Source organism: Streptomyces sp. NPDC017979 (genome assembly GCF_044328175.1).
In the GTDB taxonomy this organism is placed as follows: domain Bacteria; phylum Actinomycetota; class Actinomycetes; order Streptomycetales; family Streptomycetaceae; genus Streptomyces.
On the sequence record NZ_JBIRGU010000004.1, the window covers coordinates 136,920 to 194,127 of the forward strand.

Consider the following 57,208-nt stretch of genomic DNA (forward strand, 5'->3'; position numbering starts at 1 on the left):
TGCGCCGTCCGCCCCTCGCCCCGTTTCGTGGGCGGAACCGCGGCTCCCCCCGCCCCTTGGGGGGGGGTCCCCCCCGGGCCCCCCCCCCCCCCCCGGGGGGCGGGGGGGGGGCACCGCCGCGACAAGCCACAGACGGCCGGTAGAAGCCAATGCTGCCCGCAGCGCTACGGCGGGGTTGTCAGGGGTGCTGGGGGTCCCTAGCACCCCTGGGGCCGAGGGGGCGGAACTGCGCGACAAGCCACAGACGGCCGGTGGCAACCAACGCACCCGCAGGGAAACCGCGGCCGTGTTCGACCGTCAGGGCGAGGTCGCGGCGGGAACTGTCTGGTCGGGCACGGCCGGTGACGCCTCATCGGACGGCGTGCGGTAGGCCCGCAGGGGCTTGTTGGCGGCGGCCACCAAGGCGACGGCGAGCGCGGCGGACAGTCCACCGGTCACCAGGGCGAAGGGGGCGGAGGTGACCGACGCCAGCAGGCCGCCGCGGAAGTTGCCCAGCTCGGGGCCCGCGACGCCGATGACGTGTTCCGCCGAGGAAACCCGCCCCCGGTAGGCGTCGGGGGTCTCCAACTGGACCAGCGCGCCGCGGGTGATCACCGAGACCGTGTCCGCGGCGCCGGCGACGGCGAGGCAGCCGAGCGCCAGCCACAGCGGTGCGGCGAGACCGAAGCCGGCGAGCGCCAGGCCCCAGACGCCGGCCGCGGTCAATTGGACCGCGCCGGCGCGGTGCCAGCGGGTGACCGTGCCGGAGAACAGCCCGGCCGTGATGCCGCCGACCGCGACGGCCGTCAGGAACAGGCCGAGGGTCTGCGGATCGCCGTCGAAGCGGACTTCGTTGACGAGGGGGAAGAGCGCGATCGGCATGGCGAGCAGGGTCGCGGACAGATCGGTCGCCAGCGATCCCCACAGCGTCGGTTTGGTGCGCAGGATTCGCCAGCCGCCGCGCTCCGGCCGCCGCCGGCTGTGCGCTTCGTCGCCGCCGGCTCCTTCCGGGCGCATGGCCGGCAGCCGGAGCAGCGAGAGCACCGCGAGCGCGACGGCCCCGGCCTGTGCGGCGTAGGCGGCGGAGAAGCCCCAGTGGGCGATGATCACCCCGGCCAGTGCCGGCCCGACGAGCATGGCCGCCTGGAAGGAGACGTTCGACAGCGCGATTCCGGCGGCGACTTGATCGGCCGGCAACAGCCGGACGGGGAAGGTGCGCCGGGCCGCCGCGCCGAGCCCGCTGCACGTGCTGCTCAGGGCGACGAGGGCGAACAGCACCAGGACGTTGCGGTTGTCCGTCGCCGCCTGTGCGCAGAGCCCGGCGGCGACCAGCAATTGGCCGACGGTGGTCGCCCGGACCACCGCACGGCGGTCGACGGCGTCCGCCAGCGCGCCGCCGACCAGCCCGAACACCATCATCGGCACTCCGACGGCGAGCCCGATGGCACCGGTGCCCACCGGGCTGCCGGTCAGCTCCCAAACCTGCGCCAGCACCGCCACGGTGGTGATCTGCGCGCCGAGTTGCGAGGCCGAGGTCCCGATCCACAGGTCACGGAAGGGGCGGCTGCCGCGCAGCGGGCGGAGGTCGAGGAGCCGTATCCGCCTGCTCACTTCGGCTCTTCGAGGTGGTCGAGGATCCGCTGCTGCATGGGCCGGCGCTCCAGTGCGCTGCGCAACTCTTCGACGACCCCGGTCAGTGCGTGCGGGACCTCGGCGTCGAGTTCGGCGACGGTCGCGTGGGTGGCCCGCCACTCGGCCTCCAGGAACGGCACGAGCGCCCGCCCCCGTTCGGTCAGGTCGATCAGGCGCGTACGGGCGTCACCCGGCCCCGGCTCGGAGGTGACCAGCCCTTCCTTGCGCATCGCGGCGACGGTCTGGCTGACCGCGGAGTGCGAACGGTCCAGGGAGCCGGCGAGTGCGCGGATGGTCAGCGGCCCGGTGTGCGCGAGCCGGATGAGCGGATACGCGAACCGCGGACGCACCCCTTCGATGCCGCGGGCGCGATAGATCTGCTCGATCTCGGCGTCCAGGTGGGCGAGCAGTTGGTGCAGGGACTGCCAGGGGTCGGGCAGAACGGTGGGATCGGAAGATGTCACAGCGCTAATATAACAGCGCTGCGAGATCTATCGGGCGACCAGTGCGATCGCGCCGCCCCGCTGCGACGGACCCGCTACGGACGGTAGGGTGATGGGCCCGTTCGTCGCTCGGGGGGCGTGACCAAGGGGGTCCGGTGGAGGCGGAGTTGATGGCGCTCGCGGCCGCAGGTGCAACCGCGCTCGTCCAGCAGATGGTGGCGGAATCGTGGGTGCAGGCCCGCGACCGCCTCGTGTCGTTCTTCTCGCGCGGGGGCGCCGAGGGGGACGAGGAAGGACAGACGCAAGACGCGGGGACCGCGCAGGGCGCCGACCTGATCGAGGGCGAGTTGGAGACCTCGCGCGGAGCGCTCTCCCTGGCCGTGCAGGCCGGTGACGAGCAAACCGCGGTCGACGTCGAGGCCCAGTGGCGCGACCGGCTGCGGCACGCGCTCGCGGCCGACCCGACCGCGGCGGCAGAACTGCGCGCGGTGCTCGCCGAGTTCGCGCCCGAGGCGGCCCGCGGGCCCGGGCAAGAGGTGCACAACACCATCAGCGGGGGCGTGCAGCACGGCCCGGTGGTACAGGTCGCCGGCGACCTCGGGTCGCTGACCTTCGGGGCGCCTCCCGCCCAGCGGCGGGACTGACCTGCGCGGGCGGCCGGGCGGGAGCGTTCCCACCCGGCCGCTCGACGGCACTCCTCACGGGCCGCAGCAGGCGTCCCGCCGCATCAGCCGCCCCACCTCCCGCCAGTGCTCCTCGTCCTCGCCCGCCGCGCCCCGGCGCACGTCCGCCCAGGAGGCGACGAGGTCCGGGACGGCGTAGGGGGTGCCGCCGCGGACCACCGCGGCCGTGCGCACCAGGGAGTCGAAGTCGGTGAACGGATCGCCGTCCACCACGGTCAGGTCGGCGACCTTGCCCCGCTGCACGGTGCCGAGGTCCGCCTCCGCCCCCAACAGGCGGGCGGGCAGCACGGTGACGGTGCGCAGGGCCTCCGCCGGGGAGAGCCCGCCGCGGTGCAGGGCCCGCAGCCCCAGGTGCAGGGCGAGGCCGACCAGGGCGATCGGCGCGTCCGTGCCGAGGGCGACCAGTCCGCCGTCGGCGAGCACCTGCCGGTAGACGCCGATCTCCCGGTCGAGCGCGCCGAGTTGGTCGGCCGTCGGCGGCGCGGCCGCCGCCTTGCGCGCCGTCGCGACGTCCCAGGGCGGCATGACCGCGGTCACCCGGGGGTCGTCCGCGAGCGCCGGGTCGGCACCCAGCAGGGGCGTGGCGGTGAAGGGCGTGGCGACGAGCGAGAGGCGCCCGCCGCGTCCGCCGTAGATCGAGAACACGTCGTCGTAGGCGCGCCCGGTCGCGGTCACCGCGCGTCCGACCTCGCCGCGTTGGGTGGCCTGGAGGTGCGTGGTCAGATCGTGCCCGAGTTGGATTCCGGGGCTGAGCAGATGGCTGCCGGTGCGCACTCCGAGCCGTTCCTGGGCGAAGCGCGCGGCCTCCTCCATGATCCAGCCCGGGGCCCGTACGTAGGTCTTGACGAGGTCCCAGTCGAGGGCGGCGCCGCGCTCCAGGGTCCGGCGCAGCGCCTCGGGGGTGCGGTGGGCGCGGCCCATGCTGTAGGCGACGCGGGTGCCGTCGAGGAGTTCGCCGGTGGTCAGCAACCGGGGGCCGGCGAGCTGCCCGGACGCCACGGCCTCCCGCAGCCGTGCCTGCTCGTGGGCGACGCCGCCGAAGGAGACCGCGGTGGTGATGCCGTACGCGAGTTGGGCCGCGCCTTGGCGTGCGCCGTAGCTCGTCCAGGGGTGGGTGTGGGCGTCCCACAGCCCGGGCAGGACGGTCCGTCCGGAGGCGTCGATCGGGTCGAAGCCGGTGCGGCGGCCGGCCCGGTGCGGTTCGACCGCGGCGATGCGCCCGCCTCGTACGAGCACGTCGACGTCCTCCCGCACGGTGTCGCCGGTGCCGTCCCACAGTTGCCCGGCGTGGACGACCGTGTCGGTGAGGGCGGCCCGGCGCCGGTCCAGCGGCAGGCGCACGGTCCGTGCGGCGCCGCCGTCGACGCCGATCAGCCGCAGTCGGCTGCCGGAGAGGTAGAGCAGGGTGGTGGAGTCCCCGGACCAGGACGGGTTGTCGGCGGGTTCGGTGGTCAGGGTGCGCAGCGGGCCTCGCGGGGTGCCGTCGGGCGTCACCGGCAGCAGGGCGAGCGCGGATTCGACGACGACGGCCATCCACCGGCCGTCGGGGGACCAGACGGGGCCGGAGTCGTACCGGTCGGAGACCGAGGTGTGGGGTGCGACGGCGTGCAGCCGGTGCGTGCCGTCCGCGGTGTCGACGACCCGGACGAGGTTGTACCCCTCGCGGAAGCGGAGGTTCAGCCGGTTGCGGTCGCAGAGCGCGATGTGGCGTCCGTCGGGTGACCAACTGGGCCGGCCGGGCAGCCCGCCGCCGCCCAGGGGGTCGGCGACGACGCGTTCGGCGCCGGTCGCGAGGTCCCGCACCAGCAGCCGGCCGGTGGTGTCGAGGCAGGCGAGGCGCGTCCCGTCGGGCGAGAGGGCCGGGAAGAGCCGGCCGCCGGTGGCGAGGGCGCGTTCGGCGCCGGTGGCCAGGTCGCGCCGGTAGATCCCGAGGAGTCCGTCGCGGTCGTCGGCGTACAGCAGGGAGCGGCCGTCGCGCGCCCACACCGGCCCCAGGAGGTAGCGGCCGGCGGGCGATTGACGGAGCTTCGTCGGCGGGCCGCCCGAGGTGCGGCCGAGCCAGAGCGCGCCCAGCGCGGCGAAGGCGACCTGCCGGCCGTCGGGCGAGAGCGCCGGCAGGTGGATCCCGCGCACCGGTCGCGTCCTCGCCTCGCCCAGGTCGTACTTCTTGGTCCGGTACGCGGGCCGGGCGACGGGCAGCACGCCCGCGAACGGGATGGTCCGCGGGCGCTCGGGCTCCGTCGGCCGCAGGAAGGTGAACTGGCCGTCCACGGTGAGCAGCAGCTCCCCCGCGGCCGTCCAGCGCGGGGGTACGGGCGCGACGTCCCCGGCCACCGCGACCGGCCGCCCCGCGACCACGAGGGTGCACGAGCCCGCGGGCTGCGGCGTGGTGCGCAGATAGGCCAGGCGCGGGCCGTCGGTGCCGCGGCCCGGGGCGAGCGTCGGGGCGACGATCTGCCCGGCCGTGGTCTCGGTGTGCTCGACGACGACGGGACCGGGCGCGTCGGCGGGGACCGAGGCGACGGTGCGCGCGTCCAGGGTGACGCCGGTGGCCGTGGTGGCGCCCCGGGCCCGGACGAACCAGATCCGCCGCCCGTCCGGCGACCAGGTGGGGTCGAAGTCCTCCCAGGCGCCGCCTTGGTGCGGCCCGTCCTGGCCGGGCAGTCCGGTGAGCCGGGTGACCCTTCCGCTGCGCAGGTCCAGGACGTGGATGCGGTACGGGCTGCCGGTGACCGGGTCGCCGCCGCGCTCGGACGCGAAGGCGATGCGGGTGCCGTCGGGCGACCAGGCCGGGCCCCGGTCGTCGAAGGGCCCTTCGGTGCGGCGGGTGAGTCCCGAGCCGTCGGTCCGTACGGTCCACAGGTGGAAGCCGCCGCCCCGGTACGCGGCGAAGGCGACCGACCGGCCGTCCGGGGAGTGCACGGGGCGGTTGGGCTCCAGCCCGGCCGGTGTCAGCGGCACGGCCTTGCCGCCGTCGGGCGGCACCGACCACAGCACGCTCTGCACTTCGGCGATCAGCCCTCCCCCGGTGGGCGACGGGCTCGCGGAGCCGTTGGTGGCGGCGGTGAGCACCAGCCGCCGCGTCCTGGCGGGTCGGACTTCGGCGGCGCTGGCGGAGGCGGGGATCGCCGCGACGGCGGAACCGGCGGCGAGCGCGGCGCCGACGGTGCCCGCGCCGGCGAGCAGTCCGCGGCGGGACAGGGCGTTGCTGCCGGTGTCGTGTTCCATGCGCATGGTCACTCTCCTCGTCAGAGGTGAACCCGGTCAGTGGCGGACCCGGCCGGGGTGGAGCGCTCCCGGGCCGACGGGCGTCACCGCGACCCGGATCCGAGACAGCATGGCTCGTCCCCAGCGGCCACAGCAGCACCATGGGCGCGTCATTCACCCACCGTTCATGGACGCGCCGACTGCCGCGGTCAGGCCGGGCTCGCCCTGGTGCCTCTGGACGGAGCCGCCGTTTCCCTGCGGGGTGCGCTGGTCCCTGCGGCCCGGTGGACGGCTGGCCGCAGGGACCAACGCACCCGCGGGAAACCGCGCCACCGCCCCGCAAACGCAGCGGCCGCAGACCTACGGGACACCCCTTGGCGGGGATCGGCGCGCCGACCGCCGTCCTCCGGCAGCACGTGGTGGGCCCGGGCCCACAGCGGGAGGGCGAACCAGCACAGCACGCCTTCCCTCACCCGGCAGAACGGGCGCCCGGCGTTCGGCGGTCGACCTTTACGATGGTCCGGTGATCAGGGGGCCGTTCCCGCCGCGCGGTCGTACGCACCGGGTCGAGGCGGGCAGGGCCGGAAAGAGGGGGACGGGTGGAGATCGGGCTCGCGCAGACCATCAAGGCGCTCCGGGGCGAGTTGGCGCAGGCCGTGGCGGACGGCGAAGGACAGCCGATCCGGTTTCGGGTGCAGTCGGTGCGGTTGGACGTCCAGGTGGCGGTGACCACGTCGAAGGAGGCGCAGGGCGGGGTGAAGTTCTGGGTGCTGTCCGCCGGTGCCGGCGCGAGCGAGGACGCCTCCACCGCGCACACGGTGTCGTTGGAGCTGACCGCCGAGACCTCCGACGGCACTCCGGTACTGACGGGGTCGGCGCACGGGGCCGTCCTGGAGGACTGACGCCGTGGCTGAGTCGGCCCACGAGGGGCGCCGCCCGTCGAGCACCCGTTCCGGCCCGCAGCCGGGTCCTTCGCCGTGTCCGAGCTGAGTTCCGACTACGGGGAACGGGCCCTGGAGCGGGTGGCGATGGTCGTCCGTCGCGACGTCGACGGCGCTCCCCGGTTCAGCGCGTCCGGCTGGCTCCTGGCCCCGCGCCTGGTGGTCTGCGCCGGTCACGGCTTCCCCGCGCCCCCCGACGGCGAGGGCCCCGGCGCCCGCTACGAGGTGCGGCTGCCGGGGCTCCCCGGCGAACGGCTGCCCGTCGCCGCCGTGGTGCGGCACCGGGAGCCGGACGTGGACCTGGCGCTGCTGGTCCTCGGCGCGGACGGGCCCGCCGTCGCCCCCGCGCGGTGGGGCGTCCTCCCGGACGCCGTGGGCGCGGTGCCGTTCGTCGCCGTCGGCTTCCCCGACCACGCCGCGCGCCGGCAGGTGCCGACCACGCGTCAGCTGACCGGGGAGATCCTGCTCGGCTCCTTCCTCGGGAGCGAGGAGATGGAGCTGTCGCTCAGCAGCCCCGCCCCGCGCCAGGCGGACGGCTCCCCGTGGCAGGGCGTGTCGGGCGCGGGCGTCGTCGCACCCGACGGCGTCCTCGTCGGCGTGTGCACGAGTCATCACGTGCCGTCCGGGGCGGCCAGTTTGACCGCGACCGGCTTCGCCCGGCTCGACCGCGACCCCGACCTCGCCCGGCTGCTCGCCGAGCACGCGGTGGCACGGGTGCCGCTGGACCACCTGCCGGCGTCGGCGCACACACCCGTACCCGTCGGCCGCGGTCGGATACGCACCCACGCCGACGTCGTGCGCGGTCTGCTGGGGCGACGCAGCTACCTCGACCAGGAGCGGCTGCCGTTCGTCCACCCGGGAGCGGACCACGCGTCCCACCCGGACCGGCTGTTCGCCCGGCTGGGGATCCCCGGCGCGCGCGGCGCGCTCCTGATCGGACCGGCCGGCTCGGGCAAGACGCGGACCTGCTTCGAGGTGGCGCAGCGGGCGGTGCGCGCCGGGTGGCACGTGCTGCACGTGCAGTCCGACAGCGCGGTGACCGTCGACGACGTGGCGGCCGCCGCGCTCGCCGGGGGCCACCGCCGGGTCCTGCTGGTGATGGACTACCTGGACGCCTGCCCGCAGGTGGACCTGCGGGCCCTCGCCGACGAGCTGCTTCCGCAGGCGCAGCGGCGCGGCGTGGAGTTGGCGTGCCTGGCGTCGGTGCGTCCCGGGTCCCTGCGCACGGTGCAGCGCCGCGGCAGCTCCCTCGTCTTCGACGAGGTGTTCGTACGGGAGGACTGGGCGCACCAGTCCGCGGTCATCGCCCAGGTGGTGCGGTGCGCGGCGCCCGAGACGGTGCGCCGTTGGGGCGACGCGGCCCTGACCCGGCTCTGCGGGCGGCGGCCGGTGACGGCGCTGCTGATCGCGCGGGCGATCGAGGAACAGGGCCTGGCCCGTCGCTCCCCGGCGACGGCGGCCGGGGTGCGGCCCGGTGAGCTGCTGGACTGGCTGCGCGAGGGCATCCGGCGCGATGCGCTCACCACGGACGCCGACCCGGGCGGCTCCCCCTTGTCCTTCGCCGCCCCGGACGTGGGGCAGCTCGCCTTCACCGTCGCCGTCGCGGCGAGCCCCCAGCCGCGGCGGACGGTGGAGCGCACCGTGGACGACTTCCTCGCGGTCCTCACCGGCTCCGCCGTCGGCCCGTCCGTGCCGTTCGACGGGCGACGGGTCGTCGACACGTTGCTGTCCCTCGGGTGGTTGGACGAGGTCGGCGACCGGGTGATCGCCGTGCACGACATCGTCACCGACGAACTCCTCCTGCACTCGCTGATGCCCCCGCCCGGGTGGAGCACGGACACCGCCACCGCCGGGGCGCTGTTCACCGCGCTGGCCCGGCACGCGCACACGTTCTCCGTGTTCACGGGCCATCTGCGGCGGATCGGGGCCGATCTGACGGCCCATGGCCCCGGCCACCGCAGCGCCGCCTTGGAGCGCTTCTGCGGGGAGTGGTTGACGGCCCGGGCGGAGCAGCTCGGGCAGTTGCTGGCGGACACGGGCGAGGACGGCGGTCAGGCGCTGCTCGCGATGGTGACGAGCGGGCCGTGGCGGGGGTTCGGCCCCGCCACGTGGGACGCGCTCGTCGCGCCCTGGCTCGCCCGCGCCGAGGCCGACCACACGGCGCGGCCGTTCCTGACCGCGGCGCTGCACAGCATGGACGCCCCTCCCCCGCGGCTGGTCGAAGCGGCGGTCGGCTGGCTGGTGCGCCGGGGCGGACAGACCGACACCGAGCACCTGCTGCTGGCCCTGTTGGAGCGCCCCGACCTCTCCGCACGCACGGCGGACCTGGTGGTCGAAGCCGCGCTCGACTGGGTCCTGGCCCGGCCCTCTTGGCGCCACACCCCACTCCTGTGGAAGCGGCTGCTCGGCGCGGAGCACCCCGAGGAGCGGTGGGAGCGGGTCGCCGCCGGCGTGGTGGCGTGGCTCACCCCGTACCGCTCCGTCAAGGTCGCGTCGGTGGCCCGCGCCTTCTTGCAGCGCCCGGGCGTCGAGCCGGCGACGCGTCGGGCGTTCGTGGCGCGGGTGCTCGGCTGGCTGCGCGCCGACGTGCGCGCGGACCCGAACATCGGGCCGACGCTGAGCGTGCTGCTGGAGATCGGCGACGCACCGGGCGCGGACCGCGCGGTGCTGGTCCGCCGGGCGCTGGACTGGTTGGAGGAGAGCTGGACGCACTCCAGCAGGGGGCGGGTGCTGCGGGCGCTGCTGGCCCTGGAGGACTGTCCGCGGGAGTTGCGTCCACGGCTGCTCGCCTTCGCCCGGCAGTGGGTGGCCGAGACGCCCGAGGAGTCCCAGACGCTCGCCCGGGTGCTGCACACGCTGCTGACCGAGGAGGACGCCCCTGAGGTCGCCGGCACCCTCCTGGCGCACCTCGACGCCTCGCCCGAAGCGCCGGCGACCCCGGCCGTCCTCCTGCGGCTGCTCGTCAACCACGCGCAACTCGACGGTGAGCAGGTGCACTCCGCCGTCGGGCACGCGCTCGTCTGGCTCGCCGACCATCCGGAGCACGAGTCGTTCGGTGCGCTCTTCGCCCCCTTGCTGAGCGTGCCCGACCTGCCGCCGGAACAGTACCGGCAGGTGGTCGACCTCGGGTGCGCGGCGCTGCCGGCCCGTGCGGAGGACCACGCGCTGATGGCCGTACTGCTCAGCCTCACCTCGGGGTTGACGTCCCGTCAGGTGCAGTCGGTCGCCGAGGTCAGCCTGGGTTGGCTCGCCCGCCACGAGGGCAAGCCGCAGCGCTCGGTGCTCGCCTCCTTCCTCACCCGCACCGACCTCCCCGTCGACCAGGCGCGCATCGGCCTCGACATCGCCCTGGACCGGCTGGCCACCGACCGGTCCACCAAGTCCGACTCCCTCTTCGCCGGGGTGCTCCGCCATCCGGCGCTCGACGCCCGGTGCCGGGACCGGGCGGTGGACTACGCCCTGGCCTGGCTCGACGCGCACGGCGCGCTGCGCAAGGCGTACCGCGTCGTCCGGGAACTGCTCGCCCTGCCGGACCTCGATCCGCCCCGACGCGAGCCCGCCGAACGCCTGGCGGCGGACTGGCTGGCCCGGCACGGGGAACCACCGCCGCACTGGGAGGCCCCGACGCCGCCGCGGCAGCGGGGCACGGACGCTAAAGGATGGTCACGACCGCGCTGTTGACCTGCGGGAAGCTTCCGCTCGGCGGGTTGTAGCCGGCGGGGAAGTAGACCGTTCCGACGGCGCCGGTCTGGTACTGGCCGGCGCTGTACGGGTACTCCGTGGTCGCGCCGCCGATGGTGTTGCCGTACGTGGAGCGGGTCCGAACGCTGACCAAACTGTTGTACCGGTACAGGCCGACGGTGACGCTGATCTGCTGCACGGCCCCGGTGCAGCTCACGCTGGCGATGCCCTGCACGCCACCGCCGTAGGGGCCGCCCCAGTAGCGGAAGGGGTTGCTCGCGGTGAGGGTGCAGTTGATGTTGAGCTGGGCCTGCGCCGGGGTGCGCACGATGCTGGTCCGGGCCGCGCCGGTGCCCGTCCGATAGCTGGTGACGCCCTTGGGGAGGGTGAACGTGTGCTGGGCGGCGACGCTGGGAGCCAGCCCTGCGGAGCTGCCGGAGGCGGCCGGTGCGGCTTGTGCGGTGCCGCCCGCTGCGAGGGTGCCCGCGGCCATCGTGCCGACGGCGAAGACCGCGGCGGCGGAGCGGGACAGGGACGTTCTTCGGTTCACGGCCATGGATCTCTCCTTCACGCGAAAGGACATGGGTGGATTCGCCATTGCTTCGATTCACCACTGCGGCGCGAGAAAAGGGGCTTTGGCGCAGTGGGACGGGAACGCGACCTTCCCCTTGGTCGCACCGAAGGAGCGAAACCCCTGATGACTTCTGTTAATTGGGCCGGAATTACGCAGTCGGCCCGACCTGCGCACACCGCATGCCCTGTAGGAAAGCGGCGGACTCAGTTCCGGTCACCCACCGGGAATTGTCGTGTTTCCCTGTGGCGCGATTCATGTTCCGGCCTTGCGGCCCCCAGCGTCAACCCGGACTTGGCGAATGTCCAGAACGCGGCACGGCAAGGGCTTTCCGGGAAATCCGGTGGGCATCAGGAGTCCCATCCGTACGCGGACATGTGGATGTGCCAGGTCCGTTTCCCGCGGGCCGCGGCCCTTTTCCACGGGCGGACGGGCGCATATGCCGTACGGGACTGCCGCGGCCCCGCAGCCGGCCCGAACCGGGGGCGGCGCGCGGGGCCGTACGGATTTCGGACACCGGCCACGGAAGAGGGCGCGTGGCTGTTGTTCCAGCAGCGCCCGGGCCTAAGAGGTGTCCCGTAATCCCGGGCGGGCGTTCAAACATGATCACTGCACCACTCCGAGGGGCACGGCCACGACCTCGGCCTCCAACCTGTCGGCACGCCTGCACCCTCCGGACGCTGGAACCTCGATGCCGCCGAAACAGTTGGCCGACAGCTTCCCGCCTCGGTCATCATGACCCCATGGGAAACAGAGCCAACGTCATCGTGGTCCGCGAGAACGGCACGCATGAGCTGTACCGGACCGGCTGGGCGGTCGGAATCGACCTCGACCTGCTGGAAGGGCCGACGCCGGTTCTCGCCATGCTTCCCGACCTCCGCCAGGACGGCTGGTGGCTGGACGACGCCATGGCCCAGGGTGGAATCCTGCTCGACCTCGGCCGGAAGGTGCTCCTGTTCTTCGCCTGGGAGGGGCCCAGCACCGAGCTCCGCCACCGCGCGGCCATGTTCGAGCTGATCCGAGCCGCGTGGCCGGGCTGGGAGATCCGCTGGCTGTACGACGGTCCGGCCGAACTGCGTGAGTACGTCGGGCTGGACCCGGACCACGTCCGCTGCCACGATGCGGACGCTTCCTTGGCCCCGTTCCTCGCCCCCGACGACGAGGACTTGGCCGGGCCCGACCCGGGCGGTGTGGTGATCACGGTCAGCACCGGCCGCTGCCACGTCGCCTCTGACGCCTTCGACCACCCCGTCCGCGAGGGCACCGCCCTGCTCGCCCGCCTGGCGGACGCCCCCGAGCACGGACGCTGCCACCTGCACGTCAACGCCGGCATCCATCTCGACCCGGAACGCCGCCGTCTGGGCTGGTGGTCCCTCTACTCCTCGCCACGGGCGTACCAGGTGCCGGAGTTGTGGCCGGGCTGGACGGTGGAGTTCTGGCAGGACGAATGGGAACGGCACGTCGAAGCCAGCGGCCACTTCTCTCCGGCGGCGTTCGACGCCGCAGCGGAAGCCAGGGCCGCGGTGCTCACCGAGGCCGGGGAACGCCTGTCCCTGCGGGCCCTCAACCGCGACCAGATCACCCGTCTACGGTCCGCACCGGCGCGGTCCCAGGCGGGATGACCGCAACCGGGCTGATCACGGCCGGCCGGCACCACACGTTCGAGCTCAGGAGCCGCCCTGTCCGGTTGCGATGCGGACGCGGGGTGCGACCTCGACGATGAAGCGGGTGGCCTGCTCTTCGGGGTCGGCGTCGACGGGCCAGAAGAGGAACGAGTCGAAGCCGAGGTCGGCGCGGTAGCGGAGCAGCGTCTCCACCCAGAAGTCGGGCGGGCCGGTCAGCCGACGGCCCTCGGCGGCGGGGGCGCTGCCGTCGGTGATGGTGCCCATCACGTTGTAGACGCGCCGCACCTCGCGCGGGTCGCGGCCCGCGGCCACGGCAGCGGCGTCGATCTCGCGCTGCATGGCGGCGATCGTCTCCGGCGGTGCGAAGCCGTTGGAGGGCAGCCAGCCGTCGCCCAGCCGGCCGGTGATCCGCAGCATCCGGGGGCGGTACGCGCCGACCAGGAGCGGCACGGGCCGCTCGGCGAAGGGGCCGGGGCGGGCGCCGCGCACGTGGTGGTGCTCGCCGTCGAACCGGACGGCGTCCGTGCCGGGCCCGTTCATGGCGCGCATCACCCGAAGGGCCTCCTCGAAGGCGGTGACGGCCTGCCCCGGGGTGCGCTCGGGGCCGCCGTACGCGGCGGTCGCCGGCGGCGCGGCCCCGGCGCCCACCCCGAGGGCGACCCGGCCGCCGGTGAGGATGCTCAGCGAATGGGCCGCCTTGATCAGGGGCGCGGGGGCCCTCAGGACGGTGTTGGCGACGTTCGGCATCAACGTCAGGCGTTCGGTCCGGGCCGCGAGGGCGGTGATTAGGGTCCAGGCGTCCAGGAACTCCGGGTGGTACAGGTGGTCCTGGACGCCGACGAAGTCCACCCCGCCCTCGTCGGCGAGGTGTGCGAGCCGGTGGGCCGCGGCGGCGTCGGCCGCGGACGGGTCGATGTTCAGGCCGACGGAGCCGGCGGGGATGACGTCGCTGCTCAAGGTGTGCTCCTCGCTGTCGTTGCCGGCGAGCGCTCAGGGCTGCGGGCCGGCGTCGGAAAGGGCTACCCGATTCGTGCGGCGCTCTCCCGGATCCGGGGACACGGATCCGGGGACACGGATCCGGACGCACCCTGGGTCGTGTCCGCGGTGCCCCGCCCGCCAGCCGTGCCCGTGACTGCGCTCGGGGCGGCCGGCGCGCGTGAGTCGCGCCCCCCCTCGTGCCGCTTGGACGAAGCCGCCGTGCCCCTGCGGGAGCCTCGGCCCCCACTGGCCGGTGGTGGGCCGTTCGCGCAGTTCCGCCGCCTCGTAGGGGGATCTCAGCGCCCCTGAACCCCCGTTCGTCAGCGGGGCGGGGGCTGCTCAGGCTCGCAGATAGGCGAGGACGGCGAGCACCCTGCGGTGGGTCTCGTCGGCCGGGGGCAGGTCCAGCTTGGTGAAGATGCTGCCGATGTGCTTGCCGATCGCTGCTTCGGAGACCACCAGTTCCTTGGCGATCGCACCGTTCGACCGGCCCTCCGCGATCAGCGCCAGCACCTCCCGCTCGCGCGGGCTCAGCCGCTCCAGCGGGTCCCGGCGGCGGCACAGGAGTTGGCGGACCACCTCGGGGTCGACCACCGTCCCGCCGTCCGCCACCTCGTGCAACGCGTGGACGAACTCCTCCACCTGGCCGACCCGGTCCTTCAGGAGGTAGCCGACGCCGGTGCCGTCGCCGGAGTCCAGCAGTTCGGCGGCGTAGGTCCGCTGGACGTACTGGCTGAGGACGAGGACCGGCAGCGCGGGCCGCTCCTCGCGCAGCCGGACCGCCGCGTGCAGCCCTTCGTACTGGAACCCGGGCGGCATCCGCACGTCCGTCACGACGACGTCGGGGGCGTGCTCGGCGACCGCGGTGAGCAGCGCCTGCGCGTCCCCGACGGCGGCGACGACCTCGTTGCCGCAGCGGTGCAGCAGGCCGATGAGGCCCTCCCGCAGCAGCACGCCGTCCTCCGCCAGGACTACCCGCAACGGTCGGCCGCTTCGGTCAACGCGCACGGGAACTCCACACGTAGCAAGGTCGGTCCACCCGGTGGAGAGGACAGGGAGAGTCTGCCATCCAGCACCGACACCCGGTCCGCGAGGCCGGTGAGCCCGCTGCCCGCGGCGGCGTCGGCGCCGCCCCGGCCGTCGTCGCCCACCTGGAGGAAGAGCCGACCGTCGCGGTGGCCGCCGCGGACCCGCGCCCGGTCGGCCCCGCTGTGCTTGGCGACGTTCGCCAACGCCTCGCAGACGACGAAGTACGCGGCGGACTCGACCGCCTGGGGCGGCCGGCCCGGCAGGTCGAGGTCGACGTCGACGGGGACCGGGGAGCGTTCCGCGGCGTCGGTGACGGCGGCTTCGAGTCCGTAGTCCGCAAGGATCTTGGGATGGACGCCGCGGATCAGTTCGCGCAGTTCGGCGAGGGCCCTGCCGGCCTCCTCGTGCGCCTTGGCGAGTTGGTCGGCGAGCGGTCCCGGCGGTGCGTCGAGCCGGGCCAGGCCCAGCGTCATCGTCAGCCCCACCAGGCGTTGTTGGGCACCGTCGTGCAGATCGCGCTCGATGCGGCGCCGCTCCGCCTCGAAGGCGTCGACCAACCGGACGCGGGAGCGGGCCAGTTCGACCACCTTGGCGTCCAGTTCGCCTTCGCGGGGGGGCTATCAGCAGCCGGGCCAGCCCGGCGCGGGCCCCCGCCGCGACGCCCAGCGCGTACGCCCCGACGGCCAGCAGGAACACCCCGATGGCGGCGGCGGCGAACGCGCCCGGCCAGGTGGTGACCACCCACTGCTTGAGCACCTTGGTCTCCCGTCCGTCGCCGACGGTGGCCAGCAGCAGCGGGGTGGCGACGACGGACAGCGGGACGAAGAGGGCGGCGGTGAGCAGCAGGGCGTCGATCGGCCACAGCACCACGGCGAACAGCAGCGCGTGCCCGAACTCCCGCCACGTCGCCCGCTCCCGCAGCCGGGTGCTGAGCCAGGCCCACAGCCCCGGCAGGGCCGGCTGCCGGTGCTGATCGACCACCGGGGCGCGGTCGACCAGCCGCAGTCGCAGCCGCTCCGCCGCCGCCACGGGGACGCCGCTCAGCGCGACCACGGCCAACAGGGGCAGCCCCACCACGGTCAGTGCGAGCACCCCGCAGACCGCCGCCAGCGTCACGAGCGCCAGCAGCGTCAAGGCGCCGGTGACCGCTCCGGTGGCCAGGTACCCGACGGAGCGCCAAGGCCACCCGGACAGCAGGAAGCCGGGTCGGGCCAGTGCCTGCCACACGTTCCCAGGGTGCATGGAAAACACCGTAGGCGGCGGCACCGGCCGGCTGCCATCGGGCCAGGGCCCGCCGTGGGGTATGGCTGGCCATACCCCCGGATCTCGGTCCTGCCGCACTGCGTCGCCCCGCCCCGTTGGAGTTTCGTGGACGCCCTGCACCGACCGCGGCCCTGGCCCGCGGTCCCAGACCCGAGTGGGGACCCATGAGCGACGACGTGATCCAACTGCGCTGCATCACCCGGAGGTACGGCACTGCCGACACGTCCGTGACCGCCCTCGACCAGGTGTCGCTGGACTTCCCCCGGGGTTCGTTCAACGCCGTGATGGGCCCGTCCGGTTCGGGCAAGTCGACTCTGTTGCAGTGCGCCGCGGGGCTGGACCGGCCCACGTCGGGCTCGGTCACAATCGCCGGCACCGAGCTGACCGGCTTGAGCGAACGGCGGCTCACCCTGCTGCGCCGCGAACGCATCGGCTTCGTCTTCCAGGCGTTCAACCTCCTGCCGGCGCTGACGGCCGAGCAGAACGTGGCGCTGCCGCTGCGGCTGGCGGGCCGCCGCCCGCAGAAGGCCCGGGTGCGTGCGGTGCTGGCGCAGGTCGGCCTCGGCGACCGGGCACGGCACCGGCCGACGGAGCTGTCCGGCGGGCAACAGCAGCGCGTCGCCCTGGCGCGGGCCCTGATGACCCGGCCCGACGTGCTGTTCGCGGACGAGCCGACGGGTGCGCTCGACTCGCGGACCGGCCGCGAGGTCCTGGCGTTGCTGCGCGGCGCGGTCGACGACGAGGGGCGCACCGTCGTCATGGTCACCCACGACCCGGTCGCCGCGTCCTACGCCGACCGCGTCGTCTTCCTCGTCGACGGCCGCGTGCACGGCGAACTCGTCGGCGCCGGCGCCGAGGACGTCGCGGGCGGGCTGGCCGCGCTGGAGGCCGTGCCGTGCTGAGCTGCGCCCTGCACACCCTGCGCGCCCGCTGGGTCACCTTCGTCGGCAGCTTCGTCGCCCTCGGTCTGGGGGTGGCGCTGATCGCCGTCATGGGGCTGGTCCTGGCGTCCTCGCTGGACGCGCCCGCGCGGGGCCCGGAGCGGTTCGCCGCGGCGCCGGTCGTCGTCAAGGGCCAGGACGTTCTTGAGGTGTCCACCCCGCTCGGGACCCGTAGTCACGCGTTGGCGCAGCCGCGCGCCGTGCCGGGCGCGGTGGTCGCCCGGCTGCGGAGCCTGGGGGTCGTCGTCGAGGACCGGTCCTTCGCCGTGCGGGCCGTGGGCGGCCCCGCCGGCCTGGTGGGCCACCCCTGGGCGACGGCCTCGTTCGCCCCGTACGCGCTCGACGCGGGCCGGGCGCCGCGCGCCGCGGACGAGGTCGTCGTCAGCGGCGGCTGGGCCCACCCGGGGACCTCGGTGGCGACGGACCGCGGCACGGTGCGCGTCGTGGGAACCGTCGCCGGGCTCGGCTTCGAGGACGCGGTGTTCTACACCGACGCCCGCGCGGCCGAGTTGTCGCCGCCCAGCCGTCAGCTCGTGGTGGACGCCGACCCGGCGGCGGTGCGCGCGGCGGTGGGCGACGCTCCGGGCGTGCGGGTGTTGACCGGGGACGCGCGGCGGTACGCCGACGCCGACCCGGACCGGGACGCCGAGGCGCTGACCGCGATGAACGCGATGTTCGGCACGGCCGGTGGCGTCAGCGGCTTCGTGTCGGTGTTCGTGGTCGCTTCGACGTTCGCGTTCGCGGTGGCCCAACGGCGCCGCGAGTTCGGTCTGTTGCGGGCGGTCGGGGCGACTCCGGGCCAGGTCCGCGGGCTGGTCGTCGTCGAAGCGCTGGCGGTCGGCGTGCTGGCGTCCGCCGCGGGCTGTGCGCTGGGCTCGGTGGCGGCGCCGGAGCTCGCCGCGTGGGCGGTGGCGCAGGACCTGGCGCCCGGCTGGTTCACCCTCGGCGCACACCGCTGGCCGTACTCCTTGGCTTTCGGCACCGGCCTGGTGGTGGCGCTCGGCGGGGTGGTGGCCGCGTCCTGGCGGGCGGGGCGGACCGGTCCCGTACAGGCGCTGCGGGAGGCGTCGGTGGACTCCGGGCCGATGACGCGGGCCCGCTGGTTCGTGGGCGGGGCCTTGCTGCTGGCCGCCGCGGTGACGCTGGCCCTGGCCCTGGTGGCGGACCCGGGCGAGTTGCTGCACCGCAAGACGTACGTGAGTCGGCCCATGCTGCTGATCACCGGGGTCGCGCTGCTCGCGCCGGCGCTGGTGCGGCCGTTGACCCGGCTGTTGGCGTGGGCGCCGGCGCGGCTGCCGGGCGCCGTCGGGATGCTCGTCCGGGAGAACGCCGCCGCCGGGCTGCGGCGCACCGCGGCCGTCGCGGCTCCGGTGCTGGTCACGGTCGCCCTGGCGGGCTCGCTGCTGGGGGCGACGGCCACCTTGGACGAGGCGCGGGCGACCGAGGTGCGGGCGCGGACGGCGGCGGACCTCGTGGTGGACGCCCCGGGCGGCGGCTTCGACGAAGCGACGCTGGAGCGGCTGCGTGCGGTCCCCGGCGCCGCGGTGTGCGCCAGCGCGTCGAGCGCCGTGTACGTCCTGGAGGAGGGCACGGCGCTCGTCAGGTCCGACGTCCGGGCCGCCGACCCCGCACTGCTGGCGGCGACGTCCCGACTGCCGCTCACCGCTGGGTCGTTGGCCGATCTCGACGACGGGTCGATCGTCGTCAACGAGGAGTGGGAACAGCACGCCGTGGGCGAGCGGGTGGACGTGTGGCTCGGCGACGGCACCAGGAGGTCCCTGCGGATCGCCGCGGTCATGCCCGTGGGCACCGGCGACAACGGCGCCTACGTCACCCCGCGCAACGCCCCCGCGGCGCCCGTCGACCGAGTGGACGTACGCCTGTCGCAAGGCGCCGACGCCGCCGCGGTGGCCACCGCGCTGCGGGCGGCGGCGGGCCCGTCGGGCGGCCGGGTCCACACCGCGGAGCAGTGGGTGCGGACGACGTACCCCGAGAGCGATCGGACGACCCGGACGGGATTCTTCCTCGTCCTCGGGATCGCCCTGCTGTACACGGGTGTCTCGCTGGCCAACACCACGGTGATGGCGACCTCCGACCGGGTCCGCGACCTGACCGTGCTGCGGCTGGCCGGGGCCACCCGGTGGCAGGTGCTGCGCCTGGTGGGCGCCGAAGCGTTGTTGGTGGTGGCGGTCGGCGCGGTGCTCGGGGCGCTGGTCGCCGGGGTGAACCTGCTGGGCATGTGGGGCGCGCTGGGCCTGCTGTCGGTGTGGACGTCGATCCGGCTCCCGTGGGCAACGATGAGCGCGGTGGTGGCCGTCTGCGCGGCCCTCGCGGCAGTGTCGGCGCTCGCCCCCGCGTGGCTCCTGCTGCGCCGCGCGGCGGCGCGGTCGACGGGCGTGCGCGAGCCCTAGCGATGGGCGGTGGTGCGCTGCGCCGGCTGGGCGTCGGTCGGACCGCGCCCGGTGATCAGCAGCAACTCCCGCTGCTCTGGGAGGACTTGAAACAGCTCGCCGCGTTCGCCGGGGAGTGGGGGTGCGGGGCTCTGCGAGGTCGCTTTCACGGGTGGAACCGTAGGCGCCGCATGGGTCGGAAGGTGTCCTGATTCCTGCGTCGGGCGATCCGGGCCCGGCCCCCTCGCACCGGGTGGCGGCCTTGATCCCTTCGGGTGTCGTTGCCCGGCGTGTACGGGTGGCCGCGGCTGCGCGGGCCCCGCACCACCGGAGACTCGGCGCCATGGCTGCGGAACTGGCGGTGAGGGGCTCGTGATCGTGACGGCGGTCTCGATGCCGGAGGTGAGCAGTGCGCACGTGACCCTCGCGGAGGCCCGCCGCAGGCTCGACGAAGCACGCTTCCTGCTCGTCGACGTCGCGTTGGCGCAGGAGGGCACGCCGGCGAGCGCGGCGGAGCCCGAGCCGGAGTCCCTGGCCGACGCGCTCGGGCTGGGTACGGATGAGATGTCCTGGTTCGGCCGCGTGGACGAGCCGGTCCGGGCCGATCTGGTGGGCGGTCTGCTCTGCCTGGCCGTGCCGGTGGTCCACGACGAGCGAGTGGTCCACGTCCACGCGCTGGCCAACGACCGCTTCCTGGTGACCGCGCACCGGGGCCCTGCGTTCCTGGCCGAGCGCATCATGGGGCATCTGACCCGGGAGCATCCCCATGACTCCGTGGTCGTCTTCTTCCTGATGCTTCAGGAGGCCCTGGCGACCTTCCGGCAGGCGGCTGTCGCGGCCCTGTTGGAGGTGGAGGAGTTGGAGGACGAGATGTTCCAGCAGCGCCGCCCCGAGCAGGTGTACCGGCTGGCGCAGCTGCGCCGGCGCGCCGCCCTGCTGCACCACTCGCTGCTGCCCTACGTCCACGTGGTGGACGAGGTGATCACCCGCAGGCTGATGGGGCCCGACTTCCCGCGGGAGCGCCAACGGCTCGCCCGCGAGTTCCAACAGGCGGCCCGTCTCGTGCTGACGACCATCGAGAGCCTCCAGGACGCCGCGCGGCGCGCGTTCGCCAGTTACTCGTCCCTCGTCGCGGGCGAGCAGAACGGGGTGATCAACCGGCTGGCCATCGTGTCGGTGATCTTCCTGCCGCTGTCGTTCCTGTCCGGGTTCTTCGGGATGAACTTCACCTTCCTCACGGACAAGTTGGAGACCAGGGACGACTTCTGGTTCCTCGCCGTGGGCCTGCAGACCGCCGTGCTGTTCGGCTCGCTCTACGTGCTGCACCGCACCCGGGTCTGGCGCCGGCTGCGGGACGAGGACTGACGCCCCCCGCGCCGGAACGGCGGCGCCGCCCGCGCTGCGTACCCTTGGGGTCGTGCGCCCACCCTCCCTTCACCGCGTTGCCGTCCTCGTCCTCGAAGGAGCGAAACCCCTGGACGTCGGCATCCCCGCGCAGGTGTTCACGACCCGCGCGAGCATGCCGTACGAGGTGCGGGTGTGCGGCGCGGTCCCCGGGCGCGTCGCCGGCGGGGACGGCCTTTCCTACGACGTCGCGCACGGTCTGGAGGCGGTGGCCTGGGCGGACCTCGTGTTCGTGCCCGGCTACCGGTTCCCGGACCGGGAGGATCCGCCGCCCGCGGTCGTGGCGGCGCTGATCGCGGCGCACGACCGGGGCGCCCGGCTGGCCGCCATCTCGACCGGGGCGTTCGCGCTGGCCGCCACCGGGCTGCTCGACGGGCGGCGCGCCACGACGCACTGGCACTACACCCGGGCGCTCGCCGAGAAGTACCCGCGCATCAGGGTCGACGGGAACGTCCTCTTCGTCGACGAGGGCAGCGTGCTGACCTCCGCCGGCGCCGCCTCGGGCATCGACCTGTGCCTGCACGTGCTCCGTCGCGACCTGGGGGTGGCCGCGTCGAACCACGCGGCGCGCCGGCTGGTCGCCGCGCCCTACCGCAGCGGCGGTCAGGCCCAGTACGTGCCGCGCAGCGTGCCGGAGCCGCAGGGCGAGCGGTTCGCGGCCACCCGCGAGTGGGCGCTGCACCGGCTCGGCGAACCGCTCGGGCTCGACGTGCTCGCCCGGCACGCGGCGGTGTCGGCGCGCACCTTCTCGCGGCGCTTCGTGAAGGAGACCGGTTACACGCCGATGCAGTGGGTGATGCGGGCCCGCGTGGACCGGGCGCGGGAGTTGCTGGAGCGCTCGGAGTTGGGCGTCGAGCAGATCGCGGCCGAGGTCGGCCTCGGCACGGGCGCCAATCTGCGGCTGCACTTCCAGCGCGTCCTCGGTACGACGCCGAGCGAGTACCGGCGCACCTTCGCCGGCGGCGAGTAGGGCGGCGGCGGGCCGCGGGCGGGGTGTCGCGATCCTTGCGGATCGTGGCGATCATGCCGCTGTCCGGTATCCGGGCGGCGCGCGAGGCTGGGGTGGAACCGAAGGGACACCGACATGACTCGCATCGCCATCAACGGATTCGGCCGCATCGGACGCAATGTGCTGCGCGCCCTGCTGGAACGGGACAGCGCGCTGGAGGTCGTCGCCGTCAACGACCTGACCGAGCCGACCGCCCTCGCCCGGCTGCTCGCCTTCGACTCCACGTCGGGCCGGCTGGGCCGGCCGGTCTCCGTCGACGGCGACGTCCTCGTGGTCGACGGCCGGCGCATCAAGGTGCTCGCGGAGCGCGAGCCGGCGAAGCTGCCGTGGGGCGAACTCGGCGTGGACATCGTGCTGGAGGCCACCGGTCGCTTCACCGCGGCGACGGCCGCCCGCGCCCACCTCGACGCGGGTGCGGGGAAGGTGCTCGTCGGGGCCCCGTCGGACGGCGCGGACGTCACCCTCGCGTACGGCGTGAACACCGACGCGTACGACCCGGCCGCGCACCGGATCGTCTCCAACGCCTCCTGCACGACCAACGCGCTCGCCCCGCTCGCCGCGGTCCTCGACGAACTCGCCGGCATCGAGCACGGGTTCATGACCACGGTGCACGCCTACACCCAGGAGCAGAACCTCCAGGACGGGCCGCACCGCGACCCGCGCCGGGCGCGCGCCGCCGGGGTCAACATCGTGCCGACGACGACGGGCGCGGCCAAGGCGATCGGACACGTCCTGCCGAACCTCGACGGCAAGCTGTCGGGCGACTCGATCCGGGTCCCGGTGCCGGTCGGTTCGATCGTCGAGCTGAACACGACGGTCGCCCGAGACGTGACGCGCGACGAGGTGCTCGCGGCGTACCGCACGGCGGCGCAGGGTCCGCTCGCCGGGGTCCTGGAGTACTCGGAGGACCCGCTGGTGTCGTCCGACATCGTCGGCAACCCGGCCTCCTCAATCTTCGACTCGGCCCTGACCCGGGTCGAGGGCCGGCACGTCAAGGTGGTCGCCTGGTACGACAACGAGTGGGGCTTCTCCAACCGGGTGATCGACACCCTGGACCTGCTCGCCCGCGGCTGAGCCGGACCGCTCGCACCGTCGCGGACGCCTCCGGGGAAAGCGGTCGGCGTACGGCCGAGAAGTGGGCCGTACGCCGCCGCGCCGGGCGGTAAGTTCTTCCCGGGCCGCTCGGGGCGGCGTGCGGGAGGGAGCCGGCGATGGTGGAGTGGCGTTGGGTGGGTCGAGAGGTGCGACCGGTCCCCGAGCCGTGGGCGACGCCCCTCGTGTGGGCCGCCGCGTACGGCGGCGCGTTCGCCCTCGTCGCCCTCCTCGACGCGCTCGGCGTGCTCGACCGGACGGGCCTGGCCCTGGTGGCGCTCTCGCTGATGGCGGCGCTGCTGGGCATGCGCGGCAAATTTCTCGCCGCCCCCGGGACCGCGCTGTTGTGCTGGTCCTGTCTGAACGTGCTCGGCACCGAGCCGACGGGCGAGATCTCCTGGGCCGGGAACCGGGATCCCGGCTGGATGCTGTGCCTGCTGGCCGCGACCGTCGTGGGCACGGTCGCCGGGCGCGTGCTGCACGCCCGGGCCGCGTACCGCCGCATCACGCCCTACGGCGGCTCCGGCTGACCCGGGGCGGTCGCGGCTGCTCCGCCTGCTCCGCTCAGGCCGCCTCGTCGGGCCGCAGGGCGTCGAGGATCAGGTCGAGGCCGAAGTCGAACTCGTCGGCGTGGTCGTAGCCGGGCTTGAGCGCGTGTTCGGTGGCGAGTTCCGTGAGGTGGGGATAGGCGTCGGCGGGCAGTTCCCGCACGATCGCGTCCGCCGCCTCCTCCAACTCCCCCGGGGCGCCGAACGGCAGGCTCAGCTCCTGGACCACGAAGCCGTACACGTAGGCGTCGATCAGCGAGACCGCGTGCGCGGTCATCGCGACGGAGAAGCCTCCCCCGCGCAGCGTGCCGATGACGGCGTCGTGGTGGCGCAGGGTCGCGGGGCCGGGGCGGCTGCGGGAGTCCATCAGGGCGACGGCCCACGGGTGCCGTAGGAGCACGGCGCGCGCGGAGACCGTGCGGTGGCGCACGGCGCGCTTCCAGTCCGTGTCCCGCGGCGGCAGCTCGATCTCGGCGAAGACCGCGTCCACCATGCCGTCGAGCACGTCCTCCCGGCCGCCGACGTGGTGGTACAGCGACATCGCCTCGACGCCCAGCGGTTCGGCGATCGCCCGCATGCTGAGCGCTGCGAGGCCCTTCTCGTCGGCCACCGCCATCGCCGTGCGGATCACGCCGTCCCGGCTGAGCGGCGTGCGCGCGGACGCGCGGCGCCGCCCCTTGCCTGCCTGGGGCATCCGTCCCCCTCCGTCGTTCCCGTTGACTGCCTTACAGCATAAGGCTACCTTGCCTTACACCATAAGGCTGAGGGTGGACGCCCTCGGGAAGGGGCTGCGCCATGAGCAGGGACCGCGGGAAGAAGGTCTGCGTCGTCGGGGCTTCGGGGAAGCTCGGGCAGTACATGGTCCGGCACGCGCTGGAACGCGGCTACGAGGTCGTCGGGGTGTGCCGGGAGCGGAGCGTGCCGAAGCTCGCCGCGTTCGAGGACCGGATCACGGTGGTGCCGGGGCCCACGAACGACCCGGAGGTCATCCGGCGCGCGGTGGACGGCTGCGACGGCGTGCTGACGGTGCTGGTGCCCTGGGGCGTGCAGCAGTACTCGTCGGGGACGGCGCAGGCCGTACTGGACCACGCCGCACCCGACGCCCGCCTGGTCTTCTCCTGCGGCTGGCACATCACGCGCGACGGCAAGGACCACTACTCGCGCACGTTCACCGCGGCGCTGCGGGTCTCGGCCGTGCTGGGCAAGCTGGTGCGGGCCGTGGAGATCGACGACCAGGTGGAGGCGTGCCGTCGGGTGTTCGCCAGCGACACCCGCTGGACCGTGGTGCGCGGCAGCACGCTGGAGGAGGGCGAGAGCCAGGGGCTGCCGGTGTGGAGCCGACACGTGGGCGATGCGGTGCTGGCCAGCAATCTGACGCGCCGGGTGGACTACGCGCTGTTCATGGTGGCAGCGCTCACTGACGACGCCCTCGTCCAGGAGGCCCCGGCCATCGTCGGCCGCCTCACCCCGAGCGCGCTGGCCCACGCGTCTTAGGACGCACCCGTGGAGTCCCGCGCGACCCCGCCGTACGACGAGCGGCATCGCGGGCACCTGTGGCCCGGTGGCGGGCTCGTCGCGCAGGGAAACGGCGGCTCCGTCCGGCCGCACGAGAACACCCGCGGGGCTTCACGGGGCGGACAGCTTGTGGACCGCGGTGTCGTCGGGCGCCAGCAGTCGACCGTCGGCCGAGCGGACTTCGAGGGCGCGCAGGGGTCGCCCCTGCGCACGGTCGACCAACTGCGAGTGGGGCTCGCCGGGGTCGAAGAAGTGCTCCTCGCCCCACTGCCGCAGCGCGACGACGACGGGGAAGAGCGCCTCGCCCTTCGGGGTGAGCGCGTACTCGCGGTAGGCGCTGCCGTCCGACGCGGGGACGGACTCCAGAACACCGCCCGCGACCAGCGTGCGCAGACGCGCGGCGAGGATGTTCTTCGCCACCCCGAGGCTGCGTTGGAACTCCCCGAAGCGCCGACTGCCGTCGAAGGCGTCCCGGACGATCAGCAGCGACCACCAGTCGCCGATCGCGTCGACCGAGCGGGCGACGGGACATTCACTGTCGTCGAAGCGCGTCCTGGTCACCACGGCGCCCCTCACTTCCCCTTTGGTTGCAACATGCCACCGACAAGGTTACCGTCACCACCGGTAGCAAGTTGAAACTAGATGGACGGGGGCGGCCGATGGCAGGCGAGTGCGGGGTCGTGGCGCGGCGACCCGAGAGCGAAGGGGGCGGGGCCGGGCCGGACACCGCCTTCGCCCTGTCCCGAGGCGTCGTCGTGCTGTTCGCGGTCGCCTGCGCCGCCGCGGTGGCCAACGTGTACTTCTCCCAGCCGCTGCTGGTGACCATGGGCGACGACCTCGCCATGAGCCCGGCCCTCGTCGGCAGCGTCGTCACCCTCACGCACGTCGGATACGGGCTGGGGCTTTTCTTCCTCGTACCGCTGGGCGACGTGGTCGACCGCAGACGACTCGTCGTGGTGCAACTGCTGCTCCTGGTGGCGGCGCTGACCGTGGTCGCCGCCGCGCCCACCGCGGCGGTCCTGCTCGCGGGCATGGCCGCGACGGGGCTCCTCGCCGTCGTCACGCAGACCCTGGTGGCCTTCGCGGCGTCGCTGGCGGCGCCCGCCGAACGCGGCCGGGCCGTCGGTCTCGTCACCAGCGGCGTGGTCGTCGGCATCCTGCTCGCCCGCACCGCGTCCGGCCTGATCGCCGACCTCTCGGGCTGGCGCACGGTCTACCTCGCATCGGCTGCGCTGACCGCGCTGCTCGCCCTGGTCCTGCACCGGGTGCTGCCGCGCCCGAGCGGGACGCCGTCGGCGCCGCTGCGCTACGGACGACTCCTGCGCTCCACGGTCACCTTGTTCGCCCAGGAACGACTGCTGCGGCTGCGGGCGCTGTACGGGCTGCTGGTCTTCGCCTCGTTCAGCACCCTGTGGAGCAGCGTCGCCCTCCCGCTCAGCGAGGCGCCGCACTCCCTGTCGCACAGCGCGATCGGGGCGCTGGGGTTGGTCGGCGTCGTCGGCGCGCTGGCCGCGACCGCCGCGGGCCGGCTGAACGACCGCGGGCACTCCCACCGGACCACCGGCGTCGCGCTGGCGCTGCTCGCCGTCTCGTGGCTGCCGCTGGCCTTCACCCGCAGTTCGCTCTGGCCGCTGTTCGTCGGGGTGGTGCTGCTGGACCTCGCCGTGCAGGCGGTGCACGTCACCAACCAGGCCCTGATCTACGCGCTGCACCCGGCCGCCGGCAGCCGGCTGATCGGCGGCTACATGGTCTGCTACGCGATCGGCAGCGCCACCGGCGCCATCGCCGCGACCGCCCTCTACACGGCGGCCGGCTGGGGCGCGGTGTGCGTGCTGGGCGCCGCCTTCAGCGGCATCGGGCTGGCGCTGTGGGCGTTCGTCGGGGCGGAAGCGGGGCCGGGTCCGGCTACTCGGGGAGTTCGGCGCGCACCCGACGGGACGGAGTGAAGGAGTAGAGGTCGAGGACGGCGGGCGGGTCGGCGAGACCGGGCCCGCCGTCCTCGATCCACGCCTTGATGTCCCCGGTGGCGTCGGCGTCGTTGACGAGGCCGAGCCACACCGGCCGACCGCCGGCCCTGCGCCCCTCGGCGGACGGCTGGACGACGATCACGTTGGCCTGGTCGCAGGCGTCGATGCAGTCGGTCACCCGAACGGTGGCCCGACCCGCCAACTCGGTGCGCAGCTCGCGCAGTTGGGCGGCGTGGTCGACCCCGGCTATCTTCGGGCTGCCGCAGCAGCAGCCCCGACACACGGTGACGGTGGGCCGCACGGCCCCCGGCGCGGGTGCGGCACGGCGCGAGCGCTTGCTCACTCGGTCTCCTCGGCAGGCTGGTCGGGCACCGCGGCCTCAGGGCACGGGCTGATGGTCCGACGATGATCGTATGACCTGCGCGTCCGGCGCGGCACCACGCCTCGGACGCAGCCGCCCACCGCGCGGCGGAAACTGATCGCCCCCCTCCCGCCGTTCGGCTCGTCCGGGCCCCGGCCGACGGCGTGTTTGCGTCACCTTCCCCCTCAATGGGTGAGGTTGGTCCTCAACGGGCCGCACCCGCCCTACACTTCTACACGCATGTAGAAGATGCGCGGGTGGCCGTCGCGCGCTCCGACGTCGACGACGGCACCGACGCGCACCGTCCCTCCCTACCTACCACCGGGCATCCCGGAACAGAACGACGAAGGAGTGAACGCCTGATGGTGTTCAAAAGGCTGCTTGGCTCGCTCGGCGTGGGCGGACCCAAGGTGGACACGGTCCTCCATCCGGGCGCGGTGCTGCCCGGCGCCATCTTGACCGGACAGGTCGAACTGAAGGGCGGCGAAGCCGACTTCGACATCGACCAGGTCTCCCTGGAACTCCTCGCCCGCGTCGAGGTCGAACACGACGGAGGCGAGAGCGAAGGCACGGTCGCCTTCGACCGCTTCACCGTCGGCGGCGGCTTCCGGCTGGCCGCCGGCGAGCAGCGCAGCGTCCCCTTCGGCCTCACCGTGCCGTGGGAGACCCCGATCACCGAGCTGTACGGGCAGCCGCTCGGCATCGTGCTGGGGGTGCGCACCGAACTGGCGGTGTCCGGCGCCAAGGACAAGGGCGACCTGGACCAGCTCATGGTGCGCCCGCTGCCGGCGCAGGAGGCCGTGCTGGAAGCGCTGGGCCAGCTCGGCTTCGGCTTCCGCTCCGCCGACCTCGAGTACGGCCGCATCGGCGGCACCGGGCAGCGCCTGCCCTTCTACCAGGAGATCGAGCTCACGCCCGGCCCGCAGTACGCCCACGCCATGCGGGAGTTGGAGGTGACCTTCCTCGCCAACCCCGGCGGCATGGAGGTCGTCCTGGAGGCCGACAAGCCCGGCGGGTTCTTCTCCGCCGGCCACGACGCGATCAACCGGCACGTCGTCAGTCACGACGGCGTGCCCCACCGCGACTGGAAGGAGGTCGTCGACGCCTGGCTCCGGCAGCTGATCGCCACGCACGGCCACCACACCGTTCCGGCGCCGTACGAGCACGGCGCCCCCTACGCGAGCCACGGGCACGACGGGCACCACTCCCACGGCTCCCACGGCGCACATGACGGGCACCACGGCGGGCACCAGCGTTCCGGCCCCAGCACCGGCACCGTGGTCGCCGCGGGCGCGGCCGGCCTCGCGGTCGGCGTCGCCGGCGGCCTCGTCGCGGCCGAAGTCGTCGACGAGGTAGGCGACTTCATGGAAGGCGACGAGGAGTAGAAGTGAATCCCCCCACCCGAGCGCCCGCTCCGTGCAGGGCGCCCGCGCGGCCCACCCGTACGACCGTCCTCGTACGCATCAGGACCCGCGGCTGACCCACGGCCGACGGAAAAGGGGTGCTGGCGACGGACCAGCACCCCGCCCGGCACCCGGCCGGCCGGTCCAGAAACGCAGACCCCTCACACCGGGGTCGCCGCACGCAGGATCAGGAAGAGCGTGACGGCGGAGTTCGCCGAGGACAGCGCCGAAGCGGTGGTGCCCGCCGCGGCTCCCCAGGTGGCCAGGCCCACGGTGGTGAAGACCGACGGCCAGAACCCGCCGGCCGGGGCCGGCCCCAGCAGGGCGGCGACCCGGCGCGGCACCGGCCCCTCCACCGCGAAGCCCGCGAGCGCCGCGCCCGGCCCGCCGCGCGAGATCAACGCGGACCTGCCGATCGCCAGCGCCACCGTCCGCCGGCTGCCGACGGCGGTGGCCGCCTCCTCGTCCGCCCACCGCTCCGTCGTGTACGCCACGGTGGTCAGCAGCGGACGCAGGAACGGGTTGGCGCGCGCCGCGAGTTGCACCGTCAGCACGAACCGGTGGTGCCGGCGCGCCAGATGCGCCCGCTCGTGGGCGAACAGGGCGCGCCGCTCCCCCGCGTTCAGCCCGGCGAGCATCCCGGTGGTGACGACGATCCGCCCGCGCCCGCCGGGCAGGGCGTAGGCGTACGGCACGGTGTCGTCCAGCACCGCGACCGACGTGGGAGGCAGCCCCTCCAGGGCGCGCCGGGCCCGGCCGCGCACCCGGTGGTGGTGCCACGCCGCCCGGCCGCACGCCGCGAGCACGGCGATCAGCGCGGGAATCGCGACCCGGCCCGCGACCTCGTCGTAGGGCACCGCCGCGCGCACCTCGGGGTCGGACCAGCCGTCCGGCAGCGGATTGCCGGGGAGTTGCGCCGTGCCGACCACCATCAGCAGTGCGAGGCAGAGCGTGCTGCACACCGCGAGCACCCCGGCGACCGCCGTCAGCAGCCAGGTCGCCGACCTGGGGTGCAGATGCTGCTCGGCGAGGCGGGCGATCGGCCACGCCGTCAGGGGCAGCACCAGCGGCAGGAAGACGAAGACCCCCATGACGCCCCTATCCCTCGGGTTGCGCTTCCCCGGCACGCTCCAACAGCGCCCGCAGCACCTGCTCGTCATCGGGCGCCAGCGCGGTCACGAACCGGGCGAGCACCGCCTCCCGGTCGCTCTCCCCGTCCAGCACGCGCCGCATCCGCAGCGCCGCGAGCCCGGCCTCGTCCGCGGCCGGGGTCCACACGAAGGACCGGCCCGACTTCTCCCGCGTCACCGCGCCCTTGGCGAGCAGCCGGGTGAGGATGGTGATCACGGTGGTGTAGGCGAGGGATCCGCCCAGCCGTTCCTGCACCCACGCCGTGCTCTGCGGGCCCGGCGCCGCCTGAAGCACCGCCAGCACCTCGGCCTCCAGCTCGCCCTGACCGCGTCGCCGCGGACGCTCCTGCTCCCCCACCTCGTCTCCCTCCGGCCGCGCCCCGCGCACCCGGCGGGACCCTTCATCGTAGTCAGCCGCCCACCCGAGCGGTGGACGGCTGGCCACGGGCTGGCGTTCGAGCCGCCGGAGGGCGTTCCCCGTCGGTTACTTGCCGAGGTACGCGTCGTACACGGTCACGCTCGCCTTGCCGCCGTGCCGGTCGGCGACCTGGCCCCGCAGCGCCAGGGACTTGCCCTTCGCGGGGCTCTCGATCGTGACCTTGCCCTTCTTCACGGGCACCTGCTTCCAGGTGGTGCCGCCGTCGTACGACACGGACACGGCGAGGGACTTCAGGCCGGAGCCGGCCGCCGGCCCCTGGACGGTCACCGGGAAGGTCGCCGTACGGCCCGCGGGGACGGTGCCGTCGAGCGCGACCTTGGCGTCGAAGCGGACGGTGGAGAGCGGGATCCGGACGGGCTCACCCGCCGGCGGCCGGGCGCTGCGGAAGGTCCAGGAGCCGTCGATGCGGGTGCCGACCGCGGAGACGGACGGGTCGCGCTGCACCGAGGTCGTCAGGGTGTACTCGGCGTCGTCCGCGCCGACGGCGAATCCGGCCATGCCGTCCAGCGGATTCGTGTTCTCCTCGATCTTGGTGCTGCCCCGGTGGAGCACGGTCCGCGCCGAGGAGTACACGGATTCGCCGATGTTGCCCCTGCCGTCGGAGAAGAGCGACATGGCGCCGATGAGGACGTCCTCGCTCCTGGTGACGCCGGCCCTCTCGTGCATCAGCGGGGAGTGGACTGCGGTGCCGAAGGTCACGCGGTGGCTGCCGCCCGGGCGGTGGTCGCGCACCGGCGAGGTGTGGACCGTCTCTTCGACCCCGTCGGCGTCGAGCTGTGCCACCCGCAGGGACCAGGTGTTGGTCTTCCCGGCCGTGGCCAGGTGATGGGTCCGGGTGCCGGGCACGTCGAACGGGGACACGGAGTCGAAGTGGTAGTCGTCGACGGTGCTCACCGCCGTGGAGAGCGCCTTCTTGCCCGGCACCGAGGTGCCCGCGGTCGCGGAGACCTTCGCGAAGTCGGCGGACGTGAACGCCGTGGTGTGCCCGGTGGAGAGCCGTTCGACCCGCCCGCCCGCGGCGCCGTTGTACTGGGTCGAGGCGCCTCGTTCCCACTGGGCGAGGAAGGACTCCGTGAGCGCGGCGCCGGTGGGCCGCTCGGGGCCGAGCTGCGCCGTGCGCAGGCCGTCGAAGGACCCGACGCTCCGGGAGGCTTCGTAGGGCTCCGCGCCGGTGTCGACGGAGAGCGTCCGGTAGGCGCCGGTCATCGCGGCCCTGCTGTCCGGGATGCTCATCCGCACGGGCTTGGCGAGCCGGGCGTCGACCTCGACGGTGGTGTTCTTCGTCAGCGCCAGCTTGGGGTGGGTCAGCCAGTCCGACGACTCGCCCGCGGGGGACGGGACGGAACGCCTCGCGTCCAGGACGTAGTCGCCCTTCGGCAGCCGGTACGTCGCGGTGCTCTTGCCCTCGGCGTAGAAGCTGGGGACGTGGTCCGCGCCGGAGAGTTGGGTGATGCGGCTGACGAAGTCCCTGCTGGGATTCCCGTCCGAGCCGGTGTGGTTGAGCGTCAGGTCGTACGACTCGGCCTCCCGTTCCACCGCGGCCGTGGTGCGCACGTTCTGGCCACCGCCGGTCGCGACGACGGACGCGGAGTAGGCGCCGTCGTTGGAGCCGCCGATCCGGGTGTCCACCGTCACGGGGACGGCAGCGGTGCCGCCGGCGGGCACGGTGACCCGGTCGACGCCCAGGGCGAAGAAGCCGGCCGGGGCGGGCCCGCCCTTCGGGTCGAAGCCGCGGACCGTCAGGTCCAGCGCGACGTCCCGGTCCCCGAGGTTGCGGTAGGTGATCTCCTTGGTGAGGGGCCGGTCGTCGGTGTGCGGCCACTGCTGCCGACCGAAGGTGACGGTGGGCTCGTCGGCGACCACGGTCTGCGTCAGGGCGGTGTCGACGGCGAGCCGGCCGGTGCCCTGCCGGAAGACGCCGTGGCCGCCGTCCTTGGCGGAGGCGGTGAGCACGGACTTGATGCGCTCGCCCGTCCAGGTGGGATTGCGCTGCTTGAGCAGGGCGGCGGCGCCCGCGGCGTGCGGTGCGGCCATGGAGGTGCCGGAGAGGGTGACGTAGCCGGGCGGGTTCTCGCCGTGCTGCTGCGCGGCGGCGCTGCCGGGGGCCGAGGCCGCGGTGACGTCCATGCCGGGCGCGGTGACGTCCGGCTTGACCGCGCCGTCACCGCTCCTCGGCCCGGCCGAGGAGCGATCGTCCACCTTGTCGGTGTCGTCCACGGCCCCGACGGTGAGGGCCGCGTCCGCGCTGCCCGGGGAGTCGATCGAACGGGCGGACGGTCCGCTGTTGCCGGCGGCGACGGCGAACAGGACGCCCTTCTCCTTGGTCAGCTTGTTGACCAGGGCCTCCAGCGGGTCCAGTTCGGGGGTGTCGGGCATGCCGAGGCTCATGTTGACGATGTCCGCGCCCTGCGCCACGGCCCAGTTCATGCCGGCGAGGATCTGCGAGTCGATGCCCACGCCGGAGTCGTCGAGCACCTTGGCGTTCAGGACTTTCGCGCCGGGCGCGACGCCCTTGTGCGCACCGCCCGAGCGGGCGCCGGTGCCCGCGGCGGTCGAGGCGACGTGGGTGCCGTGCCCGTCGCGGTCCTTGGCGTCGGGCGAGTCGGAGAAGTTCTGCGACCCGACGACCTTGCCCTTCAGGTCTTCGTGGGTCTCGTCCACACCGGTGTCGAGGACGGCGATGGTGACGCCCGTCCCGTCGTACCCGGCCTGCCACGCCGTGGGGGTACCGATCTGGGCCGTGCTCTTGTCGAGCGAGGCGGTGCGCACCGCGTCCAACCAGACGCGCTCGACGCCCGGGACGGCCCGCGCCGTACGGGCGTCAGCCGCCCCGGCGGTACGGGTGAGGGCGTCCCACAGCGCTCCCGGATTCCGCTCCGGGACGGTCACGGCGTCCGCGTTCAGCGACGGCAGCGTCCGCCGCACCTCCGCGTCACCGCGCACCTCCGCCCGGGCGGCGGCCCCTGAGGCGCCCTTGTACGCGACGATCGCCTTGAGGCCCTTGCCGTAGGACCGCAGGCTCTCGGGCGTGCTGAGTCCGGTGACGTCGAAGAGGCGGCGGTCGAGGGTGCCCCGGGCGAGGAGCCGTTCGGCGTCGGCGGGGACGACGTAGGTACGGCCCTTCTCGGTCCAACTGTGCACGGGTATCTTCTGGCGGCCCTCGGCCCGGTCGACCGTGACGGCCTTGCCCCGGGCGTCCACCCCGACGCGGTCCCCGGTGATCAGGGTGACCCACCGGAGCCCGGCGGCGGTGCGCTCGGTCTCCCCTGCGGGGGTGCTCGCGCCGGTGTTGGCGAAGGAGGTCGTGGTGGTCAGTCCGGCGACGAGCGCCGTGGCCGTGAGGACCGCGGCGGCGGTCCCCGCGCCACGGCGCTGACGTTTGCTGGAGAACAAGTGGCTCCCTGCTCGGCGGGGTGGTCGACGCGCTGCCGGGGGTGGCCCCGCTTCCCACTCCCGAAGAGTGAGAGTGATCATCGGGAGTTGGCGTTGTCGCCACGTGACGCGTTGGCTGAATCTCGCCCCTCCAGAACCGGTTGCCACGTCCGCCCCATTCGCAACGGGGGCGAGTACCGCTACTCGGCGGGCACCCACACGGTGCCGCGGGCCTCGTACTCCAACATCGCCTCGATGCCGAGGGCCGCATCGGCGCCGAGTTCGCGCCGGACGAGCCAGAGGGCGAGTTCCAGGCCGGAGGTGATGCCGCCCGCCGTCACCAGGTCGCCGTCGTCCACCACCCGGGCGTCCTTGAGCACGCCGCCCTCGCGCTCCAGGTCGGCCCGGACCCGGTGGTGCGTGGTGCAGGGGCGGCCCTTCGTCAGTCCGGCGGCGGAGAGCAGCATGGTGCCGGTGCAGACGGCGGCGACGGTCAGGCCGTCGCGTACGGCCGAAGCCAGCGCGCGCGGAAGGACGCCGCGGCGGATCTCCGCCCCCACGCCGGGGCTGTCCCGGCGCCCGTAGCCGCCGCCGGGCACCACCAGGACGTCCGCGTCCCGGGGCGACCAGCCGTGCGCGACGCTCACCTGCGTCCCGTAGGCGGCGCGGAACGTGCCGGGGCCGGTGGCGCTGACGTAGCGGACGTCGACCTTCCGGTCCGTGAAGTGCCCGGCGGCGGCGAAGACTTCGAAGGGCGCGGCGAAGTCGAGTTCCTCCACCCCGTCGAACATCACGACCTGCACCCGTAGTGGGCCGGAACGCCCCCGCCCTTCCGGTTGCGCCGCGCGGGCTGCGGTGGCGACGCCCGGCACCGCCCCCGCGACCCCGAGGGCGGTGGTGGCGCGGAGCACGTTCCTGCGGTCCATGGGCCTCTCCTGTTCGTCGGCTTCACCACAGGAGTCGGTGGGGTGCGGTCGGAAGTTCCACGGCCGGCCCCGACGCGTCGCGACGATTCCCGGCCGCGACCGGAGGAGGCGGCTCAGAGCAGCGCGGGGGCGTGGAACTCGCCGAGGCCGGCAACGAGGTCGCGATCGAGCCAGTAGCGGCGGGGTACGGCGAGCATCACGTCGACGCTGACGGCGAGGATGCCGGGGATGGCGGCCAACTCGTGGTCGACGAAGTGCGCCACCGCGGAGCGGTCGGCGACCAGGGCGGTGGCGAGGACGGACAGGTCGCTGGCGACGTGGGCGACCAGGCGCGTCTGGGGAAGTCGGTCGATGCGGCGCATCACGTCGGGGGTGTCGCCCGGGGCGACGCGCAGCCGGAGCATGAAGGGGGTCTCGAAGCCGAGCCACTCCGGCACGACTTCCAGGCGCGGTCTGACCCAGCCCTCGTCCAGGACCCGGCGGACGACGCGGTGGGCGGTGGAGGTGGCGAGGCCGGCGGCCCGTCCGATGCTCGCGGCGGAGGCGCGGCCGTCCTGGAGGAGCAGGGCGACGACGGTGCGGTCCGCGTCGCCGAGCGGCTTGGCCGGGGGCGTGGCGGTGGCGGTCGCGGTGGCCTCGGGGCGCGCGCCGACGAGGTGCAGCAGGTCGTCGCGTTCGGCGTCGGTGAGGGACTGGGGGTCCCAGGTGATGCCGCGGCGCAGGGTGCTGAGGGCGGGCAGGGCGTTGACGCGGCGGACCCCGCGGACGGAGAACATCCGGTCGATGGCCCGGCTGGTCTCCGCCTCGGAGGGGGCGTGGACGACGGCGTACAGGGGGTAGTCGCCGGAGATCTGCGCCATGAGTTGGAGGTGCGGAAGTTCGCGCAGGCGGTGCAGGACGGCGAGCGGGGTGTCGCCGCTGATGTCGAGGAAGACGTGCACGGGCATCGCCGTGGAGTGCACGCCCCAGTCGGCCTGGCCGATGACCCGGACCATCCGGGCCTCGTGGAGCCGGTCGTAACGGCGTTTGAGCGTGCTGGCGTCGGCGGCCAGGATCCCGCCCAGGTCGTCCCAGGTGGCCCGGGGTGCCAGATGCAGCGCGCCGATGAGACGTCGGTCGAGCTCGTCGAGGAGAGGGCGGGTCATGGCGCCTTACCTTAGCCCGCCAGTTAATCCCACTGTTATCTACTGGGACTGGAGAATCTCTCATTCGGATGCCATTGTTCGCAGGAACATCCTTCCCTTGTACGAAGAGGTACCGATGAGCGTCACCTCCGCCGAGCCTCGGCCGACCGAGCCGCAGTCGAGAGCCCTGCGCACCGCGTTCCGGCTGTTCGCGGCGATCGAGAAGGTCGGCAACAAACTCCCCCACCCGTTCTGGCTGTTCTGGATCCTCGCGGGGGTCGTCGCCGTCCTCAGCGCCGTGCTCGCGGCCGTCGACGTCAGCGCCGTGCACCCCGGCAAGGGCGAGACCATCGCGGTGCAGAGCCTGCTCAGCCACGAGGGCCTGACCATGGCCATCGAGGGGGCGGTGGACAACTTCGCGGCCTTCCCGCCGCTGGCCACCATCCTCACCGTGATGTTCGGCATCGTCGTGGCCGAGAAGAGCGGGCTGTTCTCCGCCCTGCTGCGCCGCATGGTCGAGCGGGTGCCGGGCAAGTACCTCACCTTCGCCCTGTCGCTGACGGCCATGGTCAGCCATGTCGCGGGGGACGCCGCGTACTTCACGCTCGTCCCGATCGGCGCGCTGATCTTCCGCGCGGCGGGCCGCAGCCCGGTGCTGGGCTGCATCGTGGCGTACGTCTCGATCTCCGCCGGGTACAACGCCTCCCCGTCCCTGACCACCACCGACGTCCTGCTGTCGGGCATCTCGACCGCCGCCGCCCAGACCATCGACGCCGACTACGTCGTCACCCCGGTCGGCAACTACTTCTTCGGCATCGGCTCCTCGGTCCTGGTGGCCCTCGCGATCACCCTCGTCGTCGACAAGGTCATCGCCCGCCGCGCGGACCTGGAGCCCGACGAGCCGGTGACCGCGCCGGACGCCGAGGAGCGGGAGGCGATCGAGGTCACCGCGCAGCAGCGGCGCGCGCTGCGCGCCACCGGGCTGGTCGCGCTCGGCTTCGTCGCCCTGCTGGTGGCGGCGATGGTGCCCGTGTCGTCACCGCTGCGCGGTGAGGGCGGCGGGATCGTGAACTCCCCCGTGATCGGCGGGATGGCGCTCGTCCTCGGGCTGTTCTTCGCCGTGGTCGGCACCGTCTACGGACGGATGACCGGCACCTTCACCGCCGCCCGCGACATCATCGGGGCGATGGTCGAGGGCACCAAGTCGATGGCGCCGATCCTCGTCCTCTTCTTCGCGATCTCCCAGTTCCTCGCCTACTTCAAGTGGACGAACATCGGGGACATCCTCGCCGTCAAGGGCGCCGAGACGCTGCGCGCCCTGGACCTCCAGGGGTGGACGGTGCTGGTCGGCATCGCCGTGCTGATCACCGTGATGAACCTCGTCATCACCAGCGGATCCGCACTGTGGGCGCTGGCCGCGCCGGTGCTCATCCCCATGCTGATGCTGATCGGCATCGAGCCGGAGACCACCCAGGCCGTCTACCGGGTCGCCGACTCCGTCACCAACTGCGTGACCCCGATGAGTCCGTACTTCGTGATGGCGCTGGGCTTCATCCAGCAGTACCGCAAGTCCGCGGGCATAGGCACCCTGGCCTCCTTCACGATCCCGATCGCCGCCGTCGTCTGGGTCGCCTGGATGGCGTTCTTCGTCGCCTGGTACCTGCTCGGCATCCCGTTCGGCATCAGCTGACCCCCGCTCACCACCGCACATTCCGCGCATTCCGCGTCCCGTACGAGAAGGCAGACCATGACCGCCGTACCCGCAGCCGAACTCACCGCCCGCGCCCAAAAGGCGTCGGCGGAGACCGTCGCCGACGTGCTCACCCTCGTGAACCACGAGACCGGCAGCTACGACCTGTCCCGGCTCGCCGCCGGCCTCGACCTGCTGCGCGAGTTGACCGTCCACCGGCTCGGCCCGCCCGGGCGCGAACAGCGCCACCCGGGCGGCGAGTACGGCGACACCCTCACGCTGACGTACCCGGGCACCGGCCCCGGGCACGTCGCGCTGGTGGGCCACTACGACACCGTGTGGCCGACCGGCACCCTCGCCGGGTGGCAGCACCCGGAACCGGGCGACGACGGCCGGGCCAAGCTCAGCGGCCCGGGCATCTTCGACATGAAGACCGGGCTGGTCCAGGGCGTCTGGGCGCTCAAGCTGGCCCGGGAGTCCGGCGCGCCGGTACCCACCGTCACCTTCCTCTTCAACGGTGACGAGGAGATCGGCTCCCTGGCGTCGCGGCCGGTGATCGAGGACGTGGCCCGACGGGTCGACGCCACGCTCGTCCTGGAGCCGAGCGCCCACGGCGCGGTGAAGACCGCCCGCAAGGGTTCCGGGATCTTCCGGGTCACGGCGACCGGGATCGAGGCGCACGCCGGGCTCGCACCGCAGGACGGGGCGAGCGCCATCACCGCGCTGTCGGAGTTCGTGGTCGCCGCGGCCGCCGTCGCGGCGCCCGCCCAGGGCACCACGGTCAACACCGGACTCATCCAGGGCGGCTCCGCCACCAACGTGGTCGCCGGCCGGGCCACCGCGAGCCTCGACATCCGGGTCAGCAGCTCGGCCGAGCAGGCCCGCGTGGACGAGGCGCTGGACGCCATCGCGGTCACCGACCCGCGCGTCCGCATCGAGATCGACCACGCCTGGAACCGGCCGCCGATGACCCTGGGCGCGGCCTCCGCGCCCCTGCTCGACCTGGCCCGCGACGTCGCCCGCGAGCAGGGCCGCACCCTGTCCCACACCGCCGTCGGCGGCGCCAGCGACGCCAACTTCGTCGCTGCCCTCGGGCTGCCCGTGCTGTGCGGGCTGGGCGCCGTCGGCAACGGCGCGCACGCCCAGGGCGAGTTCATCTACCCCGACACCGTGCCCACCCAGACCGCCCTGGTCGCCGGGGTGCTCGGCCGGCTGGCGACGCCGCTGACGGGCCCGGCCACGGCGGGTTGACGCAACCGCACGCCCGGGGGCCACGGGGCTATATTCCGGACATGCTCGTGGATGCCGTGGCCCAGTCGATCGTCGACGACGTCGTGACCCGTCTCGGGGTCAGCGTGAACATCATGGACGAGCGCGGCGTCATCGTCGCCAGCAGCGACCGCACCCGACTGGGCAGCGTGCACGAGGGCGCGCTGCGGGTGCTGCGCACCGGCGAGCCCCTGTCGCTGACCCGGGAGGCGGCCAGCGCGCTCGACGGCACCCGGGCGGGCGTGAACCTTCCGCTACGGGTGGAGGGGCGGCTCGTCGGCGTCGTCGGGGTGCGGGGCGAGCCCGCGGAGGTCGGCGAGATCGCCCGGGCCGTCGCCCGGCTCGCCGAGCTGATGGTGATGCGGGAGACCTTCGCGGGCGAGGTCGGCTGGCGCCACCAGGTCCGCCGGCAGGTGCTGCGCGACCTGCTGGCGGACCGGCTCACCGAGGAGGGCTGGCGCCAGGGGCAGCAGCTCGGCGGCTGCCGGGTCGAAGCGCCGTACACGCTCTTCGCCGTGCGCGCCGAGGCCCTCGCCACCGCGGACGAGCCCAGGGAGCCGTACCGGCTGCTGGAGCTGGACGAGCGCTCCGCGCTGATCGCACCCGACGCACACGGCACGGTCTGGGCGGTGACCGGTGGCGCCACCTCCGTCGCACTGCGCCACCGGCTGGCCCGGCTGTGCGAGGCGGACCGGGCGGCGGGGTTCCTCGAAGCCGGGCCCGCGGACGACTTCACGGCCCTGTTGCAGCAGGCGGGCCGGGCGCGCTTCGCCGTGCGCCGCAGCTTCACCGGGGCCGTACGCCTCGCCGACGTCGAGCTCCCCGTACTGCTCGCCCGGCTCGACCCCGAGGTCCGCACCGCCGCCGCCGAGCGCGTCCTCGGCCCGCTCTCCACCGAACTCCGCCGCACCCTGCGCGTCTACTTCGCCAGCGACTGCAACGCCGCCGAGTCCGCCGAACGGCTCCGGGTGCACCGCAACACCCTCGCCTACCGGCTGCGCCGGATCACCGAGCTGACCGGCAAGGACCCCCGGGTCTTCCAGGACGCCGTGGCACTCCAGGTCGCGCTGCACCTGTGCGACATCGACTGAGCCAGCGCCCCTCCCGGAAAGTTCCATGGGCGATTGTGCGCGGTGCATAAATACGGGTGGTGAACAGCGGGCGAAATCCGTTCACCGGGCCAGTATTCGCCGGTGGCGCAAGCGCCTAGAGTGCCGACACGGCTCATCGAGAGCCCGTTATCACGCCCCTTCACCCCCTTCTCCGGAAAAGGTGCACTTCCTGTGCGTGTCGTCCTCGCTCCCGACTCCTTCAAGGGCAGCCTGTCCGCCGCGGACGTCTGTGCCGCGATGGAGGCCGGTGTGCTCCGTGCCCTACCAGGGGCCGAAGTCGTCCGCGTGCCGATGGCGGACGGCGGCGAGGGCACGCTCGACTGCATCGGTGCCGTCACCGGCGGCTCGGAAGTCCGGCTCTCCGTCAGCGGTCCGCTCGGCGCCCCGGTCGCCGCCCGCTATCTGCTCGCCCCCGACGCGTCCTCCGCCGTCGTCGAACTCGCCTCGGCCTCCGGGCTGCCGCTGCTCGACCCGGCACGGCTCGACCCGCTGCGCGCGGACACCGCGGGCACCGGCCAGCTCATCGCCGACGCCATCGACCGGGGCGCCCGCTCCGTGCTCGTCTGCGTCGGCGGCAGCGCCAGCACCGACGGTGGCACGGGGCTGCTGCGCGCCCTCGGCGTGCGGTTCCTCGACGCCGACGGCGACGAACTGCCGCCCGGCGGCGGCGCCCTCGCCGACCTCGCCCGGGTGGACTTCTCACAGGTGCCCGCCGAGGTGCGCGCCACCCGGTTCGGCATCGCCTGCGACGTGACGAACCCGCTGATCGGCCCGCGCGGCGCCGCGGCCGTCTTCGGCCCCCAGAAGGGCGCGGGCCCGGCCGATATCCACCGACTCGAACGGGGCCTGGCCCGGCTCGCGGACGTCCTCGCCGAACAACTCGGCACCGTCGTGCACCACCTGCCCGGCGCCGGCGCGGCCGGCGGCACCTGCGGCGGCATGCTCGCCGTCCTCGACGCCACCGCCCAGCCCGGCTGCGAACTCGTCGCCCGCAGCGTCGGCCTGCCCGCCGCCCTGGCCGGCGCCGACCTGGTGCTGACCGGGGAGGGACGGCTCGATCGACAGAGCGCCGACGGCAAGGTCGTCTCCCACGTCGCCGCGCTCGCCGCGGCCCGGGGCGTCCCCGCGGTGGCGCTCGCCGGTCAAGTCGTCCCGCCCCTGACCGAGTTGTACGCGTCGGGCCTCACCGCGGCGTTCAGCATCGCAGACGGCCCGCGCACCCTCGACGCCATGACCGCATCGGCCGCCGAACTGCTGACGCAGACGGCGGAACAAGTCGTACGGCTGCGCATCGGCTGAGTTGTCCCTGCCCGGTCCGCCGGGCGAACTCCCGCACCGCCTCCACCGCACCCCCGTCCCCCGTACACAGCCCCGTGTACGCCCGTCCCCCTCCGTGCCCGTGCCGTACCGGCCCACGGCCCGGGCACGCCGTCCCACCCCGCTAGGAGTCCCATGAGCACCGCCGGTCCCGCCCTGCTCGCCGCCCTGGCCGCGAGCATCGGGCTGATCATCCTGCTGTGCGGACGGTTCCGTCTGCACCCCTTCCTCGCCATCGTGCTGTCCACGTACGTCTTCGGACTGCTGGCGATGGGCGTGGGCGCCGCCACCGGTGCCGACCAGAAGTTCGTCGACAACCTCGCCGGCACCATCGCCGAGGGCTTCGGCTCGATCCTCGCGAGCATCGGTCTGGTGATCCTCTTCGGCACCATCATCGGCAAGGTGCTGGAGCGCACGGGCGCGGCCGTCACCCTCGCCGAGGGGGTCCTCAAGGTCGTCGGCAAACGCCATCCGGCGCTCGCCATGTCCCTGATGGGCTGGGTCGTCTCGGTGCCCGTCTTCTGCGACTCCGGTTACGTCGTGCTCTCCCCGCTCCAGCGCTCGATCGCCCGCAAGACCGGCAAGAACCCCGTCGTCCTCGGCACCGCCCTGGCCACCGGCCTGTACGCGTCGCACACCTTCGTGCCCCCGACGCCCGGCCCGATAGCCGCCGCGGGCAACGTCGGCATCGGCTCCGACGGCCTGATCTGGGTCATCCTCTTCAGCATCCCGGTCTCCCTCGTCGCCGCGATCGCGGGCCTGGTGTGGGCGCTGCGTCGCACCGGCAACCTGGAGAGCAAGCTGCCGGACGCGCGCCAGACCTTCGACGAGTACAAGGCGCAGTTCGAGCGGCTGCCCTCGATGGGCAGTGCCCTGGCGCCGATCCTGGTCCCGATCGTGCTGATGGCGATCGGCTCCGTCGCCGCCTTCCCGGCCGGCGGCGGCACCCTCGTCGACGGCGCCTTCGGCGCCTTCCTCACCGACCTGGGCAACCCGGTGAACGCCCTGCTCATCGGCGTCCTGCTGGCGCTGGCCCTGCTGCCGCCGAAGCGCGACGCCAAGGCCCTGACCACCTGGGTCGCCGAGGGGTTGGTGGACGCGGCGCCCATCCTGGTCATCACCGGCGCCGGCGGCGCGTTCGGCGCGGTGATCAAGGGCACCCCGATCGCCGACTACATCGCCTCGCTGATCGGCGACGGCTCCGCGGTCAGCGGCGTCACCGCGCTGCTGGTCCTCTTCGGGCTCGCGGCGCTGCTGAAGACCGCGCAGGGCAGCAGCACCGCCGCGCTGATCATCACCTCCACCCTGGCCCAGCCCCTGCTGCCGGCGCTCGGGCTCGACGGCACCATGGGCTCCATACCGATCGGCCAGGTCATGGCCGTACTCGCGATCGGCGCCGGCGCGATGGTCGTGAGCCATGTGAACGACTCGTACTTCTGGGTCGTCTCCCAGTTCTCCGGCATGGACGTGAAGACCGCCTACCGCGCGCAGACCGCCGCCACCCTCGTCCAGGGCCTCACGGCGCTCGCCTTCGTCCTCGCGCTGGGCGCGGTGGTGCTGTAGGGCCGCGGCGCTACGGCGAGCCCCCGGGTACCGGACTAGGCTGGAGACGGACTCGGGGGTTTCCTGGCCGGGAGGCGAGTGACCATGGCTGGGCTGGTGATCCGGAACTTCGCCGCTGCCGACGAGACGCGACCCTTCGAAGCCGACAAGGGCAAGCTGGACGTGCTGAACACGGCCGGCGGCCCCGTCGGCCGGGCCGTGTTCGAGACCGGCTGGCGCTGGTCGGAGCACGTCAAACCGCTGGCGGGAACCGACAGTTGTCAGTCGGCCCACACCGGTTACGTGGTGAGCGGCCGCATGAAGGTGGTCATGGACGACGGGGAGAGCGCCGAGGCGGGACCGGGCGACTTCGTCGAGATTCCGTCCGGGCACGACGCCTGGGTGGAGGGCGACGAACCCTGCGTGGTGATCGACTGGACCGGGTACGGCGACTACGCGAAGCCCGCGTGAGCGGCCGTGGCCTGAGCTGGAGCTGGAAGGCCGCCCCGGCGCGTGGTCGTAGGGCGCGCACTGCTGCGCCTTGAGACACACCCGCCGGGGCGACCGCACGCAGGACCTTGCGGGCAAGCCCGCGGGGCCGGGGGTCAGGCGGCGAGGCGGCGTACCGCATTCAGGAGGCGGGTTGCCTGGGTGACCCGGGCTGACGAACCGCGCTGGGCCGCCACCTCGGCGAGCGCTGCGGGCAGGGCCGCCGGGACCTCCTGCGTCGCACCGGGTGCGCAGCGCTCCGCGCAGTCGGCCGCCACTTCCAGCAACTCCCCGAGGGCCCGCACGGGCGGCCGGACCGGCAGCAGCGCGGGCAGGGTCGCCGCGAGGACCGCCCAGGTGGTCTCGTGCGCCCCGGTGGCCGCGGCGGTGCGGGCGGCGTCGGCGAGCCGGTTGGGCTTGAGCCCGCCGTGGACGACTTCCTCGCCGACGAGGCGGCCCAGCAGCGGTGCATCGAGCTGCCGGCGTGCGGCGAGCGTCAGCAGGGTGTCGACGGCGGCCAACCGCACTTCCTGGTCGGGCGCGCCCAGACCGGTCGCCACCGCGCGGTGCAGCGCCGGGCCGGCCGGGCCCTCGCCCTCGCCTTCGGCGAGCAGCGGCAGGGAGCCCATCAGGCCGCGCCACTCCCAGCGGCCGGCGCCCCGGGTGCGCAGGTGGTCCAGCAGGGCGAGCACCCAGGCGGCGACCGCGTCGCGGTGGTGCGGCAGGGTCGCCACCCAGCCCGGGGTGAGCTGGGTGAAGTCGTACTGGCCGTCGGGGCAGCGGTACGAGTGCTGGTGGCCGGTGTCGACGGGCCGGGCGAGCCAGCGGGCGTGCGGGGGCAGCAGCCGTCGGGCCGTCAGCAGCTCCCGGGCGCGGTCCGCCAGGGCGCGGGCGCTGCGCGCGGTCTGCTCCAACAGCCCGGCCGTCGGGTGCTGCTGGTCCGACGGGGCCGGCTTCTGCTCGGCGCTGTCGGGGGCGCCTTCGGGATGGCGCAGCGCGACCAGCTCCGGCCAGGTGTCGTCCAGCCAGGTCGCGAGCCGGTCGCCTTCGTCGGTGCCCAGGAGCGCGGCTTCCTTCGCGGCCGGGCCTCCGCTGCCGGGTGCGACGCGCAGCAGGGCCTGGGTGAAGTCCATGGGCTCGGGCCGGGCCCCGAGGCTTTGGTACTCGCGCAGGCGCTCCACCAGCACTTGGGCGTCGAGCGCCCCGGTCTCCCAGGTCGGAGTGGCGAGCAGCAGCGGCAGCGGGTCGGTGCGCAGCCGCCAGGCCGCTTCGGCGAGCCGGCCGCGCAGGATCGCGCCCATGCCGTTGATCGGGCAGACGTCGGACGCGGTGCTCTTGGCGTGGGCCTTGCGGACCGTCTCCAGCGGGATGGTCCCGACGCCCGCGGCCAGCACTTCCCGCAGGCCCGTCACTCCGTACGGGAGGGGGTTGCCGCGGCCCGGGCTGCTGAACCACCACTCGTCGTCGAAGGTCTCGCGCACGGCGGCGACGAGCAGTTGCCGGTCCTGGTGCGCCAGGCGGACCAGTCCGTCCAGGGCCCGTTCGAAGACGACGGGGGTCGGCTGTGCGGCGACGGCGGCCACCAGTTCGGAGACCAGCTCGGGCACGGAGGACGCGGGGGCTTGGGCGCGGCGGCGGGCGGGGACGGCGGGCAGCGTCTGTGCCTCGTACGCCGTGGACTCCTCGGCGAGCGGGGTGCCGAGCAGCTCCGCCGCGGTCTGCCGGTGGACCGTGCCGAGGAGCAGCGCGGCTTCCGCGAGCGCCTGTCGGGCGGCCGTGTCGACGGCGGGCAGATGGCGGGCGACCAGCTTCAGGGCCCGCTCCTGCGCGGATGCGTCCGCGTGGCCGAACGCCCCGCCCACCGACGGCAGCAGGGTGCTGAGGCCGTCCCCGTCCTTGGCCCGCGCCCGGGCGGTGAGCACCTTGCCCAGCAGGATGAGCTGGTCGCGGACGAGCTTCTTCTCGGGCCGGAAGAACACCGAGTCGCACGCCTCGGCCAAGGTGGCGTCCGGGAGCCGGCCGTCGAGCGCGAGCCGGCCCAGCACGCCTTGGGCGTGGGCGGCGACCTGGGGGACGCCGTCGGCGGCCATGCCCATCCAGTCGGGGATGCGGGCGGCCTCCTCTTCGGGGGTGAGGGCGAGTTGCCTGAGCACGGCGAGGGCGAACCGCAGGTCCTGCGGCCTGCCGCCGCGCAGCAGTCGGGCGACGCAGTGGTCCACCAGCTCAGGGCGGGCCATCGCGCCGCACTCGGCAAGCCGGGTCAGCGCCTGCGGCCAGTGGTGCGGCTTGTCGGGCTCGGCGAGGTCCAGTACGTCCGGCGGTATTTCGGGCAGCTCGAACAGCCGGCGCACCAGGACGGCGACCTCCGGCTCCTGCTGGATCCCGCGCATCAGCAGTCGGCGCTGCGTCAGATGGGCGGCCCAGCCGCGGACGTAGGCGTCGCTGGTGGGCACCGGGCAGCCGGCGAGGTCCACCAACTCGCGGATCAGGGCGTAGTCCTCCTCGCCGGTGGAGGCGCGGGCCGCCAGTCGATGGGCCAGGTCCGCGAGCCAGGCCGGGTCCCGCTCGGAAAGCGCTTGCACCAGCGGCGGCAGCACCGGCATTTGGGCCGGGCCACGGGGCAACCGCAGGTCACGGGCGCCGATCCAGGCGGCAGCGGCGGCGGCGCCGGGGTGGCAGGCGGCGCCCGCGACCAGCAGCGCCATGCTGATCTTCCCGCGCTTCTTCCACGCCTCCCAGTTCTCCCAGTCGCTGTTGCGCTGTTCGTTCCTCAGGGTTTTGAGCTCGTGCAGCAGTTCCTTGCGCTCGGCGGGCGTGAGCGGCGCGAGCAGTTTCACCAGCTCCTGCAGCCGGTGGCCGCGGACGGCGTCCATCACCTCGTTCATCTGGCGCCTCCCGCCGTGTCGATGCCGGTCGCACCGGTGGACGCGGTGGCCCTGGCGGCGGCGTCCGGTGGGGCGGTGGCGCCGCGTCGGGCGATGCGTACCGCCAGCGCGTGCTTGCAGGGCCCCCGTCCGCCCTGGTGCTCGGCCCACCAGGGGCAGGTGCACCACAGTCGCCCGGCGCGCTCCCCCACCCGGTAGGTCCGGTCGCCGGAGGTGACCGAAGCCGGCTCGCCGCCGGCGCCGAGGCGGACCGCGCCGGTCGCGACCAGTTCGCGGGCGTTCACCAGCCGGGGGTTGTGCTTCTCGGTGCGTCCGGCGTCGTAGGGCAGTTCGCGGTGGAAGTACGCGGCGTCCGCGACGTCGTAGCCCACCCGGCCGGCGGTGCCGAGCCGCACCAGCGCGGCCCGGACGCGCCCGACGGGCAGCCCGGAGCGCTCCGCCAGCTCCGTCGGGTCGATCGTCGGCTCCCAGGCGAGCAGCACCGAGATCAACTCCGCGTCCCCGGCGGCCTCCTCGGTCGCCAGCGCCTCCAGGACCCCGCCCTCGCCCGAGAAGCCGCGGGCGGTGTCCGGCGACAGGGTCAGCGTCAGCCGCATCCCCGGCAGCTCCACCTCCCAGGCGGACGGGGTGCGGTCGTGGCCGGTGCCGGCGGGGGCGTACACCCGGAGGGCGGTGGCGTGCCGCAACACCCGGTGCAGCGCGGTCAGCCGCTCGGGGCCGGGGAGTCGCACCGCGCCGTCGGTGGGCCGGGTGGTCGGCCGCAGGGTACGGCCGGTGGGGACCATCCAGGTCGCGTTCCGCGAGGCGCGGCCGGTCGTGCGGGGCAGGGTGCGCAGGAAGCGCACCGCCTCCAGGCCGGTCAGCTCGGCGCGCAGGTCGAAGCCGGCGGTGGCGACCTGCGCCTCGGCGAACCCGCGCAGCCAGCGGTCCGGCAGCGGGACCTTCTTCTCCACGACCGGCCCGTCCTCGGTGGTGACCGCCAACTCGTCGGGGCCCACCCGCAGGTGCATCGGGCTGTCCCCGGTCATCCGGGAGAGCGCCTCGCGCAGCGGGTTGTTCACGTCCACGTTGGTGGTGCCGTGCCCGGTCTCGGCGCCGTCGAGGCCGTCGCGCAGCACGTCGAGGCGGGCGTACACCCCACAGCAGCCGGAGAAGGACTCGAACCGCAGCCGGTCGCCGTTGCCCGTCACCACCGGGTCCAGCAGGGGCCGCGGCGTGGGGTCCGTGTAGCGCGCGGCGGCCACGTCGGCGACGGCCAGCAGGGCGCGGGCCGCGGCCTGCGGTGCAGCCAGGAAGCCGGAGAAGAAGGTGGGGTGGGCCTCGGCTCCGGTCGGAGTGAGCCCTCCGGAGGTCTCCAGGCCGAGGAGGCTGCCGTCCGCCCGGGACTCCAGGGCGGAGGAGCGGGCGTAGGCGAGCGCCTGCGTTGTTCGCGTCATGGGCCAGACCGTAGGACCCGCCACTGACAACGGCCCCCGACCGAGGGAAACTTCGCAGGTCGCACGGGGTTTAGCGGGGTTACGGAGGCTTGTGCTCCGGTCGGTGGGCGCTCGCCGCGGACGTCCGTGCGCAGGTCGTGCCGGCCGTCTGCCGCCCGTCGAGGGCGGGTTCACCGGCCCGTCCCTCAAGTCGTCCGTGCCGCCCTCTTGTGCCGACGGCGCCGCGTCTGCCAGATTCTCCGCAGCCCCACATGACATGGACGCAACAAGTAACCCCTTGTCGCGTCCACTCACTCCTGCGCACCCCCGCAGGGCTCCACCCCCCACACGATGGAGAAGACCACGTGCGTATCACCCGACTCATACCCGCGCTCGCGACCGCCGCGCTCTCCGTAGTCGCCCTCGCCCCCACCGCCGCGGCCCAATCACCGGCACCGGCACCGGCACCGGCACCGGCCGTCCAGAGCGCGCCGAGCGGCGACATCGGCACCAAGGCCCTGCCGATCATCGGCGGCGGCTACGCGAGCGACGCGCCCTGGGCGGCCCGACTGTTCTCCAACGGCCGGCAGACGTGCAGCGCCACGATCATCGCGCCCACCTGGATCCTCACCGCGAAGCACTGCGTCACCGGCGGCGGACTGTCGTTCCGCATCGGCAGCCTCGACCAGAGCAGCGGCGGCACCGTGGCGAACGCGTCCGGCGTCTACAACCACGCCTCCTCCGACCTGTCGCTGGTCAAGCTCGACCGCTCGGTCTCGGCGACCTACGCCCGCCTCGGGCAGCCCGGCTCGGTCTCGGTGAACCAGACCGTGCAGGTGTACGGCTGGGGCGCCACGTCCCAGTGCGGCTCCGAGATCAACTGCCAGTCCCGCTATCTGAAGGTCGCCAACGTCGTGGTGACCGGCGGCTGCCGCGACGCCTACAACGGCTCCGCGATCTGTGCCCGGCGCGGCGACGGCATCACCGCGGGCGGCGACTCGGGCGGCCCGATGATGGCCAACGGCATCCAGGTCGGCGTCGCCTCCACCAGCGACCGGCAGACCATGACGGCGTACACGAACGTGACGGCGTACCGCTCCTGGGTCCAGTCGATCGCCGGCGTCTGACCCGACTCCTGACTCAAGGTGGGGCCCGGCCCAGGCGCCTGGGCCGGGCCCCACCCGTCACGGCAGCGACGCTCCGCGCCCACCGGTCACGGCCGGACCTGGATCAGTGCGTGCGTACCGCTCGTGCGCCAGGCGGCACCCGAGGCTTCGAGGGCGGCCAGCTTCCCCGGCTCCAGGCCGACGACGACGTCGGACTTCAGCGTCCGCAGCGCGGCGACGGCCCCCGGGAAGCTGGCGGTGCGCTCGGCGAACGGCGTCGTCGCGTCCCACAGCCGGTCACCCACCAGCCGGCGGTAGTTGAGGTCCCCCTTCAGGATCGTGAGGGCTCCACCCGTGAACTCCTCGCGCAGGTCGTCGGGCATCTCCTCGTACGGCAGCGGGGCGCAGAAGAAGGCGTGGGTACGGACCTCCAGGCCGCCCGCCGCGGTGGCGCGCCACAGCCGGTCACCGATCCGGCCGGCCTCACCGGGCGCCCGGCGAAGGCGCCGCAGGCAGTCGACGACGTCGGCCGTCATCGCGTCGGAGACGTAGTACGGGTAGGGCTTGACGTGGAGCACCACCCGCGCCGCGTGCCGGTGTGCCAGCAGGTGGTCGATGAGGACGAGGTCGGGGATCAGTTCGCGTCCCGCGTTGTCCGCCACCACGGCGACGCGCGCGCCGGCCCCGGCCGGCAGGAGCCGCCACAGCAGGGCGCCGTCGTCGGCGACCAGTGCAGTGTCGGCGGCGCCGGCGGCCCGCCCTCCCGCCGAGACCAGGAAGCCGAGGTCAGCCCGGTTGCCCCAGAGCGAGGCGCCGAGCAGGGCCGCCGCCCGCTCGTCGGCCGGCGCGTCGACGAGCGCGTCCAGCGCCCGTAGCTCCTCGGCCACCGCGTCGCCCCGCAGTTCGGCCTGCTTGAACGGCGCGAAGGGGTCGATCCCCCGCCAGGCCCCGGCGTCGAAGTATCCGACCGCGCCGAGCAGCCTGCGGTAGAAGTAGCTCTCGGACCAGAGGAACGGCGCGTCGTACCAGGACCGCCCGAAGTGGCCACGCCCCCATTGCGCCCAGCGCTCGGCGTCGTACTCCCCGGGGGCCAGCGGCTCGACGACGCCTTCGGTGGCCTCGGTCACCAGGGCGTCGAGCGCGTCCTGCTGCCGGCGGCCGTACGGAAAGGCGTCACGGACCTGCCGGATCAGGGCGGGGTGCCGCTCGGCCAGCACTCCCCGGGCGAACGAACCCGGCTCATCGCCCCGGACGACCGGTGCGCCGGCCGTGCTGCCGGGGGGCGGTGGGTTCTGCTCGGTCATGGTGTCCCAGCCTTTCGCTCCTCGCTGACCAGCCCATGATCTCCACACCGCGGCGCCGGCCGCACGGGTACGCGGGCGGGCTCAGGAGTACGTGCGCACTGCCAGCGCCCCCAACAGGCAGCAGAAGGCCGCGACGGTGGTGGCGGTGCGCAGGGCGTTCATCCGGTTCCAGCGCGCCTCGAAGCGTTCGCGCACGGCGGCCAGGTCGGGGACGCCGTCGGGGTCGCCGGCCGCGATGAGCGCATGGTTGAGGGGGACGTTCACCGCGAGGGTGACCACCAGCGTGACCGCGTACAGGACGAGGGCGGCCCCCGTCCACGGCAGCACGTCGCGGTGGTCCGCGGGCAGATGGAGGCCCGCGGCCAGCGCGGTGCACAGCAGGGCCGCGTTCGACACGGCCATGAACAGCGGATTGTGAATGGCGGTGTTCAGGCGCTGCGCGGCGTCGACGAACGTGCGGTCGTCGGCCTTCGCAAGGCCGGGCATGACCGAATTGGCATAGGCGAGCACGATTCCCGCGACGAGACCGGTCGACCCGGTGGCGACGAGCAGGGAGACCAGGCGGAATGCACCCATGGTGGGACTCCGTGACGTGGTGAAGGGGTGTGAAGGGGCGGGACGTGCGTCGGTGCGCGGGGTCACCCGTGTACGCGACGGCTCCGAGCGACGGAGAGGGGGAGGCGGGGGCCGCGTCCCGGCCGTGTCGCGGCAACCGCGAATCGGACCACCGTCGGGGAAATGGGCATGCCGTCCTCCGGAGCATCATCTGTCGCATAAAGCGCAGGGACTCTCGGAAGCCGCAGAAGAGGGGGACGCACCCGTCCCGGGCATCTCGGAATATCGCTGCCGTTCGGGGGAACCGTAATCCATCGAGCGGAACGGGGGCGACGCCTCCCGTCGGGCGGAACAGCGGTCGACGCCTCCCGTTCCATCGTGCGCGTGTGCGAGATTGGCGTCATGCCGCGCCCCAGCGAACTGACCCCCGACGAAGCCAGGAACCTGCTCGTGACGTACTTCGCCGAGCACCCGCCGCCGATCGCGGGCGAGTTGCACATCGCACCCGAGTGGTACGAGGACGCCACGGACTACCTGCCGGCCTGGGGCGCTCGGGAGTTCTTCGTCGACGGGCAGGCGGCGTACGGCCGGGTGGACAACACCGCGATCTTCATCGACAAGCGCACCGGCGCGGTCCGCGCGGACCTGTTCACGCCGAACTTCGACAAGATCAGGGCGATGACGCCGGTGATCGTCCCCGAGGCGGCCCGGCACTCCCCCGGCCCCGACGAGGCCAGGCTGGTCGAGGTCGGCCGCGCTCTCTTCGCCCGGTTCGCGGACGCCCCGGTGCTGGACGTCGTCGAGCTCCCCGACGGGCTCGGCGTCTGTCTGGTGCACGCCGTCCGCGGCGGCGGCAAGATCTACGTCGCCCCCGACGAGACGACGCTCTTCGTGGGCTCGGCGGTCTCCTTCGACGCCGGCCTCCAAGCGTTCCGCGACGGCGCGCGCTCCCCCGGCAGCGGCGGCTGAAGCCGCGGCGCAGGTCGCACCCCCGGTGAGTGCGACGTCACACCGGAGGGGTCCCGGCACGGTGTGCTATGATCTTCAAGTTGCAGTTTTGGTACCCATGAACCTATGTGCGCCTGACGGGAATATTTCTCTCCTGCAGGCGCATTATTTGTTTCCGGCATTTTCCGGATGGGGCCTCTGCCTACTAAGGGAGAATGTCATGGCACAGGGAACCGTGAAGTGGTTCAACTCCGAAAAGGGTTTCGGATTCATCGAGCAGGACGGCGGCGGCCCGGACGTCTTCGCCCACTACTCGAACATCGCGACGCAGGGCTTCCGTGAGCTCCAGGAGGGCCAGCGGGTCTCCTTCGACGTCACGCAGGGCCAGAAGGGCCCGCAGGCGGAGAACATCGTCCCCGCCTGATCGCCGGACGCTCATCGACTCACCGGGGTCCGCACCATCACGGTGCGGACCCCGGTGAGCGCTGTTTCCAGGAAGGCAAACCAAACCGCATGTCCCTCAGGCCCCCGAAATCCCATCGCCGCAGCTCGTCCGCGCGGCCGTCCGCATCGCCGTCCAAGGAATTCCGGCTGCCGGAGGGAACGACACCCGCGCTTCCCGCCGTCGCGGATTTCGCCGGTCTGGACATGCCAGCGGAGCTGCTGGAGACGCTCACCGCACAGGGCGTGAGCACCCCCTTCCCCATCCAGGCCGCCACGCTGCCGAACTCGCTGGCCGGCCGTGACGTGCTGGGCCGCGGCCGGACCGGGTCCGGCAAGACGCTCGCGTTCGGGCTGGCGCTCATCGCCCGGACGACCGGTGTCCGCGCGAAGTCCAAGACGCCGCTCGCCCTCGTGCTGGTGCCGACCCGTGAACTCGCCCAGCAGGTGGCGGACGCGCTGAGCCCCTACGCGAGCGCCGTGGGCGTCCGACTGGCGACCGCGGTCGGCGGCCTGTCGATCACCAAGCAGGCCGGGGCGCTCCGCCGGGGCGCCGAGGTCCTGGTGGCGACGCCCGGTCGGCTGAACGACCTGGTGGAGCGCGGGGACTGCGTGCTGTCCGAGGTGCGGATCACCGTGCTGGACGAAGCCGACCAGATGACCGACATGGGCTTCCTCCCGCAGATCACCAAGCTGGTCCAGCAGGTGCGGCCGGACGGACAGCGCCTGCTGTTCTCGGCCACCTTGGACCACAACATCGACCGTTTGGTGCGGCGCTTCCTGACCGACCCCGTGGTGCACTCCGTGGACCCGTCCGCGGGCGCGGTGACCACGATGGAGCACCACGTGCTGCACGTCCAGGACGAGACCGAGAAGAAGGCCGTCACGGCGCGCATCGCGGCCCGCGACGGCCGGGTCATCCTCTTCCTGGACACCAAGAGGTCCGCCGACCGGCTCGCCAAGCGGCTGCTCGCCGCGGGCGTCCGCGCGGCGGCGCTGCACGGCGGCCGCTCCCAGCCGCAGCGCAACCGCACCCTGGAGCAGTTCAAGAACGGGCAGGTCACCGCGTTGGTGGCGACGAACGTCGCCGCCCGCGGCATACACGTCGACGACCTCGACCTGGTCGTGAACGTCGATCCGCCCACCGACCACAAGGACTATCTGCACCGGGGCGGGCGCACCGCCCGGGCCGGTGACTCGGGCAGCGTGGTCACCCTGGTCCTGCCCGACCAGAAGCGGGACGTCAGCCGGTTGATGTCGGACGCCGGCATCCGGCCCCGTACGGCCCGCGTCACCTCCAGCGCGCCGGAGCTGGCCGCCATCACCGGTGCGCGCGAGCCGTCCGGCGTCGCCGTCACCATCGAGGTGCCGCAGCCCACGCCGCCGAAGACGGGCCGCTCGAACCGGAAGCCCGGTGCCGAGCCCGGCAAGCGCTCCGGGCGCCGGCGCCGCGGCGGCGGCACGGGGGCCGCGGCCGGCGCAGCGAGCGGAGCGGTGGACGCTCCGTCCGCGTCCGAGGGGCGCGGTGCCGCCCGTACGCCGAGGCCCCGCGGGGCGAGCGGCAACACGACGGGCGCGGCCGGCCGTGACGGCGGCCGCCGGCGCGGTGGCCGTCGGCCCTCCGGGGGCGGCGGCTCCTCCCGCTCGGGCTCGCGGGGCGGCGGCACTCCGCCGCGCACTGCCTGACGGCGGGAAGACCCGTCAGGGCCGGGGCCCCGGCACGATCCGGAGCGGCCCCGGCCGCTCCGGGCAACACGACCAGTGCTGTGACCGGAAAGGTCTGCCGGGTGGCTCGCGGTGTCCGGTGCGGTGCATCGCAAGGCGGAGGATCTCCCGCGTACTGGACGTACTCGGGTGATGCGACAACGCAGCCTGGGGCACCACCGTGCCCGCAGGGCATAGCGGGAGTGCCGTGCCGGGCGCCACGAGCCGGTGAACCCTTCCGGTCACAGCACCACTAGGGCGTGATGACCGATGCCGTCGAGCCGGAGCGTAGGACGTGGTCGGCGTGGATCTGGCGGGCGATGGACCGCCCGTTGGTGACGCTGGCGGAAATGGCCACCGCGGAGAGGGAGTTCCCGTCGGGGAGCCCCGCGTAGTACAGGCCGGGGAGCGCGCCGAGGACGCCGTTGCGTTGGCGGGGCGCCCCGTCGGCGTCGAGCACCCGGGCCGGCAGGATCCGGTAGTCGGGTCCGAATCCGGTGCACCACACGATGGTCGTGATGCCGTGGCGTCCGAGGTCGAGCACGGTCGGGTACGGGGCGATCTGCGCCATGTCGACGCCGGGGGCGGGCCGCTGCGCGGAGACCGGGAAGCCGCGGTCCCTTATGCCGGCGTCGATGGTGTCGACGATGTGGCGGTACGAGCGGGCGGACGCCTCGGCGACGGCGACGACGTTGTCCTTCAGCCGGAGGATCCGGCCGTCGGCCGCGCGTACGGAGCCGACGAGCACGACTCCCCGCGCGGCCAGGGTGCCGAGGTTGAGGTCGCTGCCGCCGTCCTGCACCGTCGCTGCGACGGGGAGGCCCGGCAGCGCGCCGGCGCCCGCGCCTTCGCCGTCGAAGGCGGCCGCCCGGTCGTACTCCTCGTGCAGCGCGAAGACGTGCATCCACTCGTGGAGGCTGCGGCCGCGGTGGTGGTGCGGCCAGGCGTGGTGTCGGCCGACGGACAGGAACACGCGGCGGCCGGCGCTCACGAGTTCGTCGCCGATCTGCTGCCCGCTGATCCCGGCACCCACCACCAGCACGGCTCCCGGCGGCAGGGCCGCGGGGTTGCGGTAGTCGTGCGTGTGCACCTGGGTGACGGCGGGGTCCACGTCGGAGGCGAGACGGGGGACGCGGGGCGCCGCGTAGCCGCCGAGCGCGGCGACGAGGTTGCGGGACTCGATGACTCCCCCGCCGCCCAGGTGGGTCCTGAACCGCACGTCGTCGCGCTCGGCGGCGTCCGGGAGGCACTCGACCTCGTGGACGGTGGTGTGCCGCAGCACCCGCAGCTTCCGCTGCTGCGCGTAGCTGCGCAGATGGCCGGCGAGCTCGCGTCCCGGCATGAAGCCGTCGGGGTCGTCGCCGTCGTACTCCCAGCCGGGGAAGCGGACCGATCGGTTGCCGCTGCCGACGAGCAGGCTGTCCCACCGCTCGTGCGCCCAGGACTGGCCGATCTCCCCCCGCTCCACCACGATCGACTCCCGGCCCAGCTCCTGCAAGGACGCGGCGACCCCGCACCCCTGCTGGCCGGCGCCGATGACGACGGTCTCCGAGTAATCGACTGCTGCCATGATCAAGCCCTTCGCCGAGTGGACACGCAACCGGGGGTCGACCCGGTTCGGATCCTCCCTGCTGAAGTTCGCTTGATGTCAACTCAAGGGCAGCGGGCGGCGGGGCTGGCGCGCTTCACCTCGGGGTGCCTGGTCCGAGCGCCGTGCTCGGCACGCGAACGTCACGCCGGCCGTGTGACGAAAACGCGGCCGCGGGCAGCCGGCCGTCGTACGTCCGTCGGCCCGGTCCACCCGGCGAGCGGCGCCTTCGTAGGACTCGGGGACGGTGCGGTCGGGTTCAGCGCGGGGAGAGGACGCAGAACTCGTTGCCCTCCGGGTCGGCGAGCACCGTCCACGGCACGTCGCCCTGGCCCACGTCGATGTCGGTGGCGCCCAGCGCCCGCAGCCGCGCCACCTCCGCCGGTTGGTCGTCGCCGGGGTAGGGCCGCAGGTCGAAGTGGATGCGGTTCGGTCCGGTCTTCGCATCGGGCGTGCGGAAGAACTCCAGATACGGGCCGGTGCCCGTCGAGGAGCGCAGCAGGGCGCGGTCGTCGGTCAGCTCGTGCACCGTCCAGTCCATCGCCTCGCCCCAGAACCGGGCCATGGTCCGGGCGTCGAAGCAGTCGACCACGACCGCGGCCATCGGTCCGGTGTCCCGGTAGAGCTCCCGGGGCTCCAACACGCAGAACTCGTTGCCCTCGGGGTCGGCGAGCACCGTCCACGGCACGTCGCCCTGGCCCACGTCCACGGGCCTGGCACCGAGCGCCTTGACGCGCTCGACCAACTCCGCCCGGTGGTCCGGCGAGGTGGTGGCGAGGTCGATGTGCACCCGGTTCTTCACCGTCTTGGGGTCGGGGACGCGCATGACGTCGATGAAGACCGTGCTGGGGTCGGGGTAGGGAACGCCTTCGGGTTCCAGGTTGATCACCCCGGGTTCCTCGATGTCGATGCCCCAGCCGAGCACCTCCGCCCAGAACCTGCCGGTCACGGAGTCGTCTTCGGCCTTCATCGCAATTTGAACGAGTCGCGTCGACATGTCGCGATGTTAGGTCCGCGGGCACGGGGATTCATCTGCATTTCCGGGGCGCCGTCACTCCTTGACGGGCAGGCACTCGGCGAGCAGGTCGACGACGTCGCGCCAGGCCCGCTCCGCGTGCCGGGGGTGGTGGCCGACGCCGGGGAGGACGGTGTGGTCGACCGGCGGGTGGTGGAAGGCGTGCAGGGCTCCGCCGTAGACCGTGAGACGCCAGTCGACGCCCGCGGCCTGCATCTCGGCGGTGAACGCCGCCCGCACCGCGGGCGGCATGATCGGGTCCTCCGAGCCGACCCCGGCCCACACCGGGCAGCGGATGCCGGCCGCTTCCCCCGGGCGGCCCGTGGTCAGTCCGTTGACCGTGCCGATGGCGCGCAGGTCGACGCCGTGGCGACCGAGTTCGACCGCGATCGCTCCCCCGGTGCCGTAGCCGACGGCGGCGATCCGGTCCGGGTCGGTGCGCGGTTCGGCACGCAGCACGTCGAGCGCGGCGAGGCCGATGGCGCGCATCCGGTCGGGGTCGGCGAGCAGCGGCAGGCAGCGGGCCAGCATCTCTTCGGGGTCGCTCAGATAGCGCCCGCCGTGGAGGTCGAAGGCCAACGCCGCGTACCCCGACTCGGCCAGGGCGTCGGCCCGGCGACGTTCGACGTCGCTGAGCCCCAGGCCCTCGGGGCCGATCAGGACCGCGGGCCGGCGGTCGGCACCGGCGGGCAGCGCGAGGTGCCCGATCATCGTGAGGCCGTCGGCCTGGTATTCGACCGTACGCGTGGTGACCGTCGTCATGAACCGCACTGTAATGGCCGTCGCGCCTGGTCGGGCGGGTGTTCACCATCAGCAGACGGCGGCGTCGGCGGCGCGGCGGACGCGGTGCGAGGGGCGCGGTGCGGGCCGGGGTCTCACATGGCGGGTACCCGACCCCGGGGGCTGGTCAAGGTGTTTATATGGGCGTCACACTTACTTTGCCCCCGCGTGCGGCAATGGCGCCGAGCGCTCATCGACGGGCCGGGCCCGGGTGCGCCGCAGGCGCGCCGGATCCGGTGACGGCCGCGCCAGAAAGGCATTCCGTGACGACGCGTTCCGACATGCAGCACACCCTCGGCGACATCCTGGCCGACATCGAGCGGCGCAACCCCGCCCAACCCGAGTTCCACCAGGCGGCGCACGAGGTCCTGGAGACCCTGGCGCCGGTGCTCGCG

General features: G+C 73.8%; 46 protein-coding genes and 1 pseudogene (1 of these 47 running past the window's edge). 24 read left to right on the forward strand and 23 right to left on the reverse strand.

Features of this window, described 5'->3' with window-relative positions; translation table 11 throughout:
* Positions 1–297: 297 nt before the first annotated feature.
* Entirely contained in the window at positions 298–1,590 is a 1,293-nt protein-coding gene (locus ACH4E8_RS13550) for an MFS transporter (protein ID WP_398447542.1), read from the reverse strand.
* Positions 1,587–2,075: a MarR family winged helix-turn-helix transcriptional regulator gene (locus ACH4E8_RS13555; RefSeq protein WP_398447544.1), complete on the reverse strand. Its 489-nt coding sequence runs from the start codon at positions 2,073–2,075 to the stop codon at positions 1,587–1,589. Before ACH4E8_RS13555 ends, ACH4E8_RS13550 begins: the two co-directional genes overlap by 4 nt.
* A gap of 134 nt (positions 2,076–2,209) precedes the next feature.
* On the opposite strand from ACH4E8_RS13555, the gene ACH4E8_RS13560 reads away from it, so the two are divergent.
* Entirely contained in the window at positions 2,210–2,698 is a 489-nt protein-coding gene (locus ACH4E8_RS13560; protein WP_398447546.1) for a hypothetical protein, read from the forward strand.
* Between the two features lie 54 nt (positions 2,699–2,752).
* On the opposite strand, the gene ACH4E8_RS13565 is transcribed toward ACH4E8_RS13560, so the two are convergent.
* Positions 2,753–5,965 (reverse strand): amidohydrolase family protein, encoded by a 3,213-nt coding sequence (locus ACH4E8_RS13565; protein ID WP_398448293.1) that lies wholly within the window; start codon positions 5,963–5,965, stop codon positions 2,753–2,755.
* A 578-nt stretch (positions 5,966–6,543) separates the two neighbouring features.
* Between ACH4E8_RS13565 and ACH4E8_RS13570 the strand changes: the two genes are divergently transcribed.
* Positions 6,544–6,846 (forward strand): trypco2 family protein, encoded by a 303-nt coding sequence (locus tag ACH4E8_RS13570; protein WP_398447548.1) that lies wholly within the window; start codon positions 6,544–6,546, stop codon positions 6,844–6,846.
* Between the two features lie 75 nt (positions 6,847–6,921).
* The gene (locus ACH4E8_RS13575; protein ID WP_398447550.1) at positions 6,922–10,566 is read left to right on the forward strand and encodes a trypsin-like peptidase domain-containing protein; all 3,645 of its coding nucleotides are present in this window, start codon (positions 6,922–6,924) and stop codon (positions 10,564–10,566) included.
* On the opposite strand, the gene ACH4E8_RS13580 is transcribed toward ACH4E8_RS13575, so the two are convergent.
* Complete coding sequence (locus ACH4E8_RS13580; RefSeq protein ID WP_398447552.1) at positions 10,538–11,122, reverse strand: hypothetical protein; 585 nt, start codon at positions 11,120–11,122, stop codon at positions 10,538–10,540. The genes ACH4E8_RS13575 and ACH4E8_RS13580 overlap by 29 nt on opposite strands.
* A gap of 758 nt (positions 11,123–11,880) precedes the next feature.
* Between ACH4E8_RS13580 and ACH4E8_RS13585 the strand changes: the two genes are divergently transcribed.
* Entirely contained in the window at positions 11,881–12,759 is an 879-nt protein-coding gene (locus tag ACH4E8_RS13585) for a hypothetical protein (RefSeq protein ID WP_398447554.1), read from the forward strand.
* 45 nt (positions 12,760–12,804) lie between these two features.
* Here the strand turns inward: ACH4E8_RS13585 and ACH4E8_RS13590 are convergent, their stop codons facing one another.
* The 3 genes and pseudogenes from ACH4E8_RS13590 to ACH4E8_RS13600 all read right to left on the reverse strand — a co-directional run bounded on the left by ACH4E8_RS13590 (position 12,805) and on the right by ACH4E8_RS13600 (position 16,011).
* Positions 12,805–13,719, reverse strand: a complete 915-nt coding sequence (locus tag ACH4E8_RS13590) for an LLM class flavin-dependent oxidoreductase (RefSeq protein WP_398447556.1) — start codon at positions 13,717–13,719, stop codon at positions 12,805–12,807.
* Between the two features lie 360 nt (positions 13,720–14,079).
* The gene (locus ACH4E8_RS13595) at positions 14,080–14,748 is read right to left on the reverse strand and encodes a response regulator (RefSeq protein WP_398447558.1); all 669 of its coding nucleotides are present in this window, start codon (positions 14,746–14,748) and stop codon (positions 14,080–14,082) included.
* Positions 14,712–16,011, reverse strand: a pseudogene (locus ACH4E8_RS13600) (sensor histidine kinase). The gene ACH4E8_RS13595 and the pseudogene ACH4E8_RS13600 overlap by 37 nt, the downstream one beginning before the upstream one ends.
* Positions 16,012–16,196: 185 nt before the next feature.
* Between ACH4E8_RS13600 and ACH4E8_RS13605 the strand changes: the two are divergent.
* Together ACH4E8_RS13605 and ACH4E8_RS13610 are read left to right on the forward strand one after the other, a co-directional pair.
* Positions 16,197–16,934, forward strand: coding sequence for an ABC transporter ATP-binding protein (locus ACH4E8_RS13605; RefSeq protein ID WP_398447560.1), 738 nt, complete (start codon positions 16,197–16,199; stop codon positions 16,932–16,934).
* The gene (locus ACH4E8_RS13610) at positions 16,928–19,384 is read left to right on the forward strand and encodes an FtsX-like permease family protein (RefSeq protein WP_398447561.1); all 2,457 of its coding nucleotides are present in this window, start codon (positions 16,928–16,930) and stop codon (positions 19,382–19,384) included. Before ACH4E8_RS13605 ends, ACH4E8_RS13610 begins: the two co-directional genes overlap by 7 nt.
* Here ACH4E8_RS13610 and ACH4E8_RS13615 read toward each other — a convergent pair.
* Positions 19,381–19,533 carry a hypothetical protein gene (locus ACH4E8_RS13615; RefSeq protein WP_398447563.1) on the reverse strand — a complete coding sequence of 51 codons (153 nt, stop codon included), beginning with the start codon at positions 19,531–19,533 and terminating at the stop codon, positions 19,381–19,383. The two genes, ACH4E8_RS13610 and ACH4E8_RS13615, sit on opposite strands and share 4 nt — an antisense overlap.
* Positions 19,534–19,741: 208 nt before the next feature.
* On the opposite strand from ACH4E8_RS13615, the gene ACH4E8_RS13620 reads away from it, so the two are divergent.
* The 4 genes from ACH4E8_RS13620 to ACH4E8_RS13635 all read left to right on the forward strand — a co-directional run bounded on the left by ACH4E8_RS13620 (position 19,742) and on the right by ACH4E8_RS13635 (position 23,398).
* Complete coding sequence (locus ACH4E8_RS13620; protein WP_398447565.1) at positions 19,742–20,728, forward strand: CorA family divalent cation transporter; 987 nt, start codon at positions 19,742–19,744, stop codon at positions 20,726–20,728.
* A 52-nt stretch (positions 20,729–20,780) separates the two neighbouring features.
* Complete coding sequence (locus ACH4E8_RS13625) at positions 20,781–21,737, forward strand: GlxA family transcriptional regulator (RefSeq protein WP_398447567.1); 957 nt, start codon at positions 20,781–20,783, stop codon at positions 21,735–21,737.
* 114 nt (positions 21,738–21,851) lie between these two features.
* The gene (gap, locus tag ACH4E8_RS13630) at positions 21,852–22,850 is read left to right on the forward strand and encodes a type I glyceraldehyde-3-phosphate dehydrogenase (protein WP_398447569.1); all 999 of its coding nucleotides are present in this window, start codon (positions 21,852–21,854) and stop codon (positions 22,848–22,850) included.
* Between the two features lie 137 nt (positions 22,851–22,987).
* Positions 22,988–23,398 (forward strand): hypothetical protein, encoded by a 411-nt coding sequence (locus ACH4E8_RS13635; protein WP_398447571.1) that lies wholly within the window; start codon positions 22,988–22,990, stop codon positions 23,396–23,398.
* 34 nt (positions 23,399–23,432) lie between these two features.
* Here the strand turns inward: ACH4E8_RS13635 and ACH4E8_RS13640 are convergent, their stop codons facing one another.
* Entirely contained in the window at positions 23,433–24,110 is a 678-nt protein-coding gene (locus ACH4E8_RS13640) for a TetR/AcrR family transcriptional regulator (RefSeq protein WP_398447573.1), read from the reverse strand.
* 101 nt (positions 24,111–24,211) lie between these two features.
* Here ACH4E8_RS13640 and ACH4E8_RS13645 point away from each other — a divergent pair, with 101 nt between their 5' ends.
* Complete coding sequence (locus tag ACH4E8_RS13645) at positions 24,212–24,910, forward strand: NAD(P)-dependent oxidoreductase (protein ID WP_398447575.1); 699 nt, start codon at positions 24,212–24,214, stop codon at positions 24,908–24,910.
* A gap of 132 nt (positions 24,911–25,042) precedes the next feature.
* Here ACH4E8_RS13645 and ACH4E8_RS13650 read toward each other — a convergent pair whose 3' ends face one another.
* A complete protein-coding gene (locus ACH4E8_RS13650) occupies positions 25,043–25,495 on the reverse strand; it encodes a winged helix-turn-helix transcriptional regulator (RefSeq protein ID WP_398447577.1) in 453 nt (150 codons plus the stop codon).
* A 95-nt stretch (positions 25,496–25,590) separates the two neighbouring features.
* On the opposite strand from ACH4E8_RS13650, the gene ACH4E8_RS13655 reads away from it, so the two are divergent.
* On the forward strand, positions 25,591–26,877 hold the full coding sequence (locus tag ACH4E8_RS13655) for an MFS transporter (protein ID WP_398447579.1): 1,287 nt from the start codon (positions 25,591–25,593) through the stop codon (positions 26,875–26,877).
* On the opposite strand, the gene ACH4E8_RS13660 is transcribed toward ACH4E8_RS13655, so the two are convergent.
* On the reverse strand, positions 26,837–27,241 hold the full coding sequence (locus ACH4E8_RS13660; protein WP_398447581.1) for a (2Fe-2S) ferredoxin domain-containing protein: 405 nt from the start codon (positions 27,239–27,241) through the stop codon (positions 26,837–26,839). The two genes, ACH4E8_RS13655 and ACH4E8_RS13660, sit on opposite strands and share 41 nt — an antisense overlap.
* Before the next feature lie 380 nt (positions 27,242–27,621).
* Here ACH4E8_RS13660 and ACH4E8_RS13665 point away from each other — a divergent pair, with 380 nt between their 5' ends.
* Positions 27,622–28,644, forward strand: a complete 1,023-nt coding sequence (locus tag ACH4E8_RS13665; RefSeq protein WP_398447583.1) for a sporulation protein — start codon at positions 27,622–27,624, stop codon at positions 28,642–28,644.
* A gap of 179 nt (positions 28,645–28,823) precedes the next feature.
* Here the strand turns inward: ACH4E8_RS13665 and ACH4E8_RS13670 are convergent, their stop codons facing one another.
* The 5 genes from ACH4E8_RS13670 to ACH4E8_RS13690 form a co-directional block, all read right to left on the reverse strand.
* Positions 28,824–29,753: a M56 family metallopeptidase gene (locus tag ACH4E8_RS13670; protein ID WP_398447585.1), complete on the reverse strand. Its 930-nt coding sequence runs from the start codon at positions 29,751–29,753 to the stop codon at positions 28,824–28,826.
* 7 nt (positions 29,754–29,760) lie between these two features.
* Entirely contained in the window at positions 29,761–30,150 is a 390-nt protein-coding gene (locus ACH4E8_RS13675; RefSeq protein WP_398447587.1) for a BlaI/MecI/CopY family transcriptional regulator, read from the reverse strand.
* Between the two features lie 126 nt (positions 30,151–30,276).
* A complete protein-coding gene (locus ACH4E8_RS13680; protein WP_398447588.1) occupies positions 30,277–33,624 on the reverse strand; it encodes a S8 family peptidase in 3,348 nt (1,115 codons plus the stop codon).
* Positions 33,625–33,803: 179 nt separating this feature from the next.
* Entirely contained in the window at positions 33,804–34,529 is a 726-nt protein-coding gene (locus ACH4E8_RS13685) for a DJ-1/PfpI family protein (RefSeq protein ID WP_398447590.1), read from the reverse strand.
* A gap of 113 nt (positions 34,530–34,642) precedes the next feature.
* Entirely contained in the window at positions 34,643–35,674 is a 1,032-nt protein-coding gene (locus ACH4E8_RS13690) for an Lrp/AsnC family transcriptional regulator (RefSeq protein WP_398447592.1), read from the reverse strand.
* Between the two features lie 115 nt (positions 35,675–35,789).
* Between ACH4E8_RS13690 and ACH4E8_RS13695 the strand changes: the two genes are divergently transcribed.
* The 6 genes from ACH4E8_RS13695 (at position 35,790) to ACH4E8_RS13720 (ending at position 43,054) form a co-directional block, all read left to right on the forward strand.
* Entirely contained in the window at positions 35,790–37,343 is a 1,554-nt protein-coding gene (locus tag ACH4E8_RS13695; RefSeq protein WP_398447594.1) for an AbgT family transporter, read from the forward strand.
* Positions 37,344–37,400: 57 nt separating this feature from the next.
* Complete coding sequence (locus tag ACH4E8_RS13700) at positions 37,401–38,594, forward strand: M20 family metallopeptidase (RefSeq protein ID WP_398447596.1); 1,194 nt, start codon at positions 37,401–37,403, stop codon at positions 38,592–38,594.
* Positions 38,595–38,635: 41 nt separating this feature from the next.
* Entirely contained in the window at positions 38,636–39,703 is a 1,068-nt protein-coding gene (locus ACH4E8_RS13705) for a CdaR family transcriptional regulator (protein WP_398447598.1), read from the forward strand.
* Positions 39,704–39,895: 192 nt separating this feature from the next.
* The gene (locus ACH4E8_RS13710; RefSeq protein ID WP_398447600.1) at positions 39,896–41,023 is read left to right on the forward strand and encodes a glycerate kinase; all 1,128 of its coding nucleotides are present in this window, start codon (positions 39,896–39,898) and stop codon (positions 41,021–41,023) included.
* A 153-nt stretch (positions 41,024–41,176) separates the two neighbouring features.
* Complete coding sequence (locus tag ACH4E8_RS13715) at positions 41,177–42,604, forward strand: GntP family permease (RefSeq protein ID WP_398447602.1); 1,428 nt, start codon at positions 41,177–41,179, stop codon at positions 42,602–42,604.
* An 84-nt stretch (positions 42,605–42,688) separates the two neighbouring features.
* Positions 42,689–43,054, forward strand: coding sequence for a cupin domain-containing protein (locus ACH4E8_RS13720; RefSeq protein WP_398447604.1), 366 nt, complete (start codon positions 42,689–42,691; stop codon positions 43,052–43,054).
* 134 nt (positions 43,055–43,188) lie between these two features.
* On the opposite strand, the gene ACH4E8_RS13725 is transcribed toward ACH4E8_RS13720, so the two are convergent.
* The gene (locus tag ACH4E8_RS13725; protein ID WP_398447606.1) at positions 43,189–45,957 is read right to left on the reverse strand and encodes a DUF6493 family protein; all 2,769 of its coding nucleotides are present in this window, start codon (positions 45,955–45,957) and stop codon (positions 43,189–43,191) included.
* On the reverse strand, positions 45,954–47,393 hold the full coding sequence (locus tag ACH4E8_RS13730; RefSeq protein ID WP_398447608.1) for an SWIM zinc finger family protein: 1,440 nt from the start codon (positions 47,391–47,393) through the stop codon (positions 45,954–45,956). Before ACH4E8_RS13730 ends, ACH4E8_RS13725 begins: the two co-directional genes overlap by 4 nt.
* 344 nt (positions 47,394–47,737) lie before the next feature.
* Here ACH4E8_RS13730 and ACH4E8_RS13735 point away from each other — a divergent pair, with 344 nt between their 5' ends.
* Entirely contained in the window at positions 47,738–48,499 is a 762-nt protein-coding gene (locus tag ACH4E8_RS13735; protein ID WP_398447610.1) for a S1 family peptidase, read from the forward strand.
* Between the two features lie 86 nt (positions 48,500–48,585).
* Here the strand turns inward: ACH4E8_RS13735 and ACH4E8_RS13740 are convergent, their stop codons facing one another.
* The gene (locus ACH4E8_RS13740; RefSeq protein ID WP_398447612.1) at positions 48,586–49,782 is read right to left on the reverse strand and encodes a damage-control phosphatase ARMT1 family protein; all 1,197 of its coding nucleotides are present in this window, start codon (positions 49,780–49,782) and stop codon (positions 48,586–48,588) included.
* A gap of 81 nt (positions 49,783–49,863) precedes the next feature.
* Positions 49,864–50,358, reverse strand: coding sequence for a DUF1772 domain-containing protein (locus ACH4E8_RS13745; RefSeq protein WP_398447614.1), 495 nt, complete (start codon positions 50,356–50,358; stop codon positions 49,864–49,866).
* Positions 50,359–50,739: 381 nt separating this feature from the next.
* On the opposite strand from ACH4E8_RS13745, the gene ACH4E8_RS13750 reads away from it, so the two are divergent.
* The 3 genes from ACH4E8_RS13750 (at position 50,740) to ACH4E8_RS13760 (ending at position 53,412) form a co-directional block, all read left to right on the forward strand.
* The gene (locus ACH4E8_RS13750; RefSeq protein ID WP_398447616.1) at positions 50,740–51,306 is read left to right on the forward strand and encodes a hypothetical protein; all 567 of its coding nucleotides are present in this window, start codon (positions 50,740–50,742) and stop codon (positions 51,304–51,306) included.
* 199 nt (positions 51,307–51,505) lie between these two features.
* Positions 51,506–51,709 (forward strand): cold-shock protein, encoded by a 204-nt coding sequence (locus ACH4E8_RS13755; protein ID WP_007502648.1) that lies wholly within the window; start codon positions 51,506–51,508, stop codon positions 51,707–51,709.
* Between the two features lie 89 nt (positions 51,710–51,798).
* Positions 51,799–53,412, forward strand: coding sequence for a DEAD/DEAH box helicase (locus ACH4E8_RS13760; RefSeq protein ID WP_398447618.1), 1,614 nt, complete (start codon positions 51,799–51,801; stop codon positions 53,410–53,412).
* Positions 53,413–53,683: 271 nt separating this feature from the next.
* Here the strand turns inward: ACH4E8_RS13760 and ACH4E8_RS13765 are convergent, their stop codons facing one another.
* The 3 genes from ACH4E8_RS13765 to ACH4E8_RS13775 all read right to left on the reverse strand — a co-directional run bounded on the left by ACH4E8_RS13765 (position 53,684) and on the right by ACH4E8_RS13775 (position 56,795).
* Positions 53,684–55,000 (reverse strand): flavin-containing monooxygenase, encoded by a 1,317-nt coding sequence (locus ACH4E8_RS13765; RefSeq protein WP_398447620.1) that lies wholly within the window; start codon positions 54,998–55,000, stop codon positions 53,684–53,686.
* 277 nt (positions 55,001–55,277) lie between these two features.
* On the reverse strand, positions 55,278–56,015 hold the full coding sequence (locus ACH4E8_RS13770) for a VOC family protein (RefSeq protein ID WP_398447622.1): 738 nt from the start codon (positions 56,013–56,015) through the stop codon (positions 55,278–55,280).
* Between the two features lie 54 nt (positions 56,016–56,069).
* The gene (locus ACH4E8_RS13775; RefSeq protein WP_398447624.1) at positions 56,070–56,795 is read right to left on the reverse strand and encodes a dienelactone hydrolase family protein; all 726 of its coding nucleotides are present in this window, start codon (positions 56,793–56,795) and stop codon (positions 56,070–56,072) included.
* 299 nt (positions 56,796–57,094) lie between these two features.
* Here ACH4E8_RS13775 and gdhA point away from each other — a divergent pair, with 299 nt between their 5' ends.
* Positions 57,095–57,208: the 5' portion of an NADP-specific glutamate dehydrogenase gene (gene gdhA, locus ACH4E8_RS13780; protein ID WP_398448295.1), read on the forward strand. It continues 1,227 nt past the right edge of the window; only the first 114 of its 1,341 coding nucleotides appear in the window; the start codon lies at positions 57,095–57,097; its stop codon lies off the right edge, out of view.

Bases quoted from the DNA above. Each gene is read 5' to 3' on its own strand.
- ACH4E8_RS13670 (WP_398447585.1), bottom strand. From the start codon at position 29,753: ATGGGGGTCTTCGTCTTCCTGCCGCTGGTGCTGCCCCTGACGGCGTGG.
- ACH4E8_RS13715 (WP_398447602.1), top strand. From the start codon at position 41,177: ATGAGCACCGCCGGTCCCGCCCTGCTCGCCGCCCTGGCCGCGAGCATC.
- ACH4E8_RS13580 (WP_398447552.1), bottom strand. From the start codon at position 11,122: ATGGCCGTGAACCGAAGAACGTCCCTGTCCCGCTCCGCCGCCGCGGTC.
- ACH4E8_RS13685 (WP_398447590.1), bottom strand. From the start codon at position 34,529: ATGGACCGCAGGAACGTGCTCCGCGCCACCACCGCCCTCGGGGTCGCG.
- ACH4E8_RS13770 (WP_398447622.1), bottom strand. From the start codon at position 56,015: ATGTCGACGCGACTCGTTCAAATTGCGATGAAGGCCGAAGACGACTCC.
- ACH4E8_RS13640 (WP_398447573.1), bottom strand. From the start codon at position 24,110: ATGCCCCAGGCAGGCAAGGGGCGGCGCCGCGCGTCCGCGCGCACGCCG.
- ACH4E8_RS13700 (WP_398447596.1), top strand. From the start codon at position 37,401: ATGACCGCCGTACCCGCAGCCGAACTCACCGCCCGCGCCCAAAAGGCG.
- ACH4E8_RS13765 (WP_398447620.1), bottom strand. From the start codon at position 55,000: ATGGCAGCAGTCGATTACTCGGAGACCGTCGTCATCGGCGCCGGCCAG.
- ACH4E8_RS13745 (WP_398447614.1), bottom strand. From the start codon at position 50,358: ATGGGTGCATTCCGCCTGGTCTCCCTGCTCGTCGCCACCGGGTCGACC.
- ACH4E8_RS13725 (WP_398447606.1), bottom strand. From the start codon at position 45,957: ATGAACGAGGTGATGGACGCCGTCCGCGGCCACCGGCTGCAGGAGCTG.
- gap (WP_398447569.1), top strand. From the start codon at position 21,852: ATGACTCGCATCGCCATCAACGGATTCGGCCGCATCGGACGCAATGTG.
- ACH4E8_RS13565 (WP_398448293.1), bottom strand. From the start codon at position 5,965: ATGGAACACGACACCGGCAGCAACGCCCTGTCCCGCCGCGGACTGCTC.
- ACH4E8_RS13760 (WP_398447618.1), top strand. From the start codon at position 51,799: ATGTCCCTCAGGCCCCCGAAATCCCATCGCCGCAGCTCGTCCGCGCGG.
- ACH4E8_RS13645 (WP_398447575.1), top strand. From the start codon at position 24,212: ATGAGCAGGGACCGCGGGAAGAAGGTCTGCGTCGTCGGGGCTTCGGGG.
- ACH4E8_RS13585 (WP_398447554.1), top strand. From the start codon at position 11,881: ATGGGAAACAGAGCCAACGTCATCGTGGTCCGCGAGAACGGCACGCAT.
- ACH4E8_RS13740 (WP_398447612.1), bottom strand. From the start codon at position 49,782: ATGACCGAGCAGAACCCACCGCCCCCCGGCAGCACGGCCGGCGCACCG.
- ACH4E8_RS13720 (WP_398447604.1), top strand. From the start codon at position 42,689: ATGGCTGGGCTGGTGATCCGGAACTTCGCCGCTGCCGACGAGACGCGA.
- ACH4E8_RS13665 (WP_398447583.1), top strand. From the start codon at position 27,622: ATGGTGTTCAAAAGGCTGCTTGGCTCGCTCGGCGTGGGCGGACCCAAG.
- ACH4E8_RS13690 (WP_398447592.1), bottom strand. From the start codon at position 35,674: ATGACCCGCCCTCTCCTCGACGAGCTCGACCGACGTCTCATCGGCGCG.
- ACH4E8_RS13605 (WP_398447560.1), top strand. From the start codon at position 16,197: ATGAGCGACGACGTGATCCAACTGCGCTGCATCACCCGGAGGTACGGC.
- ACH4E8_RS13775 (WP_398447624.1), bottom strand. From the start codon at position 56,795: ATGACGACGGTCACCACGCGTACGGTCGAATACCAGGCCGACGGCCTC.
- ACH4E8_RS13730 (WP_398447608.1), bottom strand. From the start codon at position 47,393: ATGACGCGAACAACGCAGGCGCTCGCCTACGCCCGCTCCTCCGCCCTG.
- ACH4E8_RS13750 (WP_398447616.1), top strand. From the start codon at position 50,740: ATGCCGCGCCCCAGCGAACTGACCCCCGACGAAGCCAGGAACCTGCTC.
- ACH4E8_RS13705 (WP_398447598.1), top strand. From the start codon at position 38,636: ATGCTCGTGGATGCCGTGGCCCAGTCGATCGTCGACGACGTCGTGACC.
- ACH4E8_RS13655 (WP_398447579.1), top strand. From the start codon at position 25,591: ATGGCAGGCGAGTGCGGGGTCGTGGCGCGGCGACCCGAGAGCGAAGGG.
- ACH4E8_RS13755 (WP_007502648.1), top strand. From the start codon at position 51,506: ATGGCACAGGGAACCGTGAAGTGGTTCAACTCCGAAAAGGGTTTCGGA.
- ACH4E8_RS13695 (WP_398447594.1), top strand. From the start codon at position 35,790: ATGAGCGTCACCTCCGCCGAGCCTCGGCCGACCGAGCCGCAGTCGAGA.
- ACH4E8_RS13635 (WP_398447571.1), top strand. From the start codon at position 22,988: ATGGTGGAGTGGCGTTGGGTGGGTCGAGAGGTGCGACCGGTCCCCGAG.